This is a genomic window from Pseudomonas acericola (SeqCode) (genome assembly GCF_053456465.1).
This window is the reverse complement of the sequence record NZ_JBRFJB010000007.1, coordinates 64,467-122,137: the sequence shown is the minus strand read 5'-3', so window position 1 is coordinate 122,137 and position 57,671 is coordinate 64,467. Positions and strand designations below refer to the sequence as shown.

Sequence of the window (57,671 nt, the reverse complement as noted above, 5' to 3'; positions counted from 1 at the left end):
GCTGTCGCTCTTGATACCCAGTTTTCGATAAGCCGATTGTTTCTGCGTACTGATGGTGCTTGCACTGCGCGAGAACTTTGCGGCAATCGAGCTCACAGACATCCCGTCGAGAAAACAACGCAATACTTCCTGCTCTTTAGGGGTGAGACAGGCGCTCACTCGCAGCGGTGACGACAATTCAACTTTCGATCTTATCGTGACCTTATCGACAATCGTTCGAACGCCCTCAAGTGCGGGCAACATACAAGGCTGCAAGTAGATCCGCCCCTGCGCGACCGTGCGAATGGCCGTGATCAATTCAGTGAGGTTCTGCGTCTTGCCCACTACCCCCCAACTTCCCGCCCTCAGCGCCAGCGACACGGTGGCAGGCGTGTAGTGCGAAGACACAATGAGCAACCTGCACTGTTCGAACCGTCGGTTCAATGCCTTGATCAAGCTGAGGCCATCGATGTCCGAGGGCCCCAGCGAAAAATCCATCACAACCACATCCACCGGCGTGCGGACGAGCGCTTCAAACAGCTCTCTGGCGGTCCCGAAGGAGCCTATCACTTCAAGATCAGTCTCTTTATCCAGGCCCAGTTCGATCCCCTGCCGAACCATTTCATGGTCATCCAGCAACATGACGGTGTGCACTTTTGACATTGAAGTAGGCATAGAAAAACCACTCAAGTGAGTACAACTCAGTACAAATAATTCCCTTTATGCGAGCACGGTATATCCCAGCCACACGCAGGGATCAACACACGAAAATAATAAGGCTTATTCTTACAGCAGCCCCTTACAGTTACGCCCTACAACACCATGTCAATACAATTTATTTGAACATTTCGAACAATCACGACGTTTTTCTCGTTATTTATCTATAGGCCCGATTTACGTTCCCGGACACATTACGTCGTCCGCCAGTTGAGCCAATAAAAAGTGCAGCACCTCAACCTGTGGCGGAAGCACATAACTCACGATTGGGAATCTTATGAAAGTCAACGTTCTCTCCAGCATTGCCGCAGCCCTCGCCTTGGCCGCTGCCGTATCGCAATCCGCACACGCTGCCAATGACGGCACGATCAACTTTGCCGGGCTGGTAAACGATACGACCTGCACCGTTGAAGGCTCCGCACCGGGTACCGGTGCAGTGGTCAAGGACGTCAACCTGGGCGGTGTTTCGGCCGTGCGCCTGGCGAACCCAGGTGATCGCGCCAACCTCACCGGCTTCACCATCCGCATTGGCGCACCCGGCGAAGGCAGTTGCACCAATGGCCGCACCGCCATGGTGGCTTTCGACCCTACCAGCCCGGCCATTGACGTGGCGACCGGGCGCTTGAACATCGACGGCTACGATGATCCGTCCGACACCACCAACGCCAAAAACGTACAGGTTGAAGTAACCAATCGTGATGGCTCGCCGATCCACGTCTACACCGAAAAATCCGAAGGCGTGGTGATCGCCGACAACCAGGCGGTCATCCCACTGGCCGCGCAACTGTACGCCAGCGGTTCCGCCACCGAAGGTCTGGTCAGGACCCGCGTCGGCTTTATGGTCGTGTACGCCGATTAAGGGGCACGCAGGCCTGCCACCCGCAGGCCTTGCATGCACTGGACCTGCAGCCACCCTGCAGGTCCCTCCCCTGCTTCGATGAGACCGTGTGACTATGAAAAAACTGGCCTGCCTCGCGCTTGCTACCTGTGGCCTTGGATTGTTATTGCTGCAAGCGCTCCCTGCCCATGCCGGCGTGATTATCTACGGCACGCGCGTGATCTACCCAGCCGACCAACAGGAAGTTGTCGTCCGCCTGGAAAACAAAGGTGAGCGCCCAGCGCTGGTGCAAACCTGGCTGGATAGCGGCGACATACGCTCGACACCGGCGACAGCGCAAACCCCCTTCACCCTTTCGCCGCCGATCTTTCGCATTGAGCCCAATCAGCAGCAAGTGCTGCGCCTGCGCTACGCCGGCGAAACGGCGCCCACCGACCGCGAAAGCCTGTATTGGCTGAACGTGCTGGAAGTACCTCCGGTCACCGCCGGCGGCGAACAGAACAACCAGATCGAATTGGCTTTTCGGACCCGCCTGCGGGTTTACGTGCGCCCCCCCAACCTGCCGTATTCGGTCGGCAACGCCCCGACAAGGCTGCAGTGGAAGCTGGTGAACCACAATCAGGGCTATGCCCTGCAAGCCACCAACCCTACGCCGTACCACATCTCCCTGACGTCGGTGGATTTGCTCAGCAACGGCAAACGGTTCAGCAAAGCGGCCAACCAGGAACCCAATGACAGCCTCTTGATGCCAGCCGGCGACGTAAAACTGTTTGCGCTGCCACTGTTGCGCGACCGCCCGAGCGGCACGCCAAAAGTCGAATTCACCAGCGTCAGCGACTTTGGTGCCCGAGTGCGCCACTCGGCAAGCCTCACCTCCTCCACTGTGCAATGAGTTGCCGTATGAACGCCATGTCCATCCCACATCTGCCCATCAAGTTCATGACGTTGACGCTCGCACTGCTCGGCGCCGTCGCCGCACATGCGAGCGTTGTGATCAACAACACGCGGATCATCTACCCGCAGAACGACAAGGAGGTGACGGTCAGGCTTGAAAGCAAAAACCAGGCGCCGGTGCTGATCCAGACGTGGCTGGACACTGGCGACGAGCATTCGACACCGGAGTTGGCCGTCGTCCCCTTTATCGCCACGCCGCCGATCTTCCGCATGGAGCCAGGCAAGCAACAGGTCGTGCGCCTGGCCTACACAGGTGACACCTTGGCGTCGCAACAAGAAAGCCTGTTCTGGTTCAACCTGCTGGAAGTGCCCGCACAGGCGCAGGACGCCCAGGAAAGCAACCAGTTGCAGCTGGCTTTTCGCTCCCGGATAAAACTGTTTTTCCGCCCGCAGAACCTGCCCTACGCCGTTGAGGAAGCCCCCGGGAAACTGCAATGGCGCCGGGAGACAACCGAGCAGGGCCAGGTTCTGGAAGTCTATAACCCCACCCCTTATCACGTGACCTTCGAGCAGGTCGAACTGCTGGACGCAGAGCGGCGCCATGCCCGCAAGGACGCCACCTCCAGCGAGGAAAACATGGTGATACCGGGGGGGCGCAACCGCTTTGAACTGCCCAGCCTCAAGTCACCACCCGGCAATGCCGCCACCGTGGAGTTCCAGACGCTCGATGACTTCGGGGTAAAAACCGCCCACAGCACCCAGCTTTAAACCTAGCCGACGAGACCCAACGGGCCGCTTCCCGACCACGTTACTCGCCTTATTTCACACGTTCAGTTGATGCCCATTTTTCAGGGCAGGGCTTCCCTTTGCCCGAATTCAGACAGCACCTTTTTGGAAACGGTAAACATGAGTTTGAACACGCCAGCCAGCGCAAGAATTTGGTCCCTGACACGTCCTCGATTGACGCTTATGGCGCGTTGCCTGTTGCTGCTGGGCGGCACCCAGGCCTTGAGCGCCCACGCGGTCGAAAACGTCGAGTTCAACCCAGCCTTCTTTCCAGACGGTGCAGGGGGCCAGCAGGTGGATATTTCGAAGTTCAGCCAAGGCAACATCGTGCTGCCCGGCAGCTATCGCACCGAGATCTACCTCAATGGTCAATGGATCGGCCGCGAAACCCTGTCCTTCGTTGCCGTGCAAGGCAAGGACTCCGCGCAAATGTGCCTGGAGCGCGACGCGCTGCTCCGGGTGGGCGTCGACTTGGACGCGGCGCAACAGCAATCGGCCGAAACCGGCGAGACCGCCGCGCTGCCGTTCGACAGTTGCGCCGACATCAGCGCCTACCTGCCAGGCGCCAGCAGCCAGTTCGACTCCGGTGAAAACCGCCTGGACCTGCAGATTCCTCAGGTCTACCTGACACGCAAGGTGCGTGGTTATGTCGACCCCAAGCACTGGGATGCCGGCGTCGATGCCGCCTTTGTACGCTACAACGCCAACACCTTCGCGACGCGCACGAACGGGCGCTCGCTCAACTCCCAATACCTGGGTTTGAACACCGGCCTCAACCTGGGTGACTGGCACTGGCGACACAGCGGCAGCTTCAGCCAGACCGATACCGCCTCGGGGTATCAAAGCAGCAGCACCTATCTGCAACGCGACGTAAGCCCGCTGCGCTCACAACTGGTGATGGGCGAGATCTACACCCCCGGCGAGCTGTTCGACAGCGTGCGCCTGCGCGGGGCCAGCCTGTTCAGTGATGATCGGATGTTGCCCGACTCCCTCACCGGGTTTGCCCCGGTCGTGCGTGGCATCGCCGAGACCAATGCCCGGGTCACCGTGCGCCAGCGTGGTGTCTTGCTGGATGAAGTGAATGTTGCGCCCGGCCCGTTTGTACTGAACGACCTGTTCCCCACCGGCTACGGTGGCGACTTGACCGTCACGGTGACAGAAGCCGATGGCCGCCAGCGCGAATTCATCGTGCCGTTCGCCGCCAATGCCAACCTGCTGCGCGCCGGCCATAGCCGCTACTCGCTGAGCATCGGCCTGTTGGACGAAATCGGCCTGCGCAATCCCCCCAAGCTGATGCAAGGCACTTACCAGCACGGCCTGAACAACTTGCTGACCGGATACACCGGTGCAGTGTTGGGTGAAGACTACCGCTCGCAATTATTGGGCATGGCCTTCAATACCGCGTATGGCGCACTGTCGTTTGACCTGACCAACTCGAACGCCAACCTGCCGGGCCAAGGCTCGCGCGAGGGGCAAAGCCTGCAGCTGCGCTACAGCAAGAACTTCACCGACACCGGCACCCACTTTGCCCTCGGTGCCTATCGTTACTCCACCGAGGGCTTCCTGAGCATCGCCGACGCCGCACGGGTGCGCGACCTGGCCTTGGAGGGAGGCAACCTGGACAACCTTTCGCGCATACGCGACAGGATGGACATCAGCCTCAACCAGAGCCTGGGCAACGGTTCGGTGTACCTGACCGGTTCCTCGCAGAACTACTGGAACCGCACCAGCGGCAACGTGACCTTTACCGCGGGCTACACCGGCAGCTGGAAGGGCCTGAACTACACCCTCAGCGCCCAACGCACCACGGACTTGCTGAGCGACAGGGTCGACAAACAAGTGGAGCTGAGCGTGAGCCTGCCCCTGGGCCGCGACGCACGCGCGCCGACCTTGACCACCACGGCCTTTCGCGGCAACCAAAGCAGCGGCGAGCGCCTGAACCTGGGTGGCACCCTGGGCGAGCGCAACGAGTTCAGCTACGGCGTGGGCGGCAGTCGGACGCAGGGCAGTGGCCGCAGCATGACGGCCGACATGAAGTACCAAGCCAGCCATGGCGTGCTGTCCGCCGGCTTCGGGCAGAGCAGTGACTACCGGGCGACCTCCCTGGGCATGACCGGCGGCATCGTTGCCCACGCCGGCGGCGTGACCTTTGCCCCGGAGCTGGGCGACACCATCGGCATCGTCCAGGCCCCTGACGCCCAGGGCGCGCGGATCAATGGCAACCATGGTGCCCAGGTCGGCAAAAGCGGTTACGCCGTGGTGCCTCACCTTACGCCGTACCGCCAGAACGTCGTGGAGCTGGACCCCAAGGACCTTTCCGTCGACGTGGAACTCAAGACCGCCGCGCAAAACGTGGCGCCTCGTGCAGGGTCGGTGGTGAAGCTGCAATTCGACACCGTCAGCGGCCAGGCGATCTTGATCAGCGCACTGCGTGAAGACGCAAGCCTGCTGCCGTTTGGCTCGGATGTGTTTGATGAAGACGGGGCCAGCGTGGGCATTGTCGGCCAGGGCGGCAAAGCGTTTGTGCGGGTGGCGCGGGAACAGGGGGTGCTGACCGTCAAATGGGGCAGCCATGCCAACGCCTCTTGCAAGCTGCAATACAGCCTGGGCAAGGACTCGGGGGGCGATGGCAGCAACCGCTTGCGCCATTTGGATGCCGGTACCTGCCAAGGCACTACCAGCGGTTGAGCGGGCGCGCTGGCCAGCGCGCAAACACCCTATTTTCTATTGCGGGACTGACGATGAAACACTCCACCCCACTCACGCTGACATTGCTGACTCTCGGGATGCCGCTATCCGCGCAGGCGTATTGTGATCGGTACCCAGAGGCAACACTGACCCTGAACCTGCCCGCGACCATCGCGGTACCGCAGAGCCTGCCCGTTGGCAGCCTCATCATCAGCCAGGCCTTCAGCGGGCCGTCTCCCGCGTTCATTGCCGATTGCCCGGTGGCCGTGCGCCGTTGGCTGGTCGGGCGATACCCGGATCAGCGATACCCAGACTCCCAGGTCTATCGCACCGAAGTCCCGGGCATCGGTGTACGCATCTCCCTGACATGGGCCGACGGCAGCAGCGCCGCGTACTTTTCGATCCACACCCAGCCGCCCCAACAGGTGCACGGCAAGATCCCCAGCTTTACCTCGGCCACGGCGCACTTCTACAAGATGGCGCCGGTAACCCCGGGAACAATACCTGCCGGCAACATCTGGGAGCATCGCTGGATACACACGCCTGAGGTGTATCGCCTGAACCTGGGCAATGCCGTGCACTTTGTCAGCCCCCCCGCCACCTGCGACCTCGCCGCCGGTGACGTGAACCGCACGATCACCTTCGCCCCGATAAAAACCAGCGACTTGAAAGACGTGGACTTTGCCGGGCTACAGGACTTCCAACTGACCGCCAATTGCGCCAACGCCAACCAGGTCACCTTCCGCTTCAGCGGCAGCCCCGCCCCCGGGAACAGCGTGCTTTTCGCCAACGCCGGTACAGCCAAGGGGGTCGCCCTGTGGCTGGGTTCAAACCTGAACGGGGTACAGCAAACCATCTCGCCGAATGCCAACAACGTCCGCACGGTGGCGGTTGCCAGCGATCGCGCGATCTTGCCGATGCGCGCTGCGTACCACAAAAACGGCACGGTCGGCGCAGGCACGCTCGCCAGCAACGCCACCGTCAACATCACCTACAACTGATGGCGAAAACACCAGGCTGACGCTATAGCGATGCGCGATCCAGAGGGGCCCCTTTTGCCCTGTCGAGGAATAAGAAATGAAATACCCGAATCAAATCATTTTGGCATTACTGAGCCTCGGCCTTCCCACTGCCGAGGCCGCGTGTGACAGGTACCCCAACACGCAACACAGTGTGTCGTTCCCCAGCACCATCACCGTGCCGGAAAGCCTTGGGGTCGGCCAACTGATCACCAGCCAAACGTTCGCCGGGCCTTACCCGACGTTTTACATGAACTGCCACTCGCCAACCCCAACGTTCCTCACCGGCCGGTTTACCACCGCAGTGTCGGCGCCGGGTGGCCTGATTTATCACACGAACGTACCCGGCGTGGGCATGCGCGTCATGGTGACACTGACGTCAGGCACGCCCTACTCCGCCAAGCTGCGCACAGAAAGCCTCGTATCCGCGCCGGGAAGAATCCTCTGGGGCGCAACACGCTTGGTCGCGGAGTTTTACAAATTGGGGCCCGTCACCACCGGAACGCTGCCGAGTGGCGAGATACAGCACAACAACTGGGACGGTGGCCGAGGCCACTACCGCATGATCCTCAACACCTCCATTCGCTTCGTCAACCCAGCCACTACCTGTGACCTCGAGACGGGCGACGTCAACCGCACAGTCACCCTTCCTACCGTGCGCGTCAGCGACTTCAACAGCAGCACCAGCGCCGGCCCCCGCGACTTCGAACTGACGGCCATTTGCAGCAGCGCCTCCGACGTCACCTTCCGATTCACGGGAGCGCCGGCATCGGGCAACCCCACACTTTTCGCCAATACCGGCTCGGCTAGCGGGGTGGGCCTATGGCTGTACTCACGCATCGGCGGCGTACCGCAAACCATCAGCCACAACGGCACACGCACGATCGCCGTCTCCGGCAATCGCGCGGTGTTGCGGCTTGGCGCGGCTTACCACCGAAACGGCACGGTCGGTCAAGGCACGTTCGCCAGTACCGCCACCGTCAACATTACCTACAACTGATAACGAAAAACGACTTGGACGCCGAGGCCTCCTCCCAAGGATTGGGAAACGCTGTACCCCATAGAGATATTGAAAAATGAAACCAACAATACAAATCCTTTCAATAGTGCTGATCCTCGCAGTGCCAATCTCCGCCCAGGCGAGCTGTAACAGGTATCAAAACGATACGTTCACCTTGAATTTGCCGGCGACTATTGCTGTACCAGACAGCCTGCCAGTGGGGAGTGTCATCACTCGCCAGGCATTCACCGGTTCAGCACCTGCCTATGTGGCGACGTGCTTACTGGCAACCCGGTGGATCAACGGGCGCTACCCGCCGAACCGCGACCCGCGTACGGGCGCCTATCCCACCGAGGTCCCAGGTGTAGGGGTGAGCGTGTGGATGGCATTTGCCGGCGGCGGCAGTGCTGCTTTTGAGCTTCACTCCATCCCTCAGTATTTGTTTACCGGAGGGGCCCCCAGCTTCACATCGGCTGAGGCGACCTTCTACAAGATCGGGCCCGTAACAACCGGGACAGTGCCCTCGGGAAACTTTCTGGAGCACAAATGGGCGAAGAGTTCGAACAGTTTTCGCCTGCAACTTGGCAGCCCCGTTCGGTTCATGAGGCCTGCTGCCACGTGCGACCTGGCCACGGGTGACGTCAACCGCACCATCGCCCTGCCCATCATTCAAGCCAGCGCCTTGAACAATGCGGTCTCTGCCGGCGCACTCAACTTTGAGCTGACCGCCACCTGCACCAATGCCACCGGCGTGACCTTTCGATTTACCGGCACTCCCGCACCCGGGAACAACGTGCTTTTCGCCAACACCGGCAGCGCCGGTGGCGTAGCGCTGTGGCTGTACTCACGCACTGGCGGCACGTCCCAGACCATCAGCCACAACGGCACGCGGACAGTCGCTGTATCCGGCAACCGCGCGATCCTGCCACTGGGGGCTGCTTATTACAGAAACGGCACGGTCAGTCGAGGCACGTTCGCCAGCACGGCCACCGTCAACATCACCTACAACTAAAACCAAAAGGGATATCTGATGAACCTACGACGCCTCTCTCTCCTGCTGACAATCGCGGCGGGCGTGGCCAGTACGACGGCCCAGGCGGCCACCACCGGCACCTTGCGGTTTGTCGGCCAGATCAATGCTGGAACCTGCAACCTGGCTGTTGGCGACGAGAACCGCACGATCACGTTGCCGCCGGTGAAGGTCTCCCACTTCGACAATGCCCCCACTGTGGGGGTGCAATCGTTTGAGCTGACCGCCGACTGCGAATCGGACATCAGGACCGTGAACTTCCTGTTCACCGGCACGCCGTCTACCGGAAACGGCGAGCTCTTCACCAACACGGGCACCTCGCGCGGAACCGCGCTCCAACTTTCCCACCGAAACGTCGCCTACATTCCCGCCAATGGCACTCCCGCCCAACGTACCCGCCAGATCGCAACAGCGGGAGGGAGAGCCGTGTTGCCCATGAACGCCAACTACAGCAAAACCGGCGCTGCAATCACCCCGGGGACGCTGGCCAGCGTTGTTACCGTCTCCATCACCTACAACTGAAACCACTAAGGAAAACCTGATGAAACTACGAAACCTTGCCCTCCTGCTAACCATCACTGCGGGCCTCGCCAGCATGGGCGCCCAAGCGGCCACCAATGGTTCCCTGCGCTTTGCCGGTCAAGTCAACGCGGGAACGTGCAACCTGGCTGCGGGTGATGAAAACCGCACCATTACCTTGCCCACTATCAAGATCTCCGACCTCGATTCGGGCTCTCATGCAGGGCGGTTCGATTTTGATATCTCTGCCGACTGCGAATCAGACATCCGCAATGTGATTTTCCTGTTCGCAGGCACCCCCGACTCGGGGAACGGACTGCTCTTTGCTAACACGGGCACCTCAAAAGGCACTGCTCTTTGGCTGCTATCACGCGGCCCCGACGCAACCCTTCCGGCCAACGGCACTGTTGCCCAGCGCAGCCGAACGGTCCCAACAAGCGCCGGCAAAGCCTTGCTGCGACTCTCGGCGGCCTACCATAAAAACGGCGTAGCGATTACCCAAGGCACCCTCGCCAGCGCGGCTACCGTGTCCATCACTTACAACTGATACGGCCAAGCTGTAGCCAAAAAAAAGCCCGGCCTTTGCAGGCCGGGCGTTTTTATGTGCCCTGAAAAAATCAGGACTGACTGGATGGCGTCGGGGTTACCGGCGTTGCAGTCGGGGCAGCAACAGGCGTTGGCGCGGAGACCGAGTTGGCGCTCGAAGCGCTTGGTGCCGGGGTTGCAGGCTTGGCGGCCACAGCCGGTTTAGGCGCTGCCGGCTTCTTGGCTACCGCTGGCTTTTTTGCGGCAGCGGGTTTGGCGGCTGGCTTGGCCGCGGGTTTCGCAGCAGCCGGCTTGGCAGCGGGTTTCGCGGCAGCGGTTTTAGTCGCTGGCTTGGCCGCTGCTTTGACGGCGGGTTTAGCCGCTGGCTTGGCAGCTGCCTTGGCGGCCACAGGTTTAGCGGCTGCCTTGGCGGCCGGTTTAGCCGCTGCGGTTTTGGCCGCAGGCTTGGCGGCCGGTTTAGCGGCGGCTTTTGCGGGAGCCTTGGCCGCAGGTTTTGCCGCCGGCTTGGCAGCAGCTTTGACCAGTGGTTTGGCTGCGGTTTTAGCGGCGGGTTTGGCGGCTGCCGTTTTGGCGGCGGGCTTGGCCGCCGGCTTAGCGGCTGCGGTTTTCACCGGAGTCACTTTGGCGCCGGTGAGTTTTTCGATTTGCTTGGTCAGGGTGTCGACCTTGCTGTGCAATGCTTTCACTTCCGCCTTGCTCGGCACGCCCAGGCGCGAAATGGCGCTGTTCAGACGCTTGTCCAAAGCCCCTTCCAGTTCACCCCAAGTACCCAGCACTTGTTTCTTCGCATCGCTGATGCGCGAACCGGCAGTTGCTTTGGCCGCAGTGACTTTTTTACCCACTGCGCTATTGGCTACTTTCTCGGCCTTTTCGCCGTCCTTAACCAAAGTCTCGAAGAGTTTGCTGCCGTCACTGTCGATCTTCGAGTAAACGCCTAAACCAGCCAGCCAGATCTTGCGGGAATATTCTTCAACTTTCCCGACCCACGAGCTGCCTTCTTTCTGAGGTTTCTTTTGAACAGCCATCCCGATGTCTCCTTAGTGTTTACGCGCGACACGTTCGAGCAATGCCGTCAGCTCTTCGAGCTTAGCAGAGAGTGTCTCCACGTCATGTTTAGACGCAATGCCGATTCGATTCAAGGCACTTGCAACACGAGTATCAAAAGCTTTTTCAACTTTATCCAGCTGAACTTCTACCAGACCTTTGACGGAGGAGACATTGCTCTTTACTTGGTCAATCTGACTGTTGGCGGCCTCAAGTTGTTCAACTGCAACTTTTTTACCTTTGCTTTCAACATGTTGACCGGCTTTAACGAGTTCCTTGAAGTACTCGCTGCCCTCGTTTCCGACCTTGGCATAGGCACCAAGACCCGCCAGCCAGATCTTGCGGGCGTAGGTTTTAACGTCGCTCAGGGCAGTGGTCTGGGCGTCGATTTTTTTCTTCAAGATAACTTTGGCCATGGTGCACCTCACGCAGAATAGGGTGGAGGAACGGCCCACAGGAGTTGAGGGCGTGGGCACAAAGTAGGAGGAATAATTAGAATCGGCACCCTAGAACACTCGAATCAAGCCAATGCCTTATCCAGGGCTTTCTCGATTTCGGACTTGATGGTGCCACTCATGGCCGACATCAACAGCCCCAGTTCCACATCAATACGCAGCGAATCATCCGCGACTAACACCGTACCTTTAACCCCCGAACGCTTGAGGTTCAAGGTATCGCCAGACCATGACGGCTCCAGGCCATATTGTTCCTTGAGTTTGTGCGCCAACTTCTCGGCCTTTGCCCGCGCGGCTTCTTTACCCAGGGAATGTGCACGCTCAACAGTAATACGGGCCATTGCAATGACTCCTCTTTATAGCGGTTTGGATACCTTCGATGCGGCAAAAGGTCTCGGTGACCACCCATCTTACCTTCAGCCTTGCCAAGACAAAGCAGGCCTTGGGGATTATCATGTGCCGCATTCTCTTTTGGTGACAGCGATATGACTGATCAGCGCAAAGGCAGCGATGCCGAACCCACCACTCACTTCGGCTTCAAGAACGTCCCGGAAAGCCAAAAGGCGGAAAAAGTCGCTGAGGTGTTCCACTCCGTTGCGGCCAAGTACGACCTGATGAACGACGTGCTCTCCGGCGGCATGCACCGCCTGTGGAAGCGCTTCACCATCGAGCTGTCGGGCGTACGCACGGGCAACCGCGTGCTGGACATCGCCGGCGGCACGGGCGACCTGGCGGCCAAGTTCTCCAAGCTCGTCGGCCCTACCGGCCAGGTGGTGCTGGCAGACATCAACGGCTCGATGCTCAAGGTCGGTCGCGACCGCCTGCTCGACAAGGGCGTGGCCGGCAATATCGAATTCGTCCAGGCCGACGCTGAAAAGCTGCCGTTCCCCGACAACCATTTCGACTGCGTGACCATCGCCTTCGGCCTGCGCAACGTCACCCATAAAGAAGACGCGATCCGCTCGATGCTGCGCGTCCTGAAGCCGGGTGGGCGCCTGTTGGTGCTGGAGTTCTCCAAGCCGACCAACGCGATCATGTCCAAGGTCTACGACACCTACTCGTTCGCCTTCATGCCGCTGATGGGCAAGCTGATCACCAATGACGCCGAAAGCTATCGCTACCTGGCCGAATCGATCCGCATGCACCCCGACCAGGAAACCCTGAAGTCGATGATGGTAGAAGCCGGTTTCGACCGCGTGACCTACCACAACATGACCTCGGGCATCGTCGCCCTGCATCGCGGCATCAAGCCCTGATGCTGTTCCAGGGCCTTCTCGCCAGCGTCGAACACGGCCTCAACCGTGTCCTGCGCCTGGACAGCACCGCCCTGGCGCGGCTTGCGCACTTGACCGGCAAGGTGATTGCCGTCGACTGCCGCAGCCCCGCCTTGCAGCTGTTTATCCTGCCCAGCGATGAAGGCCTGCTGCTCGCCAGCACCTGGGCGGCCGAGGCCGACTGCACCCTGCGTGCGCCGGCATCGAGCCTGTTGCACCTGGCCCTGAGCCGCAACAAAACGGCGATCCTGCACAGCGCCGAAGTGGAGCTGGAAGGCGACAGTTCGGTGTTGATGGACCTGGCCGCCGTGCTGCAAGACCTGGAGCTGGACTGGGAATACGAACTGTCACGCTGGATCGGCCCGGTGGCCACCCAGTTGATCAGCGGCCACCTGCACAGCCGTAAACGCTGGTACCAGCAAGGGTTCGCCAGCCTCAACCAGAACCTTGCCGAATACCTGAGCGAAGAATCGCGCACCCTGGTCGGAGAACGGGAAGCGCAAGCGCGCTTTCGTGAACTCGACAAGGCCAAAATCGACCTGGAACGCCTTGAGGCACGCTTCGAGCGCCTGAGCCGTTCCCTTGATCCAAGCGATAACGCATGAAGCTGCTCGCCGTCCGCCGTTTGTTTCGTATCCAGCGCGTCGTAATCCGCTACCAACTCGATGACCTGCTGTTCGCCCTGCCGCTGCCGTGGTTCCTGCTGGCGGTGCGCTATGTGCTGCCGTGGCGCTGGTTCCCGCGCAAGAAGCTGGAGCTGAGCCGTGGCGCGCGCCTGCGCCTGGCGTTGCAGGACCTGGGGCCGATCTTTATCAAGTTCGGGCAGATTCTTTCGACCCGCCGCGACCTGCTGCCCGAAGACATCGCCGACGAGCTGATGCTGCTGCAAGACCGCGTGCCGCCGTTCGACTCCCAGCAGTCGATGAAGCTCATCGAAGAACAGTTGGGCCAGAAGATCAGCGAAGTGTTCAGCCGCTTCGACGTCGAGCCGCTGGCCTCGGCCTCGGTCGCACAAGTGCACGCGGCGCAGCTCAAGAGCGGCGAAGAAGTGGTGGTGAAGGTCATCCGCCCGGGCCTCAAGCCGATCATCGGCCAGGACCTGGCGTGGCTGTTCATCCTCGCCCGCGCCGCCGAGCGCTTCAGCGCCGACGCACGCTTGCTGCACCCGGTGGACGTGGTCGCCGACTACGAAAAAACCATCTACGACGAACTCGACCTGCTGCGTGAAGCGGCGAACGCCAGCCAGCTCAAGCGCAACTTCGAAGGCTCGCCGCTGCTGTATGTGCCGCAAGTGTATTGGGACTGGTGCCGGCCGAAAGTGCTGGTGATGGAGCGCATCTACGGCGTGCAAGTCACCGACCTCGCCACCCTGGCCGACCAGCGCACCGACATGAAGATGCTCGCCGAGCGTGGCGTGGAGATCTTCTTCACCCAGGTGTTCCGCGACAGCTTCTTCCACGCCGACATGCACCCCGGCAACATCTTCGTCAGCACCGTCAACCCGTGGAGCCCGCAATACATTGCGATCGACTGCGGCATCGTCGGCAGCCTCACCCCGCAAGACCAGGACTACCTGGCACGCAACCTGTTCGCCTTCTTCAAGCGCGACTACCGCCGCGTGGCGCAGCTGCACATCGATTCGGGCTGGGTGCCGGCCGAAACCAAGCTCAACGAATTCGAAGCGGCGATCCGCACGGTGTGCGAGCCGATCTTTGAAAAACCGTTAAAGGATATTTCCTTCGGCCAGGTGCTGATGCGCCTGTTCCAGACCGCGCGGCGCTTCAATATGGAAGTGCAGCCGCAGTTGGTGCTGCTGCAAAAGACCCTGCTGAACATCGAAGGCCTGGGCCGCCAGCTGTACCCGGACCTCGACCTGTGGAACACCGCCCAGCCGTTCCTCGAACGCTGGATGCGCGAGCGGGTCAGCCCGAAAACCCTGCTGGGCAACCTGCACAGCCAGGTCGAGCAACTGCCGCACCTGGCCAACATGACCCGCGACCTGCTGGAGCGCATGTCCCAGCCCCACGCCAAAGACCCCGCACCGCCGTGGCACAAGCGCAAGGACGACTGGTTCCTGCGCCTGCTCGGCGCCGCGCACCTGACCGGCGGCATCGTGCTCGCCTTCGGTGGGCCGCTGAATGCGCTGGGCTACTGGCCGGCGGGCATCATGGTCGCCGTGGGTGTTTATCTGATCGTGCGTCGATAGCCAATCCGGTTATACACTGTCGCAAATTGCCGGAGCCGAACATGAAAGACTGGCTGGACGAGATCAAGTGGGACAGTGACGGCCTGGTGCCGGCCATTGCCCAGGACTACAAGACCGGGCGCGTGCTGATGATGGCCTGGATGAACCGCGAGGCCCTGAGCCTCACCGCCACTGAGCAGCGCGCCATTTACTGGTCACGTTCGCGTGGCAAACTGTGGCGCAAGGGCGAAGAGTCCGGGCACGTGCAGACCCTGCACGAGATGCGCATCGACTGCGACGCCGACGTGGTGATCCTCAAGGTCGAGCAGATCGGCGATATCGCCTGCCACACCGGCCGTCACAGCTGCTTCTACCGCGTGTTCGAGAACGGCGAGTGGAAGGTTGTCGAACCGGTGCTCAAAGACCCGCACGCCATCTATTCCGCAGGACATTAGACATGAGCGATACCCTGAACCGTGTGGCCCAGGTGCTGGAAGACCGCAAAGGCGCGGACGCCGACAGCTCGTACGTCGCCAGCCTGTACCACAAGGGCCTGAACAAGATTTTGGAAAAGCTCGGCGAAGAATCCGTCGAGACCATCATCGCCGCCAAGGACGCGCAAATCAGCGGCGATTGCAGCGATGTGATCTACGAAACCGCCGACCTCTGGTTCCACAGCCTGGTCATGCTCGCCCAACTGGGGCAGCATCCGCAGGCCGTGCTGGATGAACTGGACCGTCGCTTCGGCTTGTCCGGGCATGCCGAAAAGGCTTCACGCCCGTCCGCCTGAATAACTTTTACTGAGGATTTGCAGCATGGGTATTTTTGACTGGAAACACTGGATCGTCATTCTGGTGGTGGTGGTATTGGTATTCGGCACCAAGAAACTCAAGAACCTCGGTACCGACGTCGGCGAATCGATCAAGGGCTTCCGTAAAGCCATGAACGACGACGAAAAACCGGCCGACCCGGCCGCCAACCCAGTGCCACCGGCGCAGCCTGTGCACCCGCAGGCCGCCCAGCCGATCACCGAGCGTCGTACCTTCGACGTGCAGGCTGAGAAAGTCGAAGAGCCGACCCGCAAAGACTCGTGAGCACTGACTAATGTTTGGTATCAGCTTCTCTGAACTGCTGCTCGTCGGCCTCGTGGCCTTGTTGGTACTGGGGCCGGAACGCCTGCCCGGTGCCGCACGCACGGCCGGCCTGTGGATCGGGCGCCTGAAACGCAGTTTCAACGCGATCAAACAGGAAGTTGAACGGGAAATCGGCGCCGACGAGATCCGCCGACAGCTGCACAACGAACACATCCTGTCGCTGGAGCAAGAGGCCCGCAAGATCCTCTCGCCGGTGCAGGAGCCGGCCAAGCCGGTCGAGCCTGTGGCCGAACACAGCATCGCGCCCGCCCCCGCTGCGCCTGTTGTTGAAACCACCCCCGCCGCGCCCACCGAGCCAGCACCGGCGCCCGTCGCGGCGCCTGCTCCCCATGACCCTACATTGCCGCCGCGAGCCCCATGAGCGCTGATAAACCGGAAAACGACCAGCATATGCCGCTGGTCTCGCACCTCACCGAGCTGCGTACCCGCCTGCTGCGTTGCGTAGCGGCGATCTTCATCATCTTTGCCGGGTTGTTCGCCTTTACCCAGCAGATCTACACCTTCGTCTCCACGCCCCTGCGCCAGTACCTGCCGGCCGGCGCGACGATGATCGCCACCGATGTGTCGTCGCCGTTCCTCACGCCGTTGAAGCTGACGATGATGGTCTCGCTGTTCCTCGCGATCCCGGTGATCCTGCATCAGATCTGGGGCTTTATCGCACCGGGCCTGTACAAGCATGAGAAGCGCATCGCCGTGCCGTTGCTGGTGTCGAGCATCTGCCTGTTCTACACCGGCATGGCGTTCGCCTACTTCCTGGTGTTCCCGCTGATCTTCAAATTCTTCGCCGCTGCTACACCGGCTGGCGTGGAAATGATGACCGACATCACCAGCTACCTCGACTTCGTGATGACGCTGTTCTTCGCCTTTGGCGTGGCCTTCGAAATCCCCGTGGCCGTGGTGCTGCTGGTGTGGATCGGCGTGGTCAACGTGGCGTACCTGAAGAAGATCCGCCCGTACGTGATCATCGGCTGCTTTGTGGTCGGCATGATCCTCACGCCGCCGGACATCTTCTCGCAGACCCTGCTGGCCGTGCCGATGTGGATGCTGTTCGAGATCGGCATCCTGTTCAGCAGCCTGATCACCAAGCGTGGCGACCACCCGGATGATCAGCCAGCCGACGACGACCAGCCGCCAGCGACCCAGCCGTGAACCTGCTGCTGCTTGAGGAGGCCGACTTCATCGCGGCCGACCGTGTGGTGCTGCGTGACCGGCGCCTGGTGCATATGCAGGAAGTCCACCGCGCCGCCGTCGGCGACAGTCTGCGCGTCGGCCGTATTGGCGGGCTGATGGGCAATGCCCAGCTGTTGCGCCTGGAGGCCAGTGAGGCGGAGCTGCAAGTCAGCTTCGACCAACCGCCGCCGGCGAAACTGCCGCTGACGTTGCTGCTGGCCCTGCCCCGCCCGAAAATGCTGCGCCGGGTCCTGCAAACCGTGGCGGCCATGGGTGTGCCCAAAGTTGTGCTGCTCAACAGTTATCGTGTGGAAAAAAGCTTCTGGCAGACCCCGTTCCTGGAGCCCGAGGCGATTCGCGAGCAACTGATCCTCGGCCTGGAACAGGCGCGGGACACGGTACTGCCCGAAATCATTATCGAGAAGCGCTTCAAGCCGTTCGTCGAAGACCGCCTGCCGGCCATGGCCGCAGGCACCCTGGGCTTGATCGGCCATCCCGGCGAGTACCCGCCTTGCCCGCGTGGGTTGGATGAGCCGGTGACCCTGGCCATCGGCCCGGAAGGTGGCTGGATTCCCTATGAGGTGGACCTGCTGGCCAAGGCTGGCCTGCAACCGGTGCAGTTGGGCGCGCGCATCCTGCGGGTTGAAACCGCCGTCACTGCCCTGCTCGCCCGCCTGTTCTAACCCAAACAACACCGCAGTCTCCATGTGGGAACTGGCTTGTGTGGGAGCTGGCTTGCCTGCGATAGCGGTGGGTCAGCTTGCACATTGACTGCTGACACACCGCTATCGCAGGCAAGCCAGCTCCCACAGTTGACCTGCGTCGCTACAGAATCCCCGACACATGCCGATACTCTCTGAATAAGTCCAAGCCTTGTTCCAGGGGAGTTCGCAGCATGTATCGTTGGTTAGCCGAAAAGCTGGGGAATGTCAGCGTCAAATCCAAGCTGGGTGTAGGTTTCGGCCTAGTCTTACTGCTCACGCTCATGATCACCTTCACCGGCTGGAGCGGCCTCAGCGGCGTGATCAGCCGAGGCGACAAGCTGGGTTTCATCTCCAGCGTCAATGAGCTGACCAAAGACTTGCGACTGGCGCGCCTGGACTACGAAATGCGCCGTGGCGAACAAGGCCCCGCCGCCGTCAACGCGCTGCTGGTGCAACTGGAAGCCGGCCTGAAAACCGCCGACACCCTCATCGATCAGCCCGCCGACAACCGCTTGGTGGACGACCAACTGGTCGCCGTCGATCAATACCGTCGCGCCTTCGAGGCCATGGTCCAGGCCGGTGCCAACCGTGAAAACGCGCGCAGCAAGCTGGGCGACACCGCCGACAACGCGGTGGTCAAGGTCGGCGAGATCGAGAAAGCCCTGCTGCAAGGCGACAGCGTCAGCCAGTTCAACAGCGTGGTGGACCTGAGCAAGCTGATTCAACAGGCACGCTTCCAGGTGCGCGGCTACACCTACAGCGGCAAGGTCGAAGCCGAGCAGCCCGCACTGGATGCCATCGACAACGCCCTGAAGAAAATCACCAGCCTGAACGGCCAGATCCCTGATCAATACTCAACCAACCTGCAACAGGCCAGCGTTTCGCTGCAAGCCTACCGCGCGGCTGTCAGCCAGTACCGCGACTCCCAGGTGGCCACCGCCGCAGCGATGAAAATCATGGCCGAGCAGGGCGACATCCTGCTCGACCGCAGCAAAAAACTCACCGTGTCGCAAACCGTGGTCCGTGACACCGATGCCGCACAAGCCAAGCAGCTGTTGGCGCTGGCCACCGTGCTGGCGCTGGTCTTCGGCCTGATCGCGGCCTGGGCCATCACTCGCCAGATCATCATCCCGCTGAACCAGACCCTCAAAGTCGCCGAGCGCGTGGCCTCCGGCGACCTGAGCCACAACCTCGACTCCGCGCGCCAGGACGAACTGGGCCAACTGCAACGCGCCATGCAAAGCATGACCGTGGGCCTGCGTGAGTTGATCGGTGGCATCAGCGACGGCGTGACCCAGATCGCCAGCGCCGCCGAGCAACTGTCGGCCGTGACCGAACAGACCAGCGCCGGGGTCAACAGCCAGAAGGTCGAGACCGACCAGGTCGCCACCGCCATGAATGAAATGGCCGCAACTGTGCAGGAAGTGGCGCGCAACGCCGAGGAAGCTTCCGAAGCGGCGGTCGCCGCTGACCAGCAAGCCCGCGAAGGCGACAAAGTGGTCGGCGAAGCCATCGCCCAGATCGAACGCCTGGCCACCGAAGTCGGCAACTCCACCGAGGCCATGGGCCACCTCAAGCGCGAAAGCGACAAGATCGGCAGTGTGCTCGATGTGATCAAGTCCGTGGCCCAGCAAACCAACCTGCTGGCCCTCAACGCCGCGATCGAAGCCGCCCGCGCCGGTGAAGCCGGACGTGGCTTCGCAGTGGTGGCCGATGAAGTGCGCAGCCTGGCCCAGCGCACGCAGAAATCCACCGAAGAGATCGAAGAACTGATCGTCGGCCTGCAAAGCGGCACCCAGCAGGTGGCGACCATCATGGACAACAGCCGTGGCCTCACCGACAGCAGTGTCGAGTTGACCCGCCGCGCCGGCGCCGCACTGGGCAATATCACGCGCACAGTCTCGACGATCCAGGCGATGAACTCGCAGATCGCCACCGCCGCCGAACAACAGAGCGCCGTGGCCGAAGAGATCAACCGCAGCGTGCTGAACGTACGGGATGTGTCTGAGCAGACGTCGTCGGCCAGCGAAGAGACCGCCGCGTCCAGTGCCGAACTGGCTCGCCTGGGTATTTACCTACAAACCCTGGTCGGACGTTTCCGCACATAACCAACCATTTGTGAAATTTCCTACGTAGTTATCAGCCCGGCATCACTCCGAATCGAATTAGCGTTTGTCTTGTTACGAAACGCTTTTTCAGATTCGGAGGTTAATCATGTTTCCTCGGCTGACCCATTTGCTGGACAACGCCAATGTCCGCCTGAAGCTCGCCTTGGGTTTCGGACAAGTCCTGATACTTAGCCTCGCCATCGCCGTGACCGGCTGGCAAGCCCTGAATGCCGTGCTGTTTCGCTCAAGCAACCTGACGACACTGGGACAACTGGCGGTTGTCGCCGAGGCCATGCGCGCGGACCGTATCGTGTATCGCACCCTGACCGACACTGCCAGCCTGGGCAAAGTAGCCGCCCGGGTCGAGCAGGTCGAACAGCACCTCGCTTACCTCTCAAGCCACCTCAAAGACCCGGCTGACCTGCAACGCGTGCAGGACAGTCTGCACCTGGTCGACGGATTCAAGAGCGCCCTTGCACAACTGCCTCCGCTGATCCAGCAGCGCGAAGACTCCCGCAGCCCGCTGAAGAAAATCACCTTCCAGGCCAGCGATGCACTCGCCCAGGTCGCCAGCGAATTGCCTGACCAGAACGATCAGAAGGCCCTGGACACCATCGAAAACCTGCGTCATGCCATGGAACAGGCCGAAGACCGTACCCAGAGCCCTGCCTGGGCGGCTGCGTCACTGGATGCCTATGCGGAGGCGGTGAACAACGCACTGACGGCCCTGGAGGCCGCACAGGCGGCAGTCCTCCAACTGCCGGTCGATGCCGTGTTGCTCAAGACCGACCTGGCCAATTACCGCGAGCAACTGTTGAAACTCAAAGAGGCCCAACTCAACACGGAAACCGTGCAGAACCGCTTTGAACGCCAACTCGACGAGCTACTGGAGCACAGTGATTTGCTCAGCCGGGGGCAGACGCTGAAACGCGAAAAAGAGGCCGAGCACACCCGCACGTTGCTCATCGGCGTAACGGTCACCGCCCTGCTGCTGGGCGCCCTGGCGGCCTGGTGGATCGCCCGGCAAATTGCCATCCCGCTGCGCGAGACCCTGGTGGTGGCCAATCGAATCGCCAAGGGCGACCTGAGCCACGACATTAACGTAGAGCGCCGCGACGAATTGGGCAGGCTGCAACAGAGCATCGGCCAAATGACGGGCAACCTGCGCACCCTGATCAGCGGTATCGGCGACAGCGCCCGGCAGATCGCCAGTGCGGCGGCGCAACTATCAAGCGTCACCGAACAGACCCGCGACGGGATCAACCGGCAAAAGGACGAGACCGATCAGGTGGCCACGGCGATGAACGAGATGCTCGCCACGGCCCAGGAGGTTGCGCGGCATGCCGAAGAGGCCTCTGTCGCCGCCACCGAGGCAGACCGCCAGGCAGATGCTGGCGACACGGTGGTCGGCCGGGCGGTTGAGCAGATTGGTCAGTTGGCCAATGAAATGGCGCTCTCCAGCCAGGCCATGGCCGCGTTGCAGCAAGAGAGCGAGCAGATCGGCAGCGTATTGGAGGTGATCAAGTCGGTGTCCCAGCAGACCAACCTGCTGGCCTTGAACGCCGCCATCGAAGCGGCACGTGCCGGCAGTGCCGGCGAAGGCTTTGCCGTAGTCGCCGACGAAGTCCGCAGCCTGGCCCAGCGTACCCAGGAGTCCGCCGAGGAAATCGAAGGCCTGATCCAGCGCCTGCACAACGGTACGCGGCAGGTCGCCAGCCGCTTGGACAGCAGTCGCAACCTGACCGACAACAGCGTCAGCCTGACCCGCGACGCCGGTGAAGCGTTGGCCGAGATCGCCCGCACCGTATCGATCATCCAGGAAATGAACCCGCAGATAGCCGCCGCAGCCGAGGAGCAAAGCGCGGTGGCCGAAGAGATCAATCGCAGTGTGTTGAAGGTGCGCGATGTGTCCGAACAGACCGCCGCCGCCAGTGAAGAAACGGCGGCGGCGAGTGTTCAGTTGACGCGATTGAGCGTGGACTTGCAGGCGCTGGTGGGCAAGTTCAGGTTATAGGACCTGACGCAGGAACGCCTGGGCGCGCGGGTCTTTCGGCGCATCGAAGAACTCGGCCGGAGCCGCGTCTTCCAGCAGTTTGCCGTGGTCGAAGAACAGCACCCGGTCGGCCACTTCACGGGCAAAGCCCATTTCGTGGGTGACGCAGACCATGGTCATGCCTTCCAGGGCCAGGGTCTTCATCACGTCCAGCACTTCGCCGACCATTTCCGGGTCCAGCGCCGAGGTGGGCTCATCGAACAGCATCACCTTGGGTTCCATGGCCAACGCGCGGGCAATCGCGACCCGTTGCTGTTGGCCACCAGAAAGGCGCGACGGGAATTCATTGGCCTTTTGCGCAATGCCGACCTTTTCCAGCAACGCCAGAGCCTTGGCCTCACGCTCTTTCTTGCCGCGCTTGCGCACGACCTTTTGCGCCAGACAGAGGTTTTCCAGCACGGTCATGTGGGGGAACAGGTTGAAGTGCTGGAACACCATGCCGACTTCGCGGCGATAGGCGTTCACGTCGGTCTTCGGGTCGGCCAGTTGCAGGCCGTCGATGCTCACCGAACCCGAGTCGAATTCTTCCAGGCCATTGAGGCAGCGCAGAAAGGTGGACTTGCCGGAACCCGACGGGCCGATCACCACCAGCACTTCACCTTTGGCCACCTGAGTGGTGACGTGGTCCACCGCGCGCACCACATGGCCACGGGTGTCGAAGACTTTTACCAGATCGCGGACTTCAATCACTTTGCGCGAGCCTCCGCTCAAGCCGGCTGGCCATTTTCGACAGCGGCAGGTTGATCAGCAGGTACAAGCCTGCGACGCAGAACAGGATTTCAAACGGCGAAAACGAGGTGGTGATCACTTCACGGCCGCTTTTGAGCAGCTCGGTAATGGCGATCACCGAGACCAGCGAGGTGTCTTTCACCAGGCTGATAAATTGCCCGGCCAACGGCGGCAGCACGCGTTTGAACGCCTGCGGCAACACCACATGGCGCATCGACTGGCTGGCGCTCAGGCCCAGGGAGCGGGCGGCTTCGTTCTGGCCACGGGTGATCGACTGCACACCCGCGCGCACGATCTCTGCCACGTAAGCACCGGTGAACAGCGACAGCGCGGCGATCCCGGCAAACTCCCGGGACAGGTTGAGCACCGTGCCGATAAAGAAATAGAAGATGAAGATCTGCACCAACAGCGGCGTTCCGCGCACGAGTTCGACGTAGATCGTCGACAGATCGCGCAAAGTCGGATTATTGGACAGCCGGCACAAACCGGTCGCCAAGCCGATCGCCAGCCCGAGGATGCCAGACACCACCGACAGCCACAGCGTGGTCCACAAGCCCCACATCAACGGGCCCAACGCCCAATGCCGGGTCACGCCGATCACGTCGCCTTCGGCCACGTCATCGCCGCGCGCCACTTGCAGGCTGTTGTCAGCCACGGTCAGCTTTTGCTCGGCGCCCGCATCGTTGCGCAGGGTCACTTCGGCGACGTCGCCTTTACGCACCAACTCGACCACGGTGGAAATATCCGCTGCGCGCTGGGACGTTTCAGCCTGGTAGGCGAAGTACTGCGGTACGCGGTTCCAGCGCCACTCGTAGGACATCAACGAGGTGGCGTAGTACAAGGCACCGGCCAGGCCAACCAGCACGACTACAGTCAGCAGGTGCCAGGGCCATTGGGCTTTTTTCTGTTTCATTTAACTTTCCGCGATGTGTGTTGCCTGTGAGGCCGCCATCGCGGGCAAGCCCGCTCCCACATTTTGCTGTGTGAACACGGTCAAATGTGGGAGCTGGCTTGCCTGCGATACAGGCAACTCGGTCTAGAGCCTTATTCCATGTCCTTGAGCCACTCGGAGCTCTTGAACCACTTGTCATGGATGCGATCGTAGGTGCCGTCGTTACGGATCTGGTGCAGGAAGTTGTTGATGAAGTTGATGCTGTCGTAATCGCCTTTTTTCAGGCCAAACGCCAGGGGTTCGAAGGTGAACGGTTCTTCAAGGAACACCAGCTTGCCGTTACCGACTTTCTTCTCGGCCACCACGTTGTACGGCGCGTCATACACAAAGGCATCGGCCTTGCCGTTGACCACGTCCAGCACGCCTTCTTGCTCATTGTCATAGCCGTGGTACTTGGCTTTGGAGATCAGCTTCTTGGCGACCATCTCACCGGTGGTGCCCAGCTTGGAGGTCAGGCGGTATTTCTCGTCGTTCAGGTCTTTGTAGGACTTGACGGTGCCTTCCAGGTCCTTGCGGATCAGCAGGGTCTGGCCGACCACGATGAACGGTTCGCTGAAGTTCAGGCGCAGGTTGCGTTCCTGGGTCAGGGTCATGCCGCTGCCGATCATGTCGAACTTGCCGGTCAGGAAGGCCGGGATGATGCCGTCGTAACCGGTGGACACCAGCTCCAGCTTGACGCCCATGGACTTGGCCATGGCCTTGAGGATGTCCACTTCGAAGCCGATGATTTCACCGCGCTTGTCAGTCATTTCGAACGGCATGTAGGTCGGGTCCATGCCGACTTTCAGCGTGCCGCGCTTGACCGCATCGTCGATCGCACCGGCCTGGGCCGCATTGGCCGCGACCAGCGCGGTGACGCCGAGCAGCAGCATCGAAAGATACTTTTTCATCATCAAGTCCCCTGAACGATTCTTATAAGGTCGGCGCGCAAAAGGGCTGCACCATAACGGGATGCGATCCTAACCCACTCGCTGCCTGTCACAAAGGTTTCACAGGTATTTGTTGTCGGCGTATGTCAGAAAAGCCCCACAAAATCCGGGGGAAGCGCAAGGGTAGACGCTTCAGCACCTGTGCCCGGCAATCGACTGATGTGTAAGCAGTTATGACTTTCACTCAACGTCCGACATCCAGGCCGTGTCCTTGAACCACTTGTCGTGCAGCCGATCATAGGTGCCGTCCTGGGCCACCTGGTTGAGGAAGTGATTGATCCAGTTGAGGCTGTCGTAATCGCCCTTTTTCAGGCCGAACGCCAGGGGCTCATAGGTGAAGGGTTGTTCGAGGGCAAACAGGCTGGCGTTTTCCGGCCGGCTGATGGCGATCAGGTTATAGGGCGCGTCGTGGACAAACGCATCAGCCTTGCCCTCCACCACTTGCCGCACGCCTTCTTCCGGGGTGGTGTAACTGCTGAGCCGGGCCGCCCCCAGGAACCGTTGCGCCGCCAGCTCCCCGGTGGTGCCTTCCGTGGCCGCGATCCGGTAGCCCGCTTCATCCAGCTCTTCGATGCTGGTGACCTTGCCCGCCAGGCTGGGATGCAGCAACACGGTCTGGCCCACCACCATGAAGGCATCGCTGAAATTCAGCTTGAGATTGCGTTGCTGGGTGACGGTCATGCCGCTGCCGATCAGGTCGAAGCGTTTCGCCAGCAGCCCCGGCAGCAGCTCCGTGTAGGGCACCGCAACCAACTCCAGTTCAACGTCCAGGGCACGGCTCATGGCGTGGAGCAAGTCGATCTCAAAACCGACGATACGCCCCTGTCGGTCGGTCATTTCAAAGGGCACATAGGTGGGCGTGGTCCCCACCTTGAGTACGCCACGCCGCACGGCGTCATCCAGGGCGCCGGCAGACAGCAGGCCACCGTAAATCACTGTGACAGCGCCAACCAGCAATGCCGAACAATACCTTTTGAACATGAATATCCCCGTGACCAGTCAAATTTGCGGGGCGATGCTAACCCAGCCACAGGCACGGCAATACGCCTCGGCCAAGGGTCTTTTGTTTCGAAATAACAAGGAGTTAGCGCTAACAGGAAGAAGCGCGAAACGCTGTAGGACCAGCGTTTCAAATGCCCCCGGAGTGAGCCCCCGGGGGCGTCTGAATCAGGCCGGTTGGGCCTGGGAGACTTGCGGTTGCAGCGGCAGCAACGGTGCGTGCGGATCAGCCTTGATCGATTCACGCCACGCCCCCAGCCACTCGGCATGCCCTTCGCTCCAGACCTGCTCGTGCAGGCGAGCCAGGGCGACCGGGTCACTGAGCAAGGCCACGCGTTCGCCGTTGTTGAGGCCGGCAGGGCCGACTTTCAACGCATGGCGCACACGCTCGGCGCGCAGGTACTCGATCGGCTCCGCTTCGCGGTGACGGGAAGTCGCCAGGGCACAGGCCAGGGCGTTCTGCTGCGGGTCGACCACGGCGCGTACAAAGCCGTCGTTGAGCGCATGCCAACGGTTTTCGTGGGTGTACTTCTCGGTGGACAGCAGCGCCTGCGGCGGATTGTATTCCTCAGGAATCAGGAACAGGCTCTCGTCACGGGACTTGAGGCCCAGCTTGACCCGGCTGGAAATCACCGACACCGGGATCGACAGCATCAGCGAACCGACGATCGGCACCAGCCACCACAGGAAGCTCGGGTTCAGCCACACCACCAACAGTGCCCACAGGAAGCCCAGCACGGTTTGCGGACCGTGGCGCTTGACCGCTTCGCTCCACGGCGTGGAGTCGTCGTCACGCTGTGGGGAGTTCCAGGTTGCGGCCCAGCCGAGGAACGCGGCCAGGACGAAACGGGTGTGGAAGATCATCCGCACCGGCGCCAGCAGCATGGAGAACAGCATCTCCAGCAGCATCGACAGGGTCACCTTGAACTTGCCGCCGAACTCTTTCGCGCCCTTGGCCCAGATCAGGATGATGCTCAGCAGTTTTGGCAGGAACAGCAGCACGATGGTGGTAGAGAACAGCGCCACCGCCTTGTCGGGATGCCATTGCGGCCACAGCGGGTACAACTGGCGCGGGGCCATGAAGTACTGCGGTTCCATCAGGGTGTTCACCGCAAGCAACGCCGTCGAGAGCACCAGGAAGAAGAACCACAACGGTGCCGACAGGTACGACATCACGCCGGTGAGGAACACCGCGCGGTGTACCGGGTGCATGCCTTTGACGAGGAACAGGCGGAAGTTCATCAGGTTGCCGTGGCACCAGCGACGGTCACGCTTGAGTTCGTCCAACAGGTTCGGCGGCAGTTCTTCGTAGCTGCCCGGCAGATCGTAGGCAATCCACACGCCCCAGCCGGCACGGCGCATCAGCGCGGCTTCGACGAAGTCGTGGGAGAGGATCGCACCGGCAAACGCGCCTTTGCCCGGCAACGGCGCCAGGGCGCAGTGTTCGATGAACGGCTGCATACGGATGATTGCGTTGTGACCCCAGTAGTGGGATTCACCCAGCTGCCAGAAGTGCAGGCCGGCGGTAAACAGCGGGCCGTACACGCGGGTGGCGAACTGCTGCATGCGCGCATACAGGGTGTCCATGCCCGACGCACGCGGCGCGGTCTGGATAATCCCGGCATCCGGCGTGGCTTCCATCAGGCGCACCAGGCTGGTCAGGCACTCGCCGCTCATCACGCTGTCGGCGTCGAGAACGACCATGTACTTGTAGTCACCGCCCCAGCGACGGCAGAAGTCGTCGAGGTTGCCGCTTTTGCGTTTGACGCGACGGCGACGGCGGCGATAGAAGATCTTGCCGAAACCACCGGCTTCGCGGCACACGTCGAGCCAGGCTTGCTGTTCGGCGATGCAGATGTCGGCGTCATTACTGTCGCTGAGCACGAAGAAGTCGAAGCGGTCCAGGTCGCCCGTGGCTGCCACCGATTCGAAGGTGGCGCGCAGACCGGCGAATACCCGGGGCACGTCTTCGTTGCAGATCGGCATGACCAGCGCGGTGCGGGCGTCTTTCGGAATCGGCTCGTCACCGGCACTTTTACCGGAGATGCGGTATTTATCGTGACCGGTCAGCAGTTCCAGGAAACCCATCAACGCGGTCCAGAAACCCGCCGACACCCAGCAGAACAAGATCCCGAACATGATCAGGATGCTGGTTTGCAGGGCGTACGGCAGCACCTGGGTAGCGGTTTGCAGCAGGGTCTGGTTGCGGATTTCGTCGAAGTCAACGAGCGACCAACCCTGGTACGGCATGATGCCTTTCATGTACCAGCCGGCGACGATGGTCTGGCCGAGCATCAGCACCAGCAGGATGTAGCGACGGATCGAGCCCACGGTCCGCCAGCGCGCAGCCGGCAGTACACGTTCGTCCTTCGGCGGCTTCGGCGGGTTGGTGCGACCGGTCATCCGGCGCCAACCGCGCACCAGGATATTGGTGCGCCAAGGCTCGGGCACCACTTTGGTCCGACGGATCGGCGGCGTGGCTTTCAGGCACACACGGCCTTCAGCATCGAGCACGAGCATTTCGGCGTCTTGCAGTTCTTCGGCGCTGTTGAGCAGCAGCCGAGAGCCCACCGACGCTTGGGCGGCGTCGGTCGGTGCGTCGAAGGTGGACGACGACAAGCGTTCGTGCAACTCGCTGAAAGACTTGCAGCCCGCCAGCTCGGCGCGCTGCTCGGCCGTCATCGGCAGGTGCGCCAGGTACTCTTGCAGAGTCTCTGGCGTGGCTTGGGAATTACTCATCGGCAGGCAACTGATAGCTCCAGGTCTCGGTCAGGACTTGTTCGGTCTTGATCGGCTCCGGTGTGGCTGGGGCAGCTTCTGGCTGCTTGTCTTTCGCGTCTTTCGCGTCTTTCTTGGCCTGCTTCTCGTGTTGCTTGGCCAGGACCTTGTCGGCCTTGAGCACCTGGGTCGAAACCTTCTCAGGCTCAGGCTTGACGATGTCCTGCACCAGGGCCGCACGCATTTCGGTCGGCTTGCCTGCGTCCTTGATCTTCATGCGCAGGGTCAGGCGCCAGCCTTTGGTGTGCTCGTTGTAGCGCACGCTGTTTTCAACCACTTCAGCGTTGTCGCCAACACTCACTTGGCTGCGCACCGGGGCGTCCGCCGGCAGTGCCTTGAGGGACGGGCCCTCGAAGTCCACCAGGTAGGCCACGCTGCCGTCCGGCTGACGGATCAGGTTGGACTGCTTCACGTCACCGGTGGAGCGCAGGGTCTGCTTGACCCAGGCGCTGTCGGCCGGATGCAGGGACTTTTCATCCATGGTCCAGTGCAGGCGGTAGGCGACGTCCAGCGGCTCGCCCGGTTTAGGCAGCTCGGCCGGGCTCCAGAAGGCAACGATGTTGTCGTTGGTTTCGTCGGCGGTCGGGATCTCTACCAGGTCAACGGAGCCCTTGCCCCAGTCGCCTTCAGGCTCGATCCAGGCGCTAGGGCGCTTGTCGTAGTTGTCGTCGAGGTCTTCGTAGTGGCTGAAATCGCGGCCACGTTGCAGCAGGCCGAAACCTTTCGGGTTTTCAACGGTGAAGTTGCTGACCGACAGGTGTTTAGGGTTGTTCAGTGGGCGCCAGATCCACTCGCCGTTGCCGGCATGGATCGACAGGCCGCTGGAATCGTGCAACTCACGACGGTAGTTGAGCACCTTGGACGGCTGGTTCGCGCCGAACAGGAACATGCTCGTCAGCGGGGCCACGCCCAGCTTGCTGACCTTGTCGCGCAGGTACATCTGGGATTTCACGTCGACAATGGTGTCGGTGCCCGGACGCAGGGTCAGGCGATACGCACCGGTGGCACGTGGGGAATCCAGCAGGGCAAAGATCACCAGCTGCTTTTCACCCGGCTTCGGACGCTCGATCCAGAACTCGGTGAAACGCGGGAATTCTTCGCCGGACGGCAACGCCGTGTCGATCGCCATGCCACGGGCAGACAAGCCATAAGCCTGGCCCTTGCCGACGACGCGGAAGTAGCTGGCGCCGAGCATGGTCATGATTTCGTCTTGCTTGTCGGCCTTGTTGATCGGGTACAGCACACGGAAACCGGCATAACCCAGTTGTTCGGTGGCTTTTGGATCAAGCTTCATGTCGCCGAAATCGAAACGCGATGCGTCGTATTTGATTTCGTTGACGCTGTCGGCCGTGACTTCGTTGATTTTCACCGGCGTATCGAAGTGCATACCCTGGTGATAGAAGGACAGCTTGAATGGGGTGTTCTGGTCGGCCCACTCGGCTTTTTCGTTGCGGAAACGAATCTTCTGGTAATCAGCGAATTTCATTTCGCGGAATTCGTTCGGCAGATTGCTGCGCGGCGCTTCGTATTTCTGCCCGGCCAGCTCTTTAGCCTTGGCCGACACATCATCCAGACTGAATGCCCACAGTTGACCCGCGCCGAACAGGCAAAACAGGGCAGAGCCCGTCACCAGTGCGTTTCGTAACCGTTTGGCAGACAATTTTGGTGCATTACAGGGACTAACAATCACGAGCAACCCTCGCCGAAAACAGATCAAAAAACCAACGGCCAGCTATCTATATGCCAGGTTGGCGAGCATTGTTCCGACTCCCCTGGGGCAAAATGATTCCCCATTGGCAGTCGGACAAGTCTCTACCTAAGTCAAAAATGGACCAAACAACGCTGATCCCCGTAGCGCGCGATTATCTAGTAGCCCGCGAGACAACGCATCAGGGGCAACGAAGTATTTGTAGTGAAATACTGCGTTTTTAGGCATTAAAAGTCGTTTTTAATACATTCATGTCTGGAGCAGGAAGGTCACAGGGCCATCATTGACCAAATGCACCTGCATATCGGCGCCAAAACGCCCCGAGCCCACCTTGCCATGCAATTGTTGCGCTTGTACCAGCAAATGTTCGAAAAGCGCCGCGCCCAAGGCCGGAGGGGCCGCCGTGGAGAAGCTCGGCCGCAACCCGCTCTTGGTGTCCGCCGCCAGGGTGAACTGCGATACCAGCAGCAAACCGCCGTCGATGTCCTTCAACGACAGGTTCATCTTGCCCTCATCGTCGCTGAACACCCGATAGTTAAGCAGCTTGTGCAAGAGTTTGTCGGCGCTCTCGGGCGTGTCGCCCGGCTCGACGGCCACCAGCACCAGCAAACCCTGGTCGATGGCCCCGACAACTTCCCCCGCTACCTCGACCCGGGCGCCGCGCACCCGCTGCAACAGGCCCTTCATGCTTCTTCGGGCGGCAGATCGAGCAGGCGCCGGGCCATCTCGCCGGTCGCACGCACCAACGCATCGGTAATACCGGGCTCGGATGCCGCATGCCCGGCCTCGCGAATCACCTGCAATTCACTGTTGGGCCACGCCTGATGCAGCTCCCAGGCGTTATCCAACGGGCAGATCATATCGTAGCGGCCATGGATGATTACGCCAGGCAGATGGGCGATCTTGTGCATGTCGCGGATCAGCTGGTTGGGCTCCAGGAAGGAGTTGTTGGTGAAGTAGTGGCATTCGATCCGTGCAATCGACAGCGCGCGCTGCGGCTCGGAAAACCGCTCCACATGCTGCGGGCTCGGGCACAGGCCGAGCATGCGCCCTTCCCAGCCGGACCAGGCCTTGGCCGCGTGCATCTGGGCGATCTGGTCGTTGCCGGTGAGACGCTTGTGGTAGGCCGCGATCATGTCGTGGCGCTCCTCCACCGGGATCGGCGCGAGGTAGTCCTGCCAGTAATCCGGGAACAGGCGGCTGGCACCGGCCTGGTAGAACCATTCGATGTCCTGCGGGCGGGCGAGGAAGATGCCGCGCACGATCAGGCCAAGCACACGCTCGGGGTGGGTTTGCGCGTAGGCCAGGGCCAGGGTCGAGCCCCAGGAACCGCCGAACAGCACCCATTTGTCGATGCCCAGGTGTTCGCGGATGCGCTCAAGGTCGGCGACGAGGTCCCAGGTGGTGTTGTTTTCCAGGCTCGCGCGCGGGGTGGAACGCCCGCAGCCACGCTGGTCGAAGGTGACGATGTGATACAGGTTCGGGTCGAAATAGCAGCGGCTGTTGGCATCGCAACCGGCGCCAGGGCCACCGTGGATGAAGACGACGGGCAAGCCTTCGGGGGAGCCACTTTCGTCGACGTACAGGGTGTGCGTGTCATCGACGGCCAGATCGTGCCGGGCGTAGGGTTTGATCTGTGGAAACCAAGTCTGCATTGCGCGCTCCGTAAGGGGTCGGGTTCATCCCTGGGGGGACGTCTTTTATTTTGCCGTCTGGCACTATAAACCCGAATTGTGCAATGAGCATGTCCTTGAGCGCTTAGACCTGTGTCAGCCCTTCGCTCCTCAGGTAACCCAGCAAGCAGTCGTAGAGTTGATCCACCTCCGCCACCTGCCGCCGCCCCCGCAGGCAGCCGTGTACCAGGCCTTTGCCGGGATACAGCTGCGTGTCGACGCCGGCCGCCTGCAAGCGTTCGGCGTACAGCCTGCCGTCGTCGCGCAAGGGGTCGAATTGGGCCACGGCGATGAAGGCCTTGGGTAAACCGCTGAATGTTTCAGCACTCAGCGGCATGGCGTAGGCCGAGGATTTCCCGCCGTCTGACAGATACAACGCCAGGTAGTCGTCGGTATCGGCCGTGCTCAGTAGCGGCGCATCCGCGCAATCACGCCGGGACGGCAAATCCGCCGCGCCGCCCAACCCTGGGTAGATCAGCGCTTGAGCCAAGGGCAACGGCTGCCCGTCATCGCGCAACCCCAGGCACAACGCCGCCGCTAGATTGCCCCCCGCGCTATCGCCCGCCACCACCAGGCGCTGGTGGTTGATGGCGTGCGGCCCCTGCCCCGCCTGGATCGCCTGCCACACGCGGCGGCAATCGTCATACGCCGCCGGGAACGGGTGCTCAGGGGCCAGGCGGTAGTCGATGGCGATCACCAGCACCTGTAGCGCAGTGGCCAGTTCAAAGCAGATGAAGTCGTGGGAATCCAACCCACCGACCACCCAGCCGCCGCCGTGTATATATAGAAGGCAGGGCCAGCCGTCGGGTGGGGTGGGGGTGGATGGCAGGTAACTGCGTACGCCCACACCGGCCAGGGCAAAGTCCTCGATGAGCAGGTCTTGTGGCCGGGATGGGGTGAAGGCCCGGCACATACGGTCGTAGTTTTGGCGTAGACCGGCCAGGGAGGTGTCGGTGCTGGTGAAGGATTCAGTCTTGGCGACGAAGGCGCGCATCTGCGAAGAAATAGGGTATTCGGCCATGCATCCATCTCCCTGACAATTGAGATCAAGTGTGGGAGCTGGCTTGCCTGCGATGGCGGTGTATCAGTCACAAACTTTTTTACTGACAGATAGCTATCGCAGGCAAGCCAGCTCCCACATTGGTTCGGCGGTGTTTTCAAGGGTTGAGGCTGGCCTGCACAGCCGCTACGCCATCCGTGCCATCAAACGCCGTCACTCCCGTCAACCAACGCTGCAAATCCTCGGGATGATCACGCAACCACTGCCTGGCCACATCCTGCGGCGACTGGCGCTCCATGATCGGCACCATCAACTGGCTTTCCTGGGCGGCCGTGTAGGTGAGGTTTTCCAGCAGGCGATTGGCGTTGGGGCAACGCTCGGCGAAATCCGGCGCGGTGACGGTGGACACGGTGGCGCGGCCTTCGTCGGGGCCGAACACATCTTCACTGCCGGTGAGGTAGGCCATTTTCATATTGATGTTCATCGGGTGCGGGGTCCAACCGACAAACACTACGAACTCCTTGCGGTTCACCGCCCGCTGCACCGCCGCCAGCATGCCCGCCTCACCGGAGGCCACCAGCTTGAAGCCGCCAAGGCCGAAGTGATTGGTGTCGATCATTTTCTGGATATCGGTGTTGGCGCCGCTGCCGGGCTCGATGCCATAGATCTTGCCGCCCAGCTTGTCCTTGAAGCGGGCGATATCGGCAAAGGTTTTCAAGCCCGCGTCGGCCACGTATTGCGGCACGGCGAGGGTCGCCTGGGCGTCGGCGAGGCTGGGCTTGTCAAAGACCTTGACCTGCTTGGCCGCAAGGAACGGCGCGATGTTGTTGTCCATCGCCGGTTTCCAGTAGCCGAGAAAGATATCCAGGCGCTTGTCGCGAATGCCGGCAAAGATGATCTGCTGCACGGCGCTGGTCTGTTTGCTGTCGTAGCCCAGGCCATTGAGCAGCACATCGGCCATGCCGGAGGTGGCGACTACGTCGGTCCAACTGACCACGCCCATGCGGATGCTTTTGCACGAGGCCGGTTCGGCGGCCATGGCGTGTGCACTGAACAGTGCGGCGCCGATAAGGCTCAACAAGGTTTTTTGCATGGAGGTGGTCTCACTCGGCTGTTGTTATTCAACAACCTTAACCAGTGGGGCCTGGGTGAACACGAACTGGGGCGACGGGCAGTTGCACTGGGGCGACTTTAAGGCCGTCATCGCAGGCAAGCCAGCTCCCACCTTTGACTGCATTCCAACGTTGGAACGCGGTCAACTGTGGGAGCTGGCTTGCCTGCGATAGCGATTTCAGCCGTAACGCTTCTGCCCCCAGGCCAACACCCCTTCCAACAGCTGCTTCAACACCACCTGCGTCGGCTCAGCCAGATCCGCTCGATAGCGAAACGGCTCAACCTCTTCCATATAGGTGCTCTGGCACAACTCCAGCTGCACCGCATGTACATCCTGCGCCGGGTTGCCGTAATGCCGGGTGATATGCCCGCCCTTGAAACGCCCGTTCAACACATGGCTGTACTGCGGATGCCCGGCGCAGATGGCTTCCAGTTGGCTGGCCAACGCGGGATCACAGGCAGCGCCATTGAAGGTGCCAAGGTTGAAATCCGGCAGCTTGCCGTCGAACAGGTGAGGGATCACCGAGCGGATCGAATGCGCATCAAACAGCAAGGCGTAGCCGAACTCGGCCTTGAGGCGTGCCAGTTCCTCTTGCAGCGTGCGGTGATACGGGCCCCAGATCTTCTGCAAGTAACTGGCACGCTCGGTCTCGTTCGGCTCCAGCCCCTCACGGAACAAGGGCACACCGTCGAACAGCGTCGCCGGGTACAGGCCGGTGGTTGCGCCGGCGTACAACGGTTTATCGTCGGATGGCCGGTTCAGGTCGATCACGAACCGTGAATATTCGGCTGACAAGGTGCTGGCACCCAGCGCCTCGGCAAAGTCATATAACGTGGGGATATGCCAGTCGGTGTCCGGCAGGCTTTGTGCCTCGGGGATCAACCCGGCCTCGACCGCCGGCGTCAGGCGCAGCCCCGCGTGGGGCATGCTGATCAGCAGCGGCACGCGGCCTTGTTTGAAGTTCAGAACCTTATCCACAACCCTACTCCTCAAACGGTGACATCGACGCCGTGGCGCACGACGCGTTTATCCAACTCGCCACCCAGCCAATAAGCCAGGTCGGCGGGACGATCAATCTGCCAGGCGACAAAGTCCGCGACCTTGCCCACTTCCAGGGAACCGTGGCTGTCGCCCATGCCCAGCGCGGTGGCGGCGTGTTGCGTGGCGCCGGCCAGGGCTTCTTCCGGGGTCATGCGGAACAGGGTGCAGGCCATGTTCAGCATCAGGCGCACCGACAACGCCGGCGAGGTGCCGGGGTTGAGGTCGCTGGCGATGGCGATCTTCACCCCGTGTTTGCGCAGGGCGTCCATCGGCGGCAGCTGGGTTTCGCGCAGGAAGTAGAACGCCCCCGGCAGCAACACGGCGACGGTGCCGGAGGCGGCCATGGCGATGGCGTCTGCTTCGGTCATGAACTCCAGGTGGTCCGCCGACAACGCGTGATAACGCGCCGCGAGGCTGGAGCCGTGCAGCGACGAGAGTTGCTCGGCGTGCAATTTCACCGGCAGGCCCAACTGCTGGGCCACCTTGAACACACGTTCGACCTGCTCGGTGGAGAACGCCAGGTACTCGCAGAACGCATCCACCGCGTCCACCAGCCCTTCTGCCGCCAGGGCTGGCAGCATCTCTTGGCAGATGTGTTCGATGTAATCGTCGGCGCGGTCCTTGTACTCCGGCGGCAACGCATGGGCCGCCAGGCACGTGGCACGCACGGTGACCGGCAGCGCCTCGCCAAGGCGACGGGCCACACGCAGCATCTTGCGTTCGTTGGCCAGGTCCAGGCCATAACCGGACTTGATCTCCACCGTGGTCACGCCGTCACGCAGCAAACTGCGCAGGCGCTTGTGGGCACTTTCGAACAGTTCATCCTCGCTCGCTGCGCGGGTGGCGCGCACGGTGCTGGCAATGCCGCCGCCCTTGGCCGCGATCTCGGCATAGCTCACGCCTTCCAGGCGCTGCTCGAATTCGCCACTGCGATTGCCACCAAACACCGTGTGGGTGTGGCAGTCGATCAGCCCGGGGGTGACCCACGCGCCTTGCAGGTCATGAACCTGCGCATAGTCACCCTGGGGCAGTTCGGCCAAGGGGCCGATCCACTCGATGAGCTGACCTGCGGTGACCAGCGCAGCATCCTCGATGATCGAGTATTTGCCGCCCGCCATGGTTGCGACGTGGCAGTGTTGCCAAAGCGTTTTCATCAACGCCTCCCTAAATTAACGATGAGACAAAGCCGGGTCGTAATGGACCTTGGCCGCTTGCCCGGCAGCGGGCTTGACCCACAGCAGGTAGGCCAGCACCAACAGCACGATCCACACGGCGCCGACCAGCAAGGCCGCCTGGGTGTCCGGGAAGTAACCCAGCACACCAAACACAAACAGCATGAACACGATGGCCGCCGCGGGCGCATAGGGCCAGAACGGTACCGGGAATTTCAGTTCGGCCACCTGCTCGCGGGTCATCGAGCGGCGCATGGCGACCTGGGTAAACAGGATCATCAGCCACACCCACACGGTGGCGAAGGTGGCAATCGAGGCGATCAGCAGGAACACGTTTTCCGGGATCAGGTAGTTGAGCACCACGCCACCCAGCAGCGCGGCGGCCATCACCACCACGGTCATCCACGGCACGCCTTGTTTGGACAGTTGCGCAAAACCTTTGGGCGCCTGCCCTTGCTGGGCCAGGCCGTACATCATGCGGCCGGCGCCGAAGATGTCGCTGTTGATCGCCGAGACGGCCGCCGAGATCACTACGATATTAAGGATGGTCGCCGCCGAGCCGATGCCGAGGTTGCTGAAGATCTGCACGAACGGGCTGCCCTGGCTGCCGATCTGCGGCCACGGGTAGATGGCCATCAGCACAAATAAGGTCAGCACGTAGAACAGTAGGATGCGCAGCGGCACGGCGTTGATCGCCTTGGGGATCACGCGCTGCGGGTCCTTGGCTTCACCGGCGGTGATGCCGATGATCTCGATGCCGCCGAAGGCAAACATCACCACGGCAAACGAGGCGATCAGGCCGCCGATGCCGTTCGGCATAAAGCCGCCGTGGGCCCACAGGTTGCTGAGGCCGCTGGCTTGGGTTTCACCGGCGGTGTGGATACCAAACAGCATGATGCCGAAGCCGCCGAGGATCATCGCGACGATGGCGCCGACCTTGAGCAGCGACAGCCAGAACTCCATCTCGCCAAACACTTTGACGTTGCACAGGTTCAGGCCGCCGATCAAAAACACAATGCCGAGCACCCAGACCCAACGCGCGACGTCGGGAAACCAGAAGCCCATATAAATGCCGAACGCGGTCACATCGGCGAGGCAGACGATGATCATTTCAAACGCGTAGGTCCAGCCGAGGATAAAGCCGGCCATGGGGCCCAGGTAGGTGCTGGCGTACTGGCCGAACGAGCCGGACACCGGGTTGTGCACGGCCATCTCGCCGAGGGCGCGCATTACCATGAACACCGCGGCGCCGCCGATCAGGTACGCCAGCAGCACGGCGGGGCCGGCCATCTGGATGGCCGAGGCGGAGCCGTAGAAAAGCCCGGTGCCGATCGCCGACCCCAGTGCCATGAAGCGAATATGTCGGGCGCTTAGTCCGCGTTTCAAACCTTGTTCCTGATGCATTTCTCGTCCCTAATTATTCTTATCCTGAGAAAATTTTGAGCTGCGAACGCTCAACTGTGGGAGCTGGCTTGCCTGCGATAGCGGTGTATCAGTCGCAAATTTTTTAACTGACAGATCGCTATCGCAGGCAAGCCAGCTCCCACATTGAAGCCGTTCGGTGTTGCGCCTTAGAGGCTTGGCAGCAACTTCGCCGGCACCAGCTCATTCAAGCAGCGGCTGGCGAGCAGTTCGCTGGCGGCGTTGATGTCCGGGGCGAAGAAACGGTCCTTCTCATAGAACGCCACTTTGTCACGCAGGATGGCGCGGGCTTTTTCCAGCTTCGGCGAGGTTTTCAGGCCTTCGCGCAGGTCCAGGCCCTGGCAGGCCGCAAGCCACTCCACCGCCAACACGCCACGGGTGTTCTCGGCCATTTCCCACAGGCGCTTGCCCGCCGCCGGGGCCATCGACACGTGGTCTTCCTGGTTGGCGGAGGTTGGCAGGCTGTCCACGCTGTGCGGGTGGGCCAGCGCCTTGTTCTCGCTGGCGAGCGCAGCAGCGGTCACCTGGGCGATCATGAAACCGGAGTTGACCCCGCCATTGCCCACCAAAAACGGCGGCAGTTGGGACATGTGCTTGTCCATCATCAACGAGATACGGCGCTCGCTGAGGGAGCCGATTTCGGCGATGGCCAGGGCCATGTTGTCGGCGGCCATGGCCACCGGTTCGGCGTGGAAGTTACCGCCGGAGATCACGTCGCCTTCGGCGGCAAATACCAGCGGGTTATCCGACACGGCGTTGGCTTCGACCACCAGCACTTCAGCGGCCTGGCGGAACTGGGTCAGGCAGGCGCCCATGACTTGCGGCTGGCAACGCAGGGAGTACGGGTCTTGGACCTTGTCGCAGTTCTGGTGTGACTGCGACACCTGGCTGCTTTCACCCAGCAGGTCGCGATAGGCCGTGGCGGCGTCGATCTGCCCCCGCTGGCCGCGCGCGGCGTGAATACGCGCGTCGAATGGCGAACGCGAACCGAGCACCGCTTCCACGGTGAGCGCGCCGCACGCCAGGGCACCGGCGAACAAATCTTCACCTTCAAACAGGCCACGCAAGGCATAGGCGGTAGAGACCTGGGTGCCGTTGAGCAACGCCAGGCCTTCTTTGGCGGCGAGGGTCAACGGCGTGAGGCCGGCGACTTTCAGCGCCTCGGTGGCTTCCAGCCATTCGCCCTTGTAGCGCGCCTTGCCTTCGCCCAGCAGCACGAGGGACATGTGCGCCAACGGCGCCAAGTCACCGGAGGCACCCACCGAACCTTTCAGCGGAATGTGCGGGTACACCTCGGCATTGATCAGCGCGATCAACGCGTCGATCACCTGGCGACGAATACCGGAGAAGCCACGGCTGAGGCTGTTGACCTTGAGCACCATGACCAACCGCACCAGCGCATCGCTGATGGGCTCACCCACACCGGCGGCGTGGGACAGCACCAGGGAACGCTGGAGGTTTTCCAGGTCTTCGCTGGCGATGCGGGTCGAGGCCAGCAGGCCGAAGCCGGTGTTGATGCCGTAGGCGGTGCGGTTCTCGGCGAGAATCTGCTCCACGCACGCCACACTGGCTTCGATCTGCGCCGTGGCGCTGTCATCCAGGCTGAGTGTCACCGGCTGCTGGTAGATGGCCCGCAGTTGGGCAAGGCTCAGTTGGCCTGGAATCAGATTTAGCGCAGTCACATTCCTACTCCTTTTGAATTGTTCTTTTGAATATCAGTGCAAATTGGGTAATGCGGTGTCTTTGAGCAACTGGGCGGCGGCGGCAATGTCCGGCGCCAGCCAGCGGTCTTGTTCGTAGGCCGGCACCACTTCGCGCAGCAAGCGCCAGGCGCGGTCGGTGCCGGCGCCGAAACGCTGGTCCTTCAGGAATTCGAACGCCTGGGCCGCCAGCAAATATTCGATGGCGAGGATCTGCGTGACGTTGGCCAACACCTGGTGCAGCTTGAGCGCGGCGTTGGTGCCCATGCTCAGGTGGTCTTCCTGCAAGCCCGAGGTGACGAAGTTGTCGAGCACCGCCGGTTGCGCCAGCTGGCGATTTTGCCCACACAGGGACGCGGCAACGTACTGCACGATCATCATCCCGGAGTTGACCCCGGGGTTGCTCACCAGGAACGCCGGCAAGCCGCTGACATGCGGGTTGATCAGGCGGTCCAGACGGCGTTCGGCCACCGAGCCGATCTCGGCCATGGCGATGGCGAGCAGGTCCGCCGCCAGGGCCACCGACTGCCCGTGCGGGTTGGCCTGGGACACCACGCGGTATTTGTCCGGCGTGCCGAGCAGCAGCGGGTTGTCGGTGGCGCTGTTGAGCTCGGTCTCGATCTGGCGCGTGGCGTGGTCCACCTGGTCACGGGCGGCGCCGTGGATCTGCGGGATCGAGCGGATGCTCAACGCGTCCTGGGTGCGGATGCCTTTGCTGCTGGCGATCACTTCACTGCCGTCGAGCAGCGCACGCAGGTTGATACCGACGTGCTGCATGCCCGGGTGCGGCTTGAGGGCGATGATTTCTTCGTCAAACGCATCGATCTGGCCGCGCTGGGCCTCGAAACTCATGGCGCCGATCACGTCGGCCCATTGCAACAAGTGGTGCGCATCGGCCAGGGCCAGGCAGCTCAGGCCGGTCATGCACGGCGTGCCGTTGACCAGGCACAGGCCGTCCTTGGCGCCGAGCACCACCGGCTGCAAACCTTCGGCGCTCAACGCCTGTTGCGCCGGAACGATCTGGCCGCGATAGCTCACATTGCCCACACCCAACAAGGCCACGCCGACATGGGCCATATGGGTCAAATAACCCACCGAGCCCTGGGACGGTACTTGCGGCGTGATGCCGTGGTTGAGCAGCGCCAGCAACGCGTGAACCACCTGCGGGTGCAGGCCGGATTTGCCGTGGCTGTAGTTGATGACGGCGGCGCAGATGATCGCGCGGGTCTGTTCGTCGCTGAGCACCGGGCCGACGCCACAGGCGTGGCTCAGCAGGGTGTTGCGCGACAGCTGGCTGAGTTGCTCGCCCTTGAGCGAGACATTGCACAGCGCGCCCAGGCCGGTGTTCACGCCGTAGGCGCGTTCGCCGCTGGTGACGATGCGTTGCACGATGGCCTGGGCATTGTCGATGCGCGCCCAGGCTTGGCCCGAGAGTTCGAGGACGGCGCCGTGGCGGGCGACGGCGACTACGTCCTGCCAACGTAATGGGGTGTTGGCGATGATGATTGTTGTTGGCTGGGACATCTTCATACCTTCGTTAATTCTTGCGTAGCTTTGCCGGCCTCTTCGCGAGCAAGCCAGCTCCCACAGGGGGATGTATACCTTTTCAATTCTGGTGCAGCTTCACTGGCCTCATCGCAGGCAAGCCAGCTCCCACATTTTGAACTGTGAATACTTTCAAAGGTGGGAGCTGGCTTGCCTGCGATGGGGTCAGCCGGCTCACCACACAATCGGGCTCAGACCACCGCCGCCCGCCGCTGAACAAACCGGTCCACATATTCATCCGCCGGCGAATGCAGGATCTCGCGCGGCGTGCCGACCTGGATCAGCTTGCCGTCCTTGAGGATCGCAATGCGGTTGCCGATGCGCACCGCTTCATCCAGGTCGTGGGTGATGAACACGATGGTCTTGTGCAGGGTCTTTTGCAGCTCCAGCAACTGGTCCTGCATCTCGGCACGGATCAGTGGGTCGAGGGCGCTGAACGCTTCGTCCATCAGGATGATGTCGGTGTCGGCCGCCAATGCGCGGGCCAGGCCAACGCGCTGGCGCATGCCGCCGGAGAGTTGGTGCGGGTATTTGTTTTCGTAGCCTTTGAGGCCCACGGTTTCGATCCAGTGCAGGGCGCGCTCGGCACACACCTGCTTGCTTTCGCCGCGCACTTTCAGGCCGTAGGCGACGTTGTCGAGCACGCTCTTGTGGGGCAGCAGGCCGAAGCTCTGGAACACCATGCTGATCTTGTGCCGACGGAATTGGCGCAGGGCTTCCATGTCCAGTTGCAGGATGTCTTCGCCGTCCACCAGGATCGCGCCGCTGGTGGGGTCGATCAGGCGGTTGAAGTGGCGCACCAGGGTGGATTTGCCGGACCCCGACAGGCCCATGATCACGAAAATTTCGCCGGTGCCGATGCTTAGGGACAGGTCGTTGACGCCGACCACGCAACCGGTCTCGGCCAGCACCTGGTCCTTGGTCTTGCCCTGGCCGATCAGCGCCAGCGCTTCCTTGGAACGGGCGCCGAAGATCTTGAAGACATTTTTAACTTCGATTTTGCTGACAGTAGTCATTTGCTCGCCTCATGCCGTGGACGACCATAGGCCTGGGTAATGCGGTCGATGACCACAGCGAGAATCACGATCGCCAGGCCAGCTTCAAGGCCGCGCCCGACGTTGAGGGTCTGGATGCCCACCAGCACGTCTTCACCCAAGCCACGGGCGCCGATCATCGAGGCGATCACCACCATCGACAGGGCCATCATGGTGGTCTGGTTGATACCGGCCATGATGCTTGGCAGCGCCAGCGGCAGTTGCACGCCGAACAGTTGCTGCCAGCGGTTGGCACCAAAGGCGTTGATCGCTTCCATGACTTCGCCGTCTACCTGGCGAATCCCTAAGTCGGTCAGGCGAATCAGCGGCGGCGCGGCGTAGATCACCGTGGCGAAAATCGCCGGGACCTTGCCCAGGCCAAACAGCATCAGCACCGGGATCAGGTACACGAAGCTCGGCATGGTTTGCATGATGTCCAGCAGCGGCATCAGCACCGAACGCAGGCGGTTGCTGCGTGCCGAGAGGATGCCCAGCGGGATGCCGATCAGCACCGAGATCACCGTGGCGACCATCATCAGCGCCAGCGTCTGCATCAGCTTGTCCCACAGGCCAACCGCGCCCACCAGGAACAGCAAACCGACGATCACCGCCGTGGTCAGCACCTTGCGGGTCGCATGCCAGGCGACGCCGCCGACGATGGCCAGCATCAGCCACCAGGGCGCTGCGCGAAGCAGCCCTTCCAGGTTGACGATGGCCCACAACAGAGTGTCGGAGATGTGCCGGAACACATCGCCGTAGTTGGTGACCAGCGAGTCCACCCAACCGTTGACCCAGTCGGCGATGGAAAACGTAAAACTCTCAGGAAACATATCGTGCTCTCGATCCAATGGGTTGTGGCCAGGCACCCGGCCAACCCCTCAGGGTAGCCGGGCACACTTGACCTACAAGGCCGCGTCGATTTTCTTGGCTGCGTCGTCGCTCACCCAGGCGTGCCAGACCTCAGGATGTTCCTTGAGGAAAATTTTCGCCAGTTTCGGCGATTCAATTCGCTCCTTGGCCATGCGGCCCAGGTTCTGGTTCAGCAGGTCGATGGGCAGGTTGACCTTTTCCAGCACAGCCACCAGTTCCGGGGCTTGCTCGTGGAAGGTCTTGGACAGGCCGACCTTGATGGTCACGCTCTTGTCCACGCCGGCTTTTTCTTCCAGCTTGACCAGATCGACCTGGCCCATCAGCGGCGTCGGCGACCAGTAGTAGAACAGGATCGGCTCGCCACGCTTGTAGCTCGACAACACCGCCGCATCCAGCGCCGGGCCGGTGCCTGGGCGGAAGTTGGTGTAGGAACTTTCCAGGCCGTAGCTCTTGAGCATTTCGCTGTTGTCCAGCTCACAGGTCCAGCCGGCCGGGCAGTTGTAGAAACGGCCTTTGGACGGTTCTTCCTGGTCCTTAAACACGGCGGAATACTTGGCCAGGTCGGCGATGGTTTTCAGGTCCGGCGCCTTGGCTTCCAGCTTGCGCTTGGCGTCGCCTTCGATCACGTAGCGCGGCACGTACCAGCCTTCGATCGCACCCACCACCGGCGCGCCGACGCCGACGACTTTGCCGGCCTTCTCGGCCTTGTTCCAGACTTCGCTGCGGCCCACCCACTCTTCGGCGAACACTTGGATGTCATTGCTGCTCAGGGCGTTTTCCATGGTGATGGAATTGCCTGGCAGGCTGTCGGTTTTGCAGTCGTAGCCTTTTTCCAGCACGGTTTGCAGGATGTCGGTAAGCAACATGCCGCTTTCCCAGTTCAGCCCGGCGAATTTCACCGGCTTGCCGGACTCGCACCAGCCGGCTGCCTGGGCGCCAGCACTGGCCAGCACGCCCGCAGAGAACAGGGTGGCCATCAGGGTTTTATGCATTTTCATTGTTGTGACGCTCCCAATCTTGAAATGGATTACGGCAGTCAGTAGGCATCCTGCCCTGTCCACGTCCCATCAGGCTTGTGCCGCCAGCCCGGGTGTTGTTGGTATAGCGCCCTGCTCTGTTGGCAGGATCAGTTGAGCGGGCACGCTGCCGTGCCATTTTTTCGCACACACGTAGTACAGCGCGGCTGGCAGTACCAGGCCGATGATCCAGGAAATATCCACATCGCCCAGGGCAGCCACCAAGGGGCCGGTGTAGAACTTGGTAGAGATAAACGGCAACTGCACCAGCACACCGAACACATAGACGCTGATACCCAGCAGGTTCCAGCGGCCATAACGACCGTTCGGATCGGCCAGCGCCGGTACGTCATAGCGGTCGCGGGTGATGCAGTAGTAGTCCACCAGGTTGATCGCGCTCCAGGGCGTAAAGAACGCCAGCAGGAACAAGATGAACGACTTGAACGCCCCGAGGAACGAGTGCTGGCCCAGCAAGGCGATCAGGGTCGCCGTGCCGACGATGGCCAGCACGAATACCAGGCGCTGCATGCGCGTAACTTCCATGCGCCCACGAAAGCCGCTGACGATGGTGGCGATGCACATGAAGCTGCCGTAGGAGTTCAGCGTAGAGATGGTCACCTTGCCGAACGCGATGCTGAAATACAGCAGCGCAGCGGTGGCACCGGTACCGCTCAAGCCGACGATGTAGGCCACTTCGTGACCGGCGAATTGCCCATTGGACATGGCTGCGGCAAACACGCCGAGGACCATCGCCACCTGGGCGCCGATCACCGAGCCCGCACCCGCCGCGAGGAAGGTTTTCACCGACGACGTGCTGCTCGGCAGGTAGCGCGAATAGTCCGCCACGTACGGGCCGAAGGCGATCTGCCAGGACGCCGCCAGCGACACCGCCAGCAGGAAACTGCTCCAGCTGAAGTGACGGATTTGCAGGAGCGCACCCACGTCGGTCTGGCTCATCAGGCGGCTGAACAGGTAAACAAAGGCAATCACCCCAATCACGCTGGCGACACGGCCGATGAAGTGAATCACCCGGTAGCCGAGCACTGTGACCAGCACGATGACACTGGCAAAAATCAGGATGCCGACGCTGTCGCTGACGCCAAACAACTGGCCCAGCGCCTGGCCGGACAACACCGTGCCCGTTGCCGTGAACCCGAGGTACATCAAGCACACCAGCACGATCGGAATCGCCGCGCCATACACCCCAAACTGCACCCGGCTGGAGATCATCTGCGGCAAGCCCAATTTGGGCCCTTGCGCCGCATGCAACGCCATGACCCCACCGCCCAGCAGTTGGCCGATGAACAAACCGATCAACGACCAGAACACATCACCGCCCAACACCACGGCCAAGGCCCCGGTGACAATCGCGGTGATTTGCAGGTTGGCGCCCATCCACAGGGTGAACTGGCTAAATAGACGACCGTGTCTTTCCGCTTCCGGGATGTAGTCGATCGAACGTTTCTCGATCAACGGGGTGGTGTCATTTGCAGCCATGTCGGTTCAACCTCTGGTGGATTGTTCGGTGTCTCGATTGTTCTTCTGTGGGAGCCAGCTCCCACACAAGCCCAGCTCCCACATTGAGTTACTTGATCATCGGGAGATTGAGACCCTGCTCTTTGGCGCAGTCGATGGCGATCTGGTAACCGGCATCGGCGTGACGCATCACCCCGGTGGCCGGGTCGTTGTGCAGTACGCGGGCAATGCGCTCAGCCGCTTCGTCGGTACCGTCGCAGACGATCACCATGCCGGAGTGCTGGGAGAAGCCCATGCCAACGCCGCCACCGTGGTGCAGCGAAACCCAGGTCGCGCCGCTCGCGGTGTTGAGCAAGGCGTTGAGCAGTGGCCAGTCGGACACGGCGTCGGAACCGTCCTGCATGGCTTCGGTTTCACGGTTCGGGCTGGACACCGAGCCGGAGTCCAAGTGGTCACGTCCGATCACCACCGGCGCCGACAGCTCGCCGCTGCGCACCATTTCGTTGAACGCCAGGCCGAGCTTGGCGCGCTGGCCCAGGCCAACCCAGCAGATACGCGCCGGCAGGCCCTGGAAGCTGATGCGCTCGCGCGCCATGTCCAGCCAGTTGTGCAGGTGGGCGTCATCGGGGATCAGCTCTTTGACTTTGGCGTCGGTCTTGTAGATGTCCTGCGGGTCGCCGGACAGCGCCGCCCAGCGGAACGGGCCGATGCCACGGCAGAACAGCGGGCGAATGTAGGCCGGAACGAAACCCGGGAAGTCGAAGGCGTTTTCCACGCCTTCTTCCTGGGCCATCTGACGGATGTTGTTGCCGTAGTCGAAGGTCGGGATGCCTTGCTTCTGGAAGTCCAGCATGGCGTTGACGTGCACGGCCATCGACTGCTTGGCGGCCTTGATCACGGCGGCGGGCTCGGTCTTGGCGCGGGCGCGGTATTCGTCCCAGGTCCAGCCGACGGGCAGGTAGCCGTTGAGCGGGTCGTGGGCGCTGGTCTGGTCGGTGACCATGTCCGGGCGCACGCCGCGCTTGACCAGTTCCGGCAGGATTTCTGCGGCGTTGCCCAGCAGGGCGATGGAGATTGCCTTGCCTTCCTTGGTGTACTTGGCGATACGCGCCAGGGCGTCGTCGAGGTCGGTGGCTTGCTCATCGACATAGCGGCTGGCCAAGCGGAAATCGATGCTGACTTGCTGGCACTCGATGTTCAGCGAGCATGCGCCCGCCAGGGTCGCGGCCAATGGCTGCGCGCCGCCCATGCCGCCGAGGCCGGCGGTGAGCACCCAGCGCCCGGTCAAGTCGCTGTTGTAGTGCTGGCGACCGGCTTCGACGAAGGTTTCATAGGTGCCCTGGACGATGCCTTGGCTGCCGATGTAGATCCAGCTGCCGGCGGTCATCTGGCCGTACATGGCCAGGCCCTTGGCATCCAGTTCGTTGAAGTGTTCCCAGCTGGCCCAGTGCGGCACCAGGTTGGAGTTGGCGATCAGTACGCGCGGGGCGTTGCTGTGGGTCTTGAACACGCCGACCGGCTTGCCGGACTGCACCAGCAGGGTTTCATCGTCGTTCAAATTGGTGAGGCTTTCGACGATCTGGTCGTAGCACTCCCAGTTACGCGCCGCACGGCCAATACCGCCGTACACCACCAGCTCTTTCGGGTTTTCGGCCACTTGTGGGTCGAGGTTGTTCATCAGCATGCGCAGCGGCGCTTCAGTCAGCCAGCTTTTGGCGGTGAGCTTGTTACCGTGGGCGGCGCGGATTTCTACGTCACGGTATTTAGTAGGCTTGGTCACAACTCAGACTCCTCAGCGATCGATGCGCATACTTGATTGGTGCGATGTGGACTCTTACGCACACATCTTTACTTGTACATACAAGCATATGCAATCAAGCGGCCAACTTGCTGAGGGGGCTGTTGGGATTTTTGGGGAAAGGGCGTGCGGGCCTTGGAAATTAAGGCTTCGGGGGTTGATGAAATTTCTTACGGGAGAGTTTTGTCGCGGGGGATGTTTGTTGCGTCGGCATGGCTTTGCGCCATGCTGGGGCGTTCGGTAACAAGTTGGTGCGCCGGTTGGAAACAGATCGAATGAACAGAGGGAAACAAATGTGGGAGCTGGCTTGCCTGCGATCGCGGTGTGTCAGTCAGTACATCTGCTACTGAAACACCGCTATCGCAGGCAAGCCAGCTCCCACAGGTTTTAACCGAGCTGGGTCAGTTCGATGATGCAGCTGCGGCCGGCTACGGAGATATCCAGCAGGCCAGTGTTACCGTCCACTTGCAGGCAATCGTGATGACCGAGCTTCTCACCCAACACCTTCACTTCATCCGCCACGCTGAACACCAACACCGTCTGCGCCGTAGTGAAAATCCGCTGTTCACCATCCACCCACTGCAACCGCGCGTGATAACGCGCTGGCGAATAGATCAGGTTGAAATCGCGGATCGGCCCCGTGATCAAACGACACGCCACCTGGCTGTCACCCTTGAACGCGAACGGTTGCAGCGGTAACAACCCGCGTTGCTCTTCACCATCCACCGTCAACACCATGCCCGCGCCCTGGATCACGGTGATCACACGCTGGTAGCCGGCAAAGGTGGAGAACCCGCCCGACTCGGCGATATCGGCAATCGACAGGCGCCAGCCAAAACCATCCAGGCCGGCGCCTGCGTCACGGGTGATTTCTTCGGTGCTGCCGCCGCCGTTTTTCCACGGCATGCGCACGTAGTCAGTGGCGCGCCAGACTTTCACTGCACTCATTTACTGAAACGTCCTTCCAGGCTGTGACGGGAACCGGGGTGGATCAACCGCGCGGCGGTCACCGGTTGGCGACCAGACCAGGTGCGGCGGCGAATCAACAGGCACGGCTCGCTGGGTTCGATCTGCAGCAGCTTGCACTCGGCGGCGTCGGCGAGGATCGCTTCCACCACGTGCTCGCCTTCGGTCAGCGGCGCCACCTGGTTCAAGTAGGCGTAAGGGGTCTGCTGGGTGAAATCCTGTTGCAGGTATTCCGGCGCGACCAGGGCGTTGACGAAGCGGTCTTCGATTTGCACGGGGATATCGTTTTCGAAGTGCACGATCAGCGAATGGAACACCCGCCCGCCTTCGCGCATTTCCAGGGCGACGGCGCGTTCGGAACCGGCGGCCTCTTCGCCCAGGTGGATGACCTGGCACGTGTGCCGATGACCGCGTGAGGCGATCTCATCGGCAATGTTGTGCACTTCAAACAGCGCCGACTGGCTCTTCGGCTCTGCGACAAAGGTGCCGACGCCCTGCATGCGCACCAGCAACCCTTCGGCGGTGAGCTCGCGCAGGGCGCGGTTGATGGTCATACGGCTGAAGCCCAGCTGGCTGACCAACTCGCTCTCCGAAGGCACCCGGTAATGGGGCGGCCAGTTGCCGTTGAGAATCTGCTGGCTGATCATCTGTTTGACGCGGGCGTACAAGGGCGCCGGACTTTCGTCCATGTGGGCAGCCAGCGAAGACTTGGCGGGCGGAGTCGGCACAGGGAATCCTTGCAGGGGGAAAAGATGCATAGATTGCCGGAGTTTACCGAGCAGGCAAACGTCTGTATATGTATATACAAATAAACACACGACCGGGGTGCCTTGATCATGTCCGCTTTCTTTGCCGAACGCGCACTGCTGCCTAATGGATGGGCCAATGATGTACGTCTTGAAGTCAGCGCCGATGGCCTGCTGACACAGGTTGCGGCCAACGCCAGTGCAGAGGGCGCCGAACGGCTGAGAGGCCCGGTGTTGGCGGGCATGCCGAACTTGCACTCCCATGCATTCCAGCGCGCCATGGCCGGTTTGGCCGAAGTGGCGGGCAACCCGAACGACAGCTTCTGGACCTGGCGCGACCTGATGTACCGCATGGTCGGCAAGATCAGCCCGGAGCAATTGCAGGTGATCGCGCGCCAGCTGTATATCGAGATGCTCAAGGCCGGTTACACCTCGGTGGCCGAATTTCATTACGTGCACCATGACGTCAGCGGCGCGCCCTACGCCGATTGCACCGAGCTGTCGCGGCAGATCAGCCAGGCGGCGGCCAGCAGCGGGATTGGTTTGACGCTGTTGCCGGTGCTCTACACCCACTCAGGGTTTGGTGGGCAAGCGCCGAACGAGGGCCAGCGCCGGTTTATCAACAGCACGGAAAACTACCTGGACCTGCAAGCGCGCCTCCAGCCGATCCTCGCCGCGCAACCGGCGCAAGAGCTGGGCCTGTGTTTCCACTCCCTGCGCGCGGTCACGCCGCAACAAATCAACGAAGTGCTGGCGGCCAGCAACAAGGCCTGCCCGGTGCATATCCACATCGCCGAACAGCAAAAGGAAGTCGACGACTGCCTGGCCAGGAGCGGCAAACGCCCGCTGCAATGGCTGTATGACAATGTGCAAGTGGATGAGCGCTGGTGCCTGGTGCATGCCACCCACGCCGATGCGGATGAGATCACGCGCATGGCCAAGAGCCGGGCGATTGCGGGGTTGTGCCTGACCACCGAAGCGAACCTGGGTGATGGGATTTTCCCGGCGGTGGATTTCCTCGCACAGGGCGGGCGCATGGGGATTGGGTCCGACAGCCATGTGTCGTTGAGCGTGGTCGAGGAGTTGCGTTGGTTGGAATACGGGCAACGCCTGCGTGATCAGCGGCGCAATCGTCTGTATCGCAGTGATCAGCCGATGGTCGGGCGGACGCTGTTTGATGCGGCGCTGGACGGTGGTGCCCAGGCGTTGGGTCAGCCGATTGGTCGTTTGGAAGTGGGTAAACGTGCGGATTGGCTGGTGCTGGATGGCAATGATCCGTACCTGGCGACGGCTAGCGAGGATGGGATTCTCAATCGCTGGTTATTTGCGGGCGGGGATCGGCAGGTGCGGGATGTGTTGGTGAATGGGAAGTGGGTGGTTCGCGATGGACATCATGCCGGCGAAGAAGACAGCAATCGCGCATTCACCCAGGTCCTGAAGGACCTACTCGGTTAAAAAATGTGGGAGCTGGCTTTTGTGGGAGCTGGCTTGCCTGCGATGCAGGCACCTCGGTGTTTCAGGCATACCGAGGTGATGCCATCGCAGGCAAGCCAGCTCCCACATTGGATCACCGCTGCTCTCAGGATTACTGTGAGGTCTTCGCCATCTGCTTGTCCGACGTACGCCAGATCAACCGCGTTGTGTCGTACCCCTGCTGTCGCGCCCTGCTCAGCAGGTCTTCGCGGGTGTCCGCATTGACCGTCGGCGTACGCGACAAGATCCACATGTAACGCCGGCTCGGGCTGCCCACAATCGCGGTCTTGTAGTCATCGCTGACATACAGCACCCAGTAATCGCCCTTGGCGACGCCCGGCAGCAACGACGTAAACCAGTTGTTGAATTCCACCCAGAGCTTATCGGTCTTGCCCGGCACTTGCGGCGTGGCCGTGCCTTTGGCTTCTTCCCACTTCCATTCAGTCGTCAGGCAGCGGTTGAACACCGACATGTCGCCATCCGGCAACAGGGTGTAACGGGCTTCGGACTGCGCGCAGTTGCGCTGGAAGTACATCGGCAATCGCGCCAGCTCGTACCAGGTGCCCTGGTACCGCTTGAGGTTGACGTTGCTCGCGGTCTTGGGTTGCAGATCATCGCCAGAATGGCTGGCGCAGCCTGCCAAAAACAGGCTGGCGCAAAGGTATAAAACAAAACGCATCATTCTTCTTCTCCCGCAGGCTCGCGCCCCGGTTTACTTCAGGCCTTGCCCGGAAAACATCAGAACCTTGTCACCGGCATATTGCACGCTGATAAAGCTGGTTTTATCGCCCCAGGTGCAGCTGGACATGCCCAGTGCGCCGGAACAATCGGTCGGCTTACCCAACAGCGACTCCACCTCGGCCTTGGCCATGCCAGCCGACAGCTTTGCGTAGTTTTCTTGGTTGACCTTGCTGCAAGCGGCCAACAGCACGCAAAAAGTCAGCAGGGCGAGACGGCGTAACGACATGGAAAAACTCCTGGAGGGACGAAGCAGCATGGGGGTCTGCCAGAAGCTTAGAAGGGAAAAGGGGTTTCTGGTTCCCGACGGGCAAAAACAAAAAAGCCCCGAAAACGCTGAAACGTTTCGGGGCTTCTTTTAGGGTGACTCGGCTCACAACACTGCCGATCACTTATCGCAGCAATTTACTTTTTGTGATACGCCGTCACACGCTCAACTTCTTCCTTCGAACCCAGGAACACCGCCACACGCTGGTGCAGGCCTTCCGGCTGGATGTCGAGGATGCGCTGGTGGCCGTCGGTGGACGCGCCGCCCGCTTGCTCAACCAGGAACGACATCGGGTTGGCTTCGTACATCAAACGCAGCTTGCCCGGCTTGGACGGCTCGCGGCTGTCGCGTGGGTACATGAACAGACCACCACGGGTCAGGATGCGGTGCACGTCGGCCACCATTGCGGCCACCCAGCGCATGTTGAAGTTTTTCTTCAATGGACCTTCTTCGCCCGCCATCAGCTCGCCGACGTAGCGGGTCACCGGTTCTTCCCAGTGGCGCTGGTTGGACATGTTGATCGCGAATTCCTGGGTAGCGGCAGGAATGGTGATGTCTTCGTGGGTCAGCACGAAGCTGCCCATTTCGCGGTCCAGGGTAAAACCCTTGACGCCGTCGCCCAGGGTCAGCACCAGCATGGTCTGTGGGCCGTAGATCGCGTAGCCGGCAGCAACCTGTTGGGTGCCTGGCTGCAGGAAGGCTTTTTCGTTCAGCGGCTCGTTCTGGCTCAGGTATTCGTTCGGGCAACGCAGTACCGAGAAGATGGTGCCAACCGGTGCGTTGATGTCGATGTTGGACGAACCGTCCAGTGGGTCGAACACCAGCAGGTACGCGCCTTTCGGGTATTTGCCCGGGATCTGGTAGGCATTGTCCATTTCTTCGGACGCCATGCCGGCCAGGTGACCGCCCCATTCGTTGGCTTCGAGCAGGATCTCGTTGGAGATCACGTCGAGTTTCTTCTGCACTTCGCCCTGCACGTTTTCAGTGCCCATGCTGCCCAGGACACCACCCAGTGCGCCTTTGGACACGGCGTGGCTGATTTCCTTGCAAGCACGCGCCACCACTTCGATAAGGAAGCGCAGATCGGCAGGCGTGTTGTTGCTGCGGGTCTGCTCGATCAAATAGCGACTCAAGGTAACGCGGGACATGTAAGGCTCCGGAGAATGGGGGGCTTAAAAACCCGCGCAGTTTAACGCGAGTCGGGGCTTATTTCCTCTAATCAGAGGATTTAACGCCAATAGAGTTCACGGTTTGGCCTGGGGCTTGCGCAACAAACTGTAGGCCATGCCTCCCAGCGCCGCCACACCGAGCAGGAGCACGGCCCACAGGCCGAGTTTCTTCCAGTCGGCACCGGCGTCGGGCGCAGCGGCAACGCTGGCTGTTTTGACCACCACCTCCCCTGCTACCTTCGCCTCTCCCAGCGTCTTGAAGCGCTCGGCACTGTAGTCCGGGATCAACGTGGTCAACGGCAGATTCGCCGCCTTCACCGACGCGTTGCCCAGCGCCAGGGTAAACGGCGGCTCACCCCGCGCCAGGAACACCAGCTGCGTGGCGCGCACCGCAAAGTGCAGGGCCGGCGCCTCGACACCCAGGCCGCCGCCGCGTTCGTCCACCTGCAACTTGAGCTCAGTGACCACCTGACCCGGCAACGGCAACTCATCCTGCACCACGTCCTGGCCGTTCTGGGTCAGGCGGTAGAGCAAACCGTTGCTCAACGGTTGCCAGGCCTGCTGGCTGTCGCGCCGGCCGGACAACGTCACGGGTGCCAAGGTGTTCGGCTGATTCAACTCGACACGCAAGCGCTCGATATTCAGCCCGGTCGGCAACTGCCAACTGTATTCGCCCGCCTTGTGCCGTGTGCCCGCCAACGGCTGCGACCACACCAGCGGCATCGGCAGGCTGCTGCTCGTGGCGCTGACCAGCTTGGCCGAAGTCAACTGCGGCGCCGCCTGGCCTTGCCACACCAGGCGCAGGTAACGCGCGGATTGCCCCGGCAGGTTCACGTCGTGCTGCTCGACCCGCTCGTCGGCAAACGACAGGCGCGCCACTTGCCCGTCGCCCCAAGGCGTCCAGTGCTGCAAATCATCGCTGGCCTCGATGCTGAAACGCTGGAAACCCTCTTGCTCGCGGCTCCAGTCCAGGCTCAGTTGCTGCAACGGCGCCTTGATCGCGCTGGCGTCCAGCACCCAGCCGCGCAACACCTGCTGTACCTGGGGCGTGGAGGGGCGGATTTCCAGCAACGTGCCTTCGCTGGTGGATTTCATCACCACGCCTGGCAAGGCTTCATGGGTGTCGGCAGCGTACAGCGGGAACCACTTCACGTCCGCCACATGGCGGCTTTCGCTGCGCTGCGCGGGTTGGCGGGACAGCGCGTAGGCCTGCGGTTCCCCGGCGGCGTTGAACACCCGCACGTCGCTGAGATCTGCCTGCCGCGCACTCAATTGCACCGCCAACGGCACCTCCAGGCGATACCAAGGCCCGGCGCCGCTCACCGCCAGCGGCACCTGGACCGCAAAGTCCGCCGGCGTTTCCTGGGCGTAGGCCGCCGAACACAGCAACCACATCGCCAACCCACTCAGACTCAGCTTGCCCATCAAGACGATGCTCCCTCAGTTTCCACACGCTTGGGCGGCAGCGGCGCAAAGTAGCCCACCACCAGCAACAAGCCGCCCACGCCGATAAACGACACGATCCGCGCCAGCCCGCCACGGTTGCTCAACTCGACAAAAAACAGCTTGGCCACTACCAGCGCAATCAGCGCCGCGCCGATCAGCCACACTTCGCGACGATGGCGCAGGTGGCCGCCGATCATCAGGCCGAGGGCGATCAGCGTCCACACGATCGACAGGCCGGCCTGCACCAGCATCGATTCGAGCAACGCGTCCAACTGGAACGGCACGCCGCCCCAATGGTGCGCGGTGCGCATCACCAACGCGGTAAAGAACGCAAACAACGAAATGCCCGCCACACCTTGGGCAATCAACTCAACACGTGGCCCACGCTCCGGCGCTGCGCTACGCGACCACAGGTAGATACCCAGCAACGCGAACAGCAAACCCAGATCCAGCGGATTGAGCAGCGGCACATAAGGCAACGGCTCGGCCGTGCCGTCGCTGAAGCTATTCGCCAACCAGAACCAGCCCAGCATCAGCACCGCCAACGGCAGCGCGGCCAGCACGCGGTATTCCCGTGGATACGCCGCCACCGGCCACGGCCAACTGCGCGGCGCAGCCGCCAGCACCAGATACACGCTGGGCAGGATCGCCCAGCCGAGCCAGCGCCAGGCGTTGTACTGATCCGACAGCAGCAACAGGCCATAACGCAATTCCAGCGCCAACACGCCGATCAGCATCCAGCAGCCGAGCACGTGGGCAGCGCTCAGCACCTTGGCAGGAACCGTCGTCGCCAAGCGCCGCAGCGAGATGAAATGCACGGCGAACACCGCCAGCCACGCTAGCCAGCCAAACTGCGCCGCCGGGTGGTAATAGGCATGGGCAGACACCAGCAACACCACGCCCGCTGCGGGCATCAACAAGGTGCACAGCATGCCCAGCGACGCCCAGTTCAGGCGGGCGGCCAGCAGCGTCCAGATCGCCACGCTCACGGCGGCGATGGCCAACAGGAACGCGCCTTGCACCTCGCGCGGGGCAAAGCGCAGCACTTCGCCGACCAGCGCCAACACCCACCACGCCGCGCCCCACACCAGCAGCAGGTCGGACAGGCGTTGCAGTTTCAACACGGCAAACACCGGCGCATGGGGTTGACGCTGCAAGCGCCAGGCGCCGACCAGTGCGGCCAGGCCCAGCACCAACGGCGTCCAGAAACCGCTATGGGCCAAGGGTCGCAAGCCTTCGCTGGTCAACGGCCCCAGCAGTTCCGGCACCGACAGCAGGAATGAACCGCCGCCGATCAGTTGCAGCAGCAAGCCGAATACAAAACTCACGCGCTGCTGCAGGTACAGGCTCAACCAGATGATCAACAGACCACTGGCCGCCCACACGCCGCTGGCGCTTTGCCACGGCAGCACAAACAGCACCGCGAGGTTGATCAGCACTAAACCCGCCAGCAGCACCACCGACAGCCCGCGCAGCAAACGCACATCGCCTCGCACCATGTCGTCGCGTGCCGCCAGCAACATCCCGCCGATCAAGGCCAGGCCGATCAGCGACGCGGTGAGCAACCCACTCCAGCCCGCACTGAACACCGCCGCGCCTTCACCGCCTTGCAAGCGCAGCAGGAACAACGCGCCGCCCAACAGCTGCACGGCGAACGCGGTGAAGAGGAAGGTGCGCGAGCCGATGCGCAGGCCGACAAACAGCGTCGCCAGACCGGCGATGGCCCAACTGATGGCGGTGCCTTGGGTCAACAGAAGCAAAGGTGCAAGCAGATACAAGAAGGTCAGACCCAGGCTCGCCAACACCGGCAGGCCTTTGCGCTCCCAGTCCGCCGCCTGTTCGTTCGGTGCCTTGCGCAATTGATCGAAGCTGAACAGCAGCGCCGCGCCGAGCAGCAGCGCGCCCAGCGGTGCGCCATCGAGCAAGGTGTGTTCGCCAACGCGTAACTCGCTGAGGAACGCCAACGCCGAGCCCACTTGCAGCAGCAAGCCGAACGCCCGTGCCAATGGCCGTTGCTGGCGCAAGCCCAGCCAGAAGATCCCGGCGCCTTCCACGGCCCAGGCGGCAGCGGTCCAGCGTGCATCGAGCCCCAAAGGGATCGCGAGGCTGGCAAAGATCACACCCAGTGCCAGACAGGTTTCGGCCAACAACAACGCGCGGCCGCCACTGAGCAGTCGCGCCAGCCCCATGTAGATAATGCCCAGGCCAAGCGCACTGAACGCGGCGGCAAACTCAAGGTGCTGCACCAGCGCGAACTGCAAGCCAAAGCCCACCAGCGGCGGGCCGAACAGCATGCTGCCGTCGACATAATCGCCCTTGGCAGCCGACCAGCGCAGCAACGCATCACGGCCTGCAGGCGCGTCACCCATTTCCAACAACTTGCGCCGGGCAAACAATAGGCCGATGGCCAGGTACATCAGGAAAAACAGGATCAGGAATGGCTCGGTGCTCCACAACAGTTCCGGCGTGTAGGAGCGCATGCCCCAAGCGAAGCCGATGCCAAAGGTGCCGACAAAGCCGATCAGGTTGAGCAGGCGCCACGCCTTGAACCAGGCAATGGCGAGGATGCCGGCGTTGAGCAAGGCGAAGTAGCTGAACAACGCCACATGGTTGCCCGCGCCGGTGGACGTGAGGATCGGCGCCGCAAAGCCGCCAAGCGCGGCGGCGCAGGCCAGGCCCAAGGCGTCCTGGGTAATCGCCAGGATCGCCGAGAACACCGTGACCGCCACCAGCAAGCCCAACGCTGCACTGGGGTCGATCAGCGGATGCAGGCGCATCGCCGCAAAGACCGTGAGGTACAACACCGCGATCCCGGTGCCTTGCAGCATCAAGCCGTAGTTGCTGTTGCGCAGGCGCAGCCACCAGCCCAGGCCCAACAGGGCGATGGCAGCGGCGGCGACACCGGCGTAGCGCAGTTCAATCGGCACCACCATGCCTTCGGTGGCATAACGCAGCAAGAAGGCCAGGCCGAGGAACAACAGCACCACACCCACACGCAATACGGTGTTGCCGCCAAACAGCCAATTGCGCGCACCGCTGATAGCGCGTTCGATCAGGTTGGGGCCACGGGGGATTGCCGGTTCTTTTTCCGGGCGGGGCGTTGGGGCCCAGGCGTCTTCCGGCAGTGGCCGGCTTGTTTCGGCCACCACGGCGACGGGTGCCAATTCGGCCGGCAGTTCCCAGACCAGCTCGGGCGCCTCGGCCACGGGGGTTGGCTCGGGGATTGGGGGTTCGACGATGGCGCTGCTTGGTGGCGCGGGCACTTCCAGTTGCCGCAGGCGTTCACCCAGGGCGATCAGCGCCTTTTGTGTGGTTTCCAGCTGGGTTGCCTGCTTGTCTGCCTGGGCCGACAGCTGCGTGAGGCGGATCGCCTGGCCAAGCCCAAGGCCCAGCAGCGCACCGATGCCGGCGTCACTGAACGACTCGTCGAGTGTCCAGCCGAGCGCGAGGCCAATCAGCATGAAAATCCATTGCATGGTCGATAATCCCTAGGCAAACCGAGGCCTAGTATATCGACGCGAGAGCAATGTGGGAGAAGGCTTATGTGGGCTTATGTGGGAGCGGGCTTGCCCGCGATTGCGGTGTGCCAGTCGACATATTTGTTAACTGACACACCGTAATCGCGGGCAAGCCCGCTCCCACAAGAGCCTGTTCCCACAGGGTGTTGCGGGGTTTAGTCGAGGGCTTTCCAGATTTCGGTGGCGTATTCGCGGATGGTTCGGTCGGAACTGAACCAGCCCATCCGC

52 protein-coding genes and 2 pseudogenes (2 of these 54 cut by a window edge) are annotated in these 57,671 nt (G+C 61.8%); 22 read left to right on the top strand and 32 right to left on the bottom strand.

Annotation, left to right across the window (positions count from 1 at the left end):
• Positions 1-621 carry the 5' portion of a response regulator gene (locus ACU688_RS23165; protein ID WP_448186508.1) on the bottom strand. The gene continues 42 nt to the left of window position 1, outside the view, so only the first 621 of its 663 coding nucleotides appear in the window; it begins with the start codon at positions 619-621; its stop codon lies off the left edge, out of view.
• Between the two features lie 352 nt (positions 622-973).
• Between ACU688_RS23165 and ACU688_RS23160 the strand changes: the two genes are divergently transcribed.
• From ACU688_RS23160 to ACU688_RS23120, 9 genes are all read left to right on the top strand, one after another.
• Entirely contained in the window at positions 974-1,555 is a 582-nt protein-coding gene (locus ACU688_RS23160) for a fimbrial protein (RefSeq protein WP_448186507.1), read from the top strand.
• A 94-nt stretch (positions 1,556-1,649) separates the two neighbouring features.
• Positions 1,650-2,426: a fimbrial biogenesis chaperone gene (locus ACU688_RS23155; RefSeq protein ID WP_448186565.1), complete on the top strand. Its 777-nt coding sequence runs from the start codon at positions 1,650-1,652 to the stop codon at positions 2,424-2,426.
• An 8-nt stretch (positions 2,427-2,434) separates the two neighbouring features.
• Positions 2,435-3,196, top strand: coding sequence for a fimbrial biogenesis chaperone (locus tag ACU688_RS23150; RefSeq protein ID WP_448186506.1), 762 nt, complete (start codon positions 2,435-2,437; stop codon positions 3,194-3,196).
• 138 nt (positions 3,197-3,334) lie between these two features.
• Complete coding sequence (locus tag ACU688_RS23145) at positions 3,335-5,902, top strand: fimbria/pilus outer membrane usher protein (RefSeq protein ID WP_448186505.1); 2,568 nt, start codon at positions 3,335-3,337, stop codon at positions 5,900-5,902.
• Between the two features lie 53 nt (positions 5,903-5,955).
• Positions 5,956-6,903 (top strand): fimbrial protein, encoded by a 948-nt coding sequence (locus tag ACU688_RS23140; protein WP_448186504.1) that lies wholly within the window; start codon positions 5,956-5,958, stop codon positions 6,901-6,903.
• A 172-nt stretch (positions 6,904-7,075) separates the two neighbouring features.
• Positions 7,076-7,921, top strand: a complete 846-nt coding sequence (locus ACU688_RS23135) for a fimbrial protein (RefSeq protein WP_448186503.1) — start codon at positions 7,076-7,078, stop codon at positions 7,919-7,921.
• Between the two features lie 601 nt (positions 7,922-8,522).
• Complete coding sequence (locus ACU688_RS23130) at positions 8,523-8,933, top strand: fimbrial protein (RefSeq protein ID WP_448186502.1); 411 nt, start codon at positions 8,523-8,525, stop codon at positions 8,931-8,933.
• 18 nt (positions 8,934-8,951) lie between these two features.
• Positions 8,952-9,473, top strand: a complete 522-nt coding sequence (locus tag ACU688_RS23125) for a fimbrial protein (RefSeq protein WP_448186501.1) — start codon at positions 8,952-8,954, stop codon at positions 9,471-9,473.
• A 19-nt stretch (positions 9,474-9,492) separates the two neighbouring features.
• Entirely contained in the window at positions 9,493-10,017 is a 525-nt protein-coding gene (locus ACU688_RS23120) for a fimbrial protein (protein WP_448186500.1), read from the top strand.
• 70 nt (positions 10,018-10,087) lie between these two features.
• Here ACU688_RS23120 and ACU688_RS23115 read toward each other — a convergent pair whose 3' ends face one another.
• From ACU688_RS23115 to ACU688_RS23105, 3 genes are all read right to left on the bottom strand, one after another.
• A complete protein-coding gene (locus ACU688_RS23115) occupies positions 10,088-11,041 on the bottom strand; it encodes a phasin family protein (RefSeq protein ID WP_448186499.1) in 954 nt (317 codons plus the stop codon).
• A 12-nt stretch (positions 11,042-11,053) separates the two neighbouring features.
• Entirely contained in the window at positions 11,054-11,476 is a 423-nt protein-coding gene (locus ACU688_RS23110) for a phasin family protein (RefSeq protein WP_448186498.1), read from the bottom strand.
• Between the two features lie 104 nt (positions 11,477-11,580).
• On the bottom strand, positions 11,581-11,856 hold the full coding sequence (locus ACU688_RS23105) for a polyhydroxyalkanoic acid system family protein (RefSeq protein ID WP_124525435.1): 276 nt from the start codon (positions 11,854-11,856) through the stop codon (positions 11,581-11,583).
• A 144-nt stretch (positions 11,857-12,000) separates the two neighbouring features.
• Here ACU688_RS23105 and ubiE point away from each other — a divergent pair, with 144 nt between their 5' ends.
• The 12 genes and pseudogenes from ubiE (at position 12,001) to ACU688_RS23045 (ending at position 22,124) form a co-directional block, all read left to right on the top strand.
• On the top strand, positions 12,001-12,771 hold the full coding sequence (gene ubiE / locus ACU688_RS23100; protein WP_017738839.1) for a bifunctional demethylmenaquinone methyltransferase/2-methoxy-6-polyprenyl-1,4-benzoquinol methylase UbiE: 771 nt from the start codon (positions 12,001-12,003) through the stop codon (positions 12,769-12,771).
• Positions 12,771-13,394: a ubiquinone biosynthesis accessory factor UbiJ gene (locus tag ACU688_RS23095; protein WP_448186497.1), complete on the top strand. Its 624-nt coding sequence runs from the start codon at positions 12,771-12,773 to the stop codon at positions 13,392-13,394. The genes ubiE and ACU688_RS23095 overlap by 1 nt, the downstream gene beginning before the upstream one ends.
• A complete protein-coding gene (gene ubiB, locus ACU688_RS23090; RefSeq protein ID WP_448186496.1) occupies positions 13,391-14,995 on the top strand; it encodes a ubiquinone biosynthesis regulatory protein kinase UbiB in 1,605 nt (534 codons plus the stop codon). Before ACU688_RS23095 ends, ubiB begins: the two co-directional genes overlap by 4 nt.
• 41 nt (positions 14,996-15,036) lie before the next feature.
• Positions 15,037-15,429 carry a phosphoribosyl-AMP cyclohydrolase gene (hisI, locus tag ACU688_RS23085; protein ID WP_012721796.1) on the top strand — a complete coding sequence of 131 codons (393 nt, stop codon included), beginning with the start codon at positions 15,037-15,039 and terminating at the stop codon, positions 15,427-15,429.
• Positions 15,430-15,431: 2 nt separating this feature from the next.
• A complete protein-coding gene (locus tag ACU688_RS23080) occupies positions 15,432-15,764 on the top strand; it encodes a phosphoribosyl-ATP diphosphatase (RefSeq protein ID WP_003209299.1) in 333 nt (110 codons plus the stop codon).
• A 25-nt stretch (positions 15,765-15,789) separates the two neighbouring features.
• The gene (locus ACU688_RS23075) at positions 15,790-16,068 is read left to right on the top strand and encodes a twin-arginine translocase TatA/TatE family subunit (protein ID WP_017738835.1); all 279 of its coding nucleotides are present in this window, start codon (positions 15,790-15,792) and stop codon (positions 16,066-16,068) included.
• A gap of 10 nt (positions 16,069-16,078) precedes the next feature.
• Complete coding sequence (tatB, locus tag ACU688_RS23070; RefSeq protein ID WP_448186495.1) at positions 16,079-16,489, top strand: Sec-independent protein translocase protein TatB; 411 nt, start codon at positions 16,079-16,081, stop codon at positions 16,487-16,489.
• Positions 16,486-17,277, top strand: a complete 792-nt coding sequence (gene tatC, locus ACU688_RS23065; RefSeq protein ID WP_017738833.1) for a twin-arginine translocase subunit TatC — start codon at positions 16,486-16,488, stop codon at positions 17,275-17,277. The genes tatB and tatC overlap by 4 nt, the downstream gene beginning before the upstream one ends.
• Positions 17,274-17,981 (top strand): 16S rRNA (uracil(1498)-N(3))-methyltransferase, encoded by a 708-nt coding sequence (locus tag ACU688_RS23060; RefSeq protein ID WP_448186494.1) that lies wholly within the window; start codon positions 17,274-17,276, stop codon positions 17,979-17,981. Before tatC ends, ACU688_RS23060 begins: the two co-directional genes overlap by 4 nt.
• Before the next feature lie 212 nt (positions 17,982-18,193).
• A pseudogene (locus ACU688_RS23055) lies at positions 18,194-19,252 on the top strand (methyl-accepting chemotaxis protein); the annotation flags it as partial.
• Positions 19,238-20,110 (top strand): methyl-accepting chemotaxis protein, encoded by an 873-nt coding sequence (locus ACU688_RS23050; protein ID WP_448186564.1) that lies wholly within the window; start codon positions 19,238-19,240, stop codon positions 20,108-20,110. The pseudogene ACU688_RS23055 and the gene ACU688_RS23050, both read left to right, overlap by 15 nt.
• Positions 20,111-20,216: 106 nt before the next feature.
• Positions 20,217-22,124: a methyl-accepting chemotaxis protein gene (locus ACU688_RS23045; RefSeq protein ID WP_448186493.1), complete on the top strand. Its 1,908-nt coding sequence runs from the start codon at positions 20,217-20,219 to the stop codon at positions 22,122-22,124.
• Here ACU688_RS23045 and ACU688_RS23040 read toward each other — a convergent pair.
• The 22 genes and pseudogenes from ACU688_RS23040 to hutC all read right to left on the bottom strand — a co-directional run bounded on the left by ACU688_RS23040 (position 22,119) and on the right by hutC (position 48,774).
• Positions 22,119-22,853: an amino acid ABC transporter ATP-binding protein gene (locus ACU688_RS23040; protein ID WP_017738829.1), complete on the bottom strand. Its 735-nt coding sequence runs from the start codon at positions 22,851-22,853 to the stop codon at positions 22,119-22,121. The two genes, ACU688_RS23045 and ACU688_RS23040, sit on opposite strands and share 6 nt — an antisense overlap.
• Positions 22,846-23,805 carry an amino acid ABC transporter permease gene (locus ACU688_RS23035; RefSeq protein ID WP_017738828.1) on the bottom strand — a complete coding sequence of 320 codons (960 nt, stop codon included), beginning with the start codon at positions 23,803-23,805 and terminating at the stop codon, positions 22,846-22,848. Before ACU688_RS23035 ends, ACU688_RS23040 begins: the two co-directional genes overlap by 8 nt.
• A 131-nt stretch (positions 23,806-23,936) precedes the next feature.
• Positions 23,937-24,734, bottom strand: coding sequence for a transporter substrate-binding domain-containing protein (locus ACU688_RS23030; protein WP_448186492.1), 798 nt, complete (start codon positions 24,732-24,734; stop codon positions 23,937-23,939).
• A gap of 219 nt (positions 24,735-24,953) precedes the next feature.
• A complete protein-coding gene (locus ACU688_RS23025; RefSeq protein WP_448186491.1) occupies positions 24,954-25,754 on the bottom strand; it encodes a transporter substrate-binding domain-containing protein in 801 nt (266 codons plus the stop codon).
• Positions 25,755-25,902: 148 nt separating this feature from the next.
• Positions 25,903-28,511 (bottom strand): annotated as a pseudogene (mdoH, locus tag ACU688_RS23020) (glucans biosynthesis glucosyltransferase MdoH).
• A complete protein-coding gene (locus ACU688_RS23015) occupies positions 28,504-30,240 on the bottom strand; it encodes a glucan biosynthesis protein G (RefSeq protein ID WP_448186490.1) in 1,737 nt (578 codons plus the stop codon). The pseudogene mdoH and the gene ACU688_RS23015 overlap by 8 nt, the downstream one beginning before the upstream one ends.
• A gap of 267 nt (positions 30,241-30,507) precedes the next feature.
• Positions 30,508-30,945, bottom strand: coding sequence for a D-aminoacyl-tRNA deacylase (gene dtd / locus ACU688_RS23010; RefSeq protein ID WP_448186489.1), 438 nt, complete (start codon positions 30,943-30,945; stop codon positions 30,508-30,510).
• The gene (pip, locus tag ACU688_RS23005) at positions 30,942-31,913 is read right to left on the bottom strand and encodes a prolyl aminopeptidase (RefSeq protein ID WP_017738822.1); all 972 of its coding nucleotides are present in this window, start codon (positions 31,911-31,913) and stop codon (positions 30,942-30,944) included. The genes dtd and pip overlap by 4 nt, the downstream gene beginning before the upstream one ends.
• 103 nt (positions 31,914-32,016) lie before the next feature.
• Positions 32,017-32,952, bottom strand: coding sequence for an alpha/beta hydrolase (locus ACU688_RS23000; RefSeq protein WP_448186488.1), 936 nt, complete (start codon positions 32,950-32,952; stop codon positions 32,017-32,019).
• A 136-nt stretch (positions 32,953-33,088) separates the two neighbouring features.
• Positions 33,089-34,024: a choline ABC transporter substrate-binding protein gene (locus tag ACU688_RS22995; protein WP_448186487.1), complete on the bottom strand. Its 936-nt coding sequence runs from the start codon at positions 34,022-34,024 to the stop codon at positions 33,089-33,091.
• A gap of 198 nt (positions 34,025-34,222) precedes the next feature.
• Positions 34,223-35,023 carry an N-formylglutamate deformylase gene (gene hutG / locus ACU688_RS22990; protein WP_448186486.1) on the bottom strand — a complete coding sequence of 267 codons (801 nt, stop codon included), beginning with the start codon at positions 35,021-35,023 and terminating at the stop codon, positions 34,223-34,225.
• Between the two features lie 11 nt (positions 35,024-35,034).
• Positions 35,035-36,240 (bottom strand): imidazolonepropionase, encoded by a 1,206-nt coding sequence (gene hutI, locus ACU688_RS22985; protein WP_448186485.1) that lies wholly within the window; start codon positions 36,238-36,240, stop codon positions 35,035-35,037.
• 15 nt (positions 36,241-36,255) lie between these two features.
• Positions 36,256-37,662, bottom strand: a complete 1,407-nt coding sequence (locus ACU688_RS22980) for an amino acid permease (protein WP_207041317.1) — start codon at positions 37,660-37,662, stop codon at positions 36,256-36,258.
• A gap of 167 nt (positions 37,663-37,829) precedes the next feature.
• Positions 37,830-39,362 carry a histidine ammonia-lyase gene (hutH, locus tag ACU688_RS22975; RefSeq protein ID WP_207041319.1) on the bottom strand — a complete coding sequence of 511 codons (1,533 nt, stop codon included), beginning with the start codon at positions 39,360-39,362 and terminating at the stop codon, positions 37,830-37,832.
• Between the two features lie 33 nt (positions 39,363-39,395).
• Positions 39,396-40,904 carry a histidine ammonia-lyase gene (gene hutH / locus ACU688_RS22970; RefSeq protein ID WP_448186484.1) on the bottom strand — a complete coding sequence of 503 codons (1,509 nt, stop codon included), beginning with the start codon at positions 40,902-40,904 and terminating at the stop codon, positions 39,396-39,398.
• 212 nt (positions 40,905-41,116) lie between these two features.
• A complete protein-coding gene (locus ACU688_RS22965) occupies positions 41,117-41,941 on the bottom strand; it encodes a quaternary amine ABC transporter ATP-binding protein (RefSeq protein ID WP_207041323.1) in 825 nt (274 codons plus the stop codon).
• Positions 41,938-42,789 (bottom strand): ABC transporter permease, encoded by an 852-nt coding sequence (locus tag ACU688_RS22960; RefSeq protein ID WP_017738813.1) that lies wholly within the window; start codon positions 42,787-42,789, stop codon positions 41,938-41,940. Before ACU688_RS22960 ends, ACU688_RS22965 begins: the two co-directional genes overlap by 4 nt.
• A 72-nt stretch (positions 42,790-42,861) precedes the next feature.
• A complete protein-coding gene (locus tag ACU688_RS22955; protein WP_448186483.1) occupies positions 42,862-43,827 on the bottom strand; it encodes an ABC transporter substrate-binding protein in 966 nt (321 codons plus the stop codon).
• 69 nt (positions 43,828-43,896) lie between these two features.
• Positions 43,897-45,342, bottom strand: a complete 1,446-nt coding sequence (locus tag ACU688_RS22950; RefSeq protein WP_448186482.1) for a purine-cytosine permease family protein — start codon at positions 45,340-45,342, stop codon at positions 43,897-43,899.
• An 88-nt stretch (positions 45,343-45,430) separates the two neighbouring features.
• A complete protein-coding gene (gene hutU, locus ACU688_RS22945; RefSeq protein WP_448186481.1) occupies positions 45,431-47,101 on the bottom strand; it encodes a urocanate hydratase in 1,671 nt (556 codons plus the stop codon).
• 405 nt (positions 47,102-47,506) lie between these two features.
• Positions 47,507-48,067: a HutD/Ves family protein gene (locus tag ACU688_RS22940; protein WP_448186480.1), complete on the bottom strand. Its 561-nt coding sequence runs from the start codon at positions 48,065-48,067 to the stop codon at positions 47,507-47,509.
• On the bottom strand, positions 48,064-48,774 hold the full coding sequence (hutC, locus tag ACU688_RS22935) for a histidine utilization transcriptional repressor HutC (protein ID WP_017738808.1): 711 nt from the start codon (positions 48,772-48,774) through the stop codon (positions 48,064-48,066). Before hutC ends, ACU688_RS22940 begins: the two co-directional genes overlap by 4 nt.
• Before the next feature lie 147 nt (positions 48,775-48,921).
• On the opposite strand from hutC, the gene ACU688_RS22930 reads away from it, so the two are divergent.
• Positions 48,922-50,286 carry a formimidoylglutamate deiminase gene (locus ACU688_RS22930; protein ID WP_448186479.1) on the top strand — a complete coding sequence of 455 codons (1,365 nt, stop codon included), beginning with the start codon at positions 48,922-48,924 and terminating at the stop codon, positions 50,284-50,286.
• Positions 50,287-50,416: 130 nt separating this feature from the next.
• On the opposite strand, the gene ACU688_RS22925 is transcribed toward ACU688_RS22930, so the two are convergent.
• The 6 genes from ACU688_RS22925 to ACU688_RS22900 all read right to left on the bottom strand — a co-directional run.
• On the bottom strand, positions 50,417-50,986 hold the full coding sequence (locus tag ACU688_RS22925) for a lipocalin family protein (RefSeq protein ID WP_017734862.1): 570 nt from the start codon (positions 50,984-50,986) through the stop codon (positions 50,417-50,419).
• Positions 50,987-51,016: 30 nt separating this feature from the next.
• Positions 51,017-51,271 (bottom strand): hypothetical protein, encoded by a 255-nt coding sequence (locus tag ACU688_RS22920; RefSeq protein WP_017734861.1) that lies wholly within the window; start codon positions 51,269-51,271, stop codon positions 51,017-51,019.
• 176 nt (positions 51,272-51,447) lie between these two features.
• Positions 51,448-52,458, bottom strand: coding sequence for a class 1 fructose-bisphosphatase (locus ACU688_RS22915; RefSeq protein ID WP_017734859.1), 1,011 nt, complete (start codon positions 52,456-52,458; stop codon positions 51,448-51,450).
• A 96-nt stretch (positions 52,459-52,554) separates the two neighbouring features.
• Positions 52,555-53,904, bottom strand: coding sequence for a DUF3999 domain-containing protein (locus ACU688_RS22910; protein ID WP_448186478.1), 1,350 nt, complete (start codon positions 53,902-53,904; stop codon positions 52,555-52,557).
• The gene (locus ACU688_RS22905) at positions 53,904-57,401 is read right to left on the bottom strand and encodes a DUF2339 domain-containing protein (protein WP_448186477.1); all 3,498 of its coding nucleotides are present in this window, start codon (positions 57,399-57,401) and stop codon (positions 53,904-53,906) included. The genes ACU688_RS22910 and ACU688_RS22905 overlap by 1 nt, the downstream gene beginning before the upstream one ends.
• Before the next feature lie 197 nt (positions 57,402-57,598).
• Positions 57,599-57,671, bottom strand: the end of a protein-coding gene (locus ACU688_RS22900) for a glycogen/starch/alpha-glucan phosphorylase (protein ID WP_448186476.1). 2,378 nt of this gene lie beyond the right edge of the window; only the last 73 of its 2,451 coding nucleotides appear in the window; its start codon lies beyond the right edge, outside the window — the gene reads right to left on this strand; its stop codon occupies positions 57,599-57,601.

Excerpts from the sequence above, each read along its gene's own strand:
- ACU688_RS23155 (WP_448186565.1), top strand. The coding sequence starts at position 1,650 with ATGAAAAAACTGGCCTGCCTCGCGCTTGCTACCTGTGGCCTTGGATTG.
- ACU688_RS22955 (WP_448186483.1), bottom strand. The coding sequence starts at position 43,827 with ATGAAAATGCATAAAACCCTGATGGCCACCCTGTTCTCTGCGGGCGTG.
- ACU688_RS23045 (WP_448186493.1), top strand. The coding sequence starts at position 20,217 with ATGTTTCCTCGGCTGACCCATTTGCTGGACAACGCCAATGTCCGCCTG.
- ACU688_RS23030 (WP_448186492.1), bottom strand. The coding sequence starts at position 24,734 with ATGAAAAAGTATCTTTCGATGCTGCTGCTCGGCGTCACCGCGCTGGTC.
- ACU688_RS22940 (WP_448186480.1), bottom strand. The coding sequence starts at position 48,067 with ATGAGTGCAGTGAAAGTCTGGCGCGCCACTGACTACGTGCGCATGCCG.
- ACU688_RS23160 (WP_448186507.1), top strand. The coding sequence starts at position 974 with ATGAAAGTCAACGTTCTCTCCAGCATTGCCGCAGCCCTCGCCTTGGCC.
- ACU688_RS23120 (WP_448186500.1), top strand. The coding sequence starts at position 9,493 with ATGAAACTACGAAACCTTGCCCTCCTGCTAACCATCACTGCGGGCCTC.
- ACU688_RS22930 (WP_448186479.1), top strand. The coding sequence starts at position 48,922 with ATGTCCGCTTTCTTTGCCGAACGCGCACTGCTGCCTAATGGATGGGCC.
- dtd (WP_448186489.1), bottom strand. The coding sequence starts at position 30,945 with ATGAAGGGCCTGTTGCAGCGGGTGCGCGGCGCCCGGGTCGAGGTAGCG.
- hisI (WP_012721796.1), top strand. The coding sequence starts at position 15,037 with ATGAAAGACTGGCTGGACGAGATCAAGTGGGACAGTGACGGCCTGGTG.
- ACU688_RS22980 (WP_207041317.1), bottom strand. The coding sequence starts at position 37,662 with ATGCATCAGGAACAAGGTTTGAAACGCGGACTAAGCGCCCGACATATT.
- ACU688_RS23035 (WP_017738828.1), bottom strand. The coding sequence starts at position 23,805 with ATGAAACAGAAAAAAGCCCAATGGCCCTGGCACCTGCTGACTGTAGTC.
- ACU688_RS23075 (WP_017738835.1), top strand. The coding sequence starts at position 15,790 with ATGGGTATTTTTGACTGGAAACACTGGATCGTCATTCTGGTGGTGGTG.
- ACU688_RS23000 (WP_448186488.1), bottom strand. The coding sequence starts at position 32,952 with ATGGCCGAATACCCTATTTCTTCGCAGATGCGCGCCTTCGTCGCCAAG.
- ACU688_RS22905 (WP_448186477.1), bottom strand. The coding sequence starts at position 57,401 with ATGCAATGGATTTTCATGCTGATTGGCCTCGCGCTCGGCTGGACACTC.
- ACU688_RS22920 (WP_017734861.1), bottom strand. The coding sequence starts at position 51,271 with ATGTCGTTACGCCGTCTCGCCCTGCTGACTTTTTGCGTGCTGTTGGCC.
- ACU688_RS23130 (WP_448186502.1), top strand. The coding sequence starts at position 8,523 with ATGAGGCCTGCTGCCACGTGCGACCTGGCCACGGGTGACGTCAACCGC.
- pip (WP_017738822.1), bottom strand. The coding sequence starts at position 31,913 with ATGCAGACTTGGTTTCCACAGATCAAACCCTACGCCCGGCACGATCTG.
- ACU688_RS23110 (WP_448186498.1), bottom strand. The coding sequence starts at position 11,476 with ATGGCCAAAGTTATCTTGAAGAAAAAAATCGACGCCCAGACCACTGCC.
- ACU688_RS23105 (WP_124525435.1), bottom strand. The coding sequence starts at position 11,856 with ATGGCCCGTATTACTGTTGAGCGTGCACATTCCCTGGGTAAAGAAGCC.
- ACU688_RS22960 (WP_017738813.1), bottom strand. The coding sequence starts at position 42,789 with ATGTTTCCTGAGAGTTTTACGTTTTCCATCGCCGACTGGGTCAACGGT.
- hutH (WP_448186484.1), bottom strand. The coding sequence starts at position 40,904 with ATGTCCCAGCCAACAACAATCATCATCGCCAACACCCCATTACGTTGG.
- ACU688_RS23140 (WP_448186504.1), top strand. The coding sequence starts at position 5,956 with ATGAAACACTCCACCCCACTCACGCTGACATTGCTGACTCTCGGGATG.
- ubiE (WP_017738839.1), top strand. The coding sequence starts at position 12,001 with ATGACTGATCAGCGCAAAGGCAGCGATGCCGAACCCACCACTCACTTC.
- ACU688_RS23145 (WP_448186505.1), top strand. The coding sequence starts at position 3,335 with ATGAGTTTGAACACGCCAGCCAGCGCAAGAATTTGGTCCCTGACACGT.
- ACU688_RS23125 (WP_448186501.1), top strand. The coding sequence starts at position 8,952 with ATGAACCTACGACGCCTCTCTCTCCTGCTGACAATCGCGGCGGGCGTG.
- ACU688_RS22915 (WP_017734859.1), bottom strand. The coding sequence starts at position 52,458 with ATGTCCCGCGTTACCTTGAGTCGCTATTTGATCGAGCAGACCCGCAGC.
- hutC (WP_017738808.1), bottom strand. The coding sequence starts at position 48,774 with ATGGACGAAAGTCCGGCGCCCTTGTACGCCCGCGTCAAACAGATGATC.
- ACU688_RS22965 (WP_207041323.1), bottom strand. The coding sequence starts at position 41,941 with ATGACTACTGTCAGCAAAATCGAAGTTAAAAATGTCTTCAAGATCTTC.
- ACU688_RS23050 (WP_448186564.1), top strand. The coding sequence starts at position 19,238 with ATGCAAAGCATGACCGTGGGCCTGCGTGAGTTGATCGGTGGCATCAGC.
- ubiB (WP_448186496.1), top strand. The coding sequence starts at position 13,391 with ATGAAGCTGCTCGCCGTCCGCCGTTTGTTTCGTATCCAGCGCGTCGTA.
- ACU688_RS23025 (WP_448186491.1), bottom strand. The coding sequence starts at position 25,754 with ATGTTCAAAAGGTATTGTTCGGCATTGCTGGTTGGCGCTGTCACAGTG.
- ACU688_RS23080 (WP_003209299.1), top strand. The coding sequence starts at position 15,432 with ATGAGCGATACCCTGAACCGTGTGGCCCAGGTGCTGGAAGACCGCAAA.
- ACU688_RS22925 (WP_017734862.1), bottom strand. The coding sequence starts at position 50,986 with ATGATGCGTTTTGTTTTATACCTTTGCGCCAGCCTGTTTTTGGCAGGC.
- tatC (WP_017738833.1), top strand. The coding sequence starts at position 16,486 with ATGAGCGCTGATAAACCGGAAAACGACCAGCATATGCCGCTGGTCTCG.
- ACU688_RS23115 (WP_448186499.1), bottom strand. The coding sequence starts at position 11,041 with ATGGCTGTTCAAAAGAAACCTCAGAAAGAAGGCAGCTCGTGGGTCGGG.
- tatB (WP_448186495.1), top strand. The coding sequence starts at position 16,079 with ATGTTTGGTATCAGCTTCTCTGAACTGCTGCTCGTCGGCCTCGTGGCC.
- ACU688_RS23095 (WP_448186497.1), top strand. The coding sequence starts at position 12,771 with ATGCTGTTCCAGGGCCTTCTCGCCAGCGTCGAACACGGCCTCAACCGT.
- ACU688_RS22950 (WP_448186482.1), bottom strand. The coding sequence starts at position 45,342 with ATGGCTGCAAATGACACCACCCCGTTGATCGAGAAACGTTCGATCGAC.
- ACU688_RS23150 (WP_448186506.1), top strand. The coding sequence starts at position 2,435 with ATGAACGCCATGTCCATCCCACATCTGCCCATCAAGTTCATGACGTTG.
- ACU688_RS22995 (WP_448186487.1), bottom strand. The coding sequence starts at position 34,024 with ATGCAAAAAACCTTGTTGAGCCTTATCGGCGCCGCACTGTTCAGTGCA.
- hutI (WP_448186485.1), bottom strand. The coding sequence starts at position 36,240 with ATGAAAACGCTTTGGCAACACTGCCACGTCGCAACCATGGCGGGCGGC.
- ACU688_RS22910 (WP_448186478.1), bottom strand. The coding sequence starts at position 53,904 with ATGGGCAAGCTGAGTCTGAGTGGGTTGGCGATGTGGTTGCTGTGTTCG.